The organism is Shewanella sp. LZH-2, assembly GCF_016859145.1.
Classification (GTDB): domain Bacteria; phylum Pseudomonadota; class Gammaproteobacteria; order Enterobacterales; family Shewanellaceae; genus Shewanella; species Shewanella xiamenensis.
Genome location: NZ_CP069350.1, coordinates 2398774 through 2456444 on the forward strand (window position 1 = coordinate 2398774; position 57671 = coordinate 2456444).

Annotated in this window: 50 protein-coding genes and 8 tRNA genes (2 of these 58 only partly in view); 41 read left to right on the forward strand and 17 right to left on the reverse strand. The window is 46.1% G+C overall.

All coding sequences use genetic code 11. The annotated features are described in order from the left end of the window. The 13 genes from umuC to JM642_RS10735 all read left to right on the forward strand — a co-directional run. On the forward strand, positions 1-120 hold the 3' portion of the coding sequence (umuC, locus tag JM642_RS10675) for a translesion error-prone DNA polymerase V subunit UmuC (protein ID WP_203431758.1). It extends 1155 nt beyond the left edge of the window; 120 of the gene's 1275 nt are visible here — the last part of the coding sequence; the start codon falls outside the window, past its left edge; the stop codon is at positions 118-120. Between the two features lie 454 nt (positions 121-574). Continuing rightward, positions 575-3244, forward strand: a complete 2670-nt coding sequence (locus tag JM642_RS10680; protein ID WP_037430297.1) for a TonB-dependent receptor — start codon at positions 575-577, stop codon at positions 3242-3244. A 184-nt stretch (positions 3245-3428) separates the two neighbouring features. Next, the gene (locus tag JM642_RS10685; RefSeq protein ID WP_203431759.1) at positions 3429-3833 is read left to right on the forward strand and encodes an ArsC family reductase; all 405 of its coding nucleotides are present in this window, start codon (positions 3429-3431) and stop codon (positions 3831-3833) included. Further along, the gene (dapE, locus tag JM642_RS10690; protein WP_203431760.1) at positions 3830-4975 is read left to right on the forward strand and encodes a succinyl-diaminopimelate desuccinylase; all 1146 of its coding nucleotides are present in this window, start codon (positions 3830-3832) and stop codon (positions 4973-4975) included. The genes JM642_RS10685 and dapE overlap by 4 nt, the downstream gene beginning before the upstream one ends. Before the next feature lie 92 nt (positions 4976-5067). Beyond that, positions 5068-5733, forward strand: coding sequence for a M15 family metallopeptidase (locus JM642_RS10695; RefSeq protein ID WP_224022160.1), 666 nt, complete (start codon positions 5068-5070; stop codon positions 5731-5733). 67 nt (positions 5734-5800) lie between these two features. Then, positions 5801-6631 (forward strand): alpha/beta hydrolase, encoded by an 831-nt coding sequence (locus JM642_RS10700; protein ID WP_144345004.1) that lies wholly within the window; start codon positions 5801-5803, stop codon positions 6629-6631. A gap of 242 nt (positions 6632-6873) precedes the next feature. Then, a complete protein-coding gene (locus JM642_RS10705) occupies positions 6874-8052 on the forward strand; it encodes a porin (RefSeq protein WP_203431761.1) in 1179 nt (392 codons plus the stop codon). Between the two features lie 10 nt (positions 8053-8062). Continuing rightward, positions 8063-8500: a substrate-binding domain-containing protein gene (locus tag JM642_RS10710; RefSeq protein ID WP_203431762.1), complete on the forward strand. Its 438-nt coding sequence runs from the start codon at positions 8063-8065 to the stop codon at positions 8498-8500. Positions 8501-8918: 418 nt separating this feature from the next. Then, positions 8919-9524, forward strand: a complete 606-nt coding sequence (can, locus tag JM642_RS10715; RefSeq protein ID WP_037418751.1) for a carbonate dehydratase — start codon at positions 8919-8921, stop codon at positions 9522-9524. A gap of 349 nt (positions 9525-9873) precedes the next feature. Then, positions 9874-11061: an 8-amino-3,8-dideoxy-alpha-D-manno-octulosonate transaminase KdnA gene (kdnA, locus tag JM642_RS10720; RefSeq protein WP_037418748.1), complete on the forward strand. Its 1188-nt coding sequence runs from the start codon at positions 9874-9876 to the stop codon at positions 11059-11061. 19 nt (positions 11062-11080) lie between these two features. Continuing rightward, positions 11081-12151: a 3-deoxy-alpha-D-manno-octulosonate 8-oxidase KdnB gene (gene kdnB / locus JM642_RS10725; RefSeq protein ID WP_203431763.1), complete on the forward strand. Its 1071-nt coding sequence runs from the start codon at positions 11081-11083 to the stop codon at positions 12149-12151. Positions 12152-12235: 84 nt separating this feature from the next. Continuing rightward, positions 12236-12973, forward strand: a complete 738-nt coding sequence (gene kdsB, locus JM642_RS10730) for an 8-amino-3,8-dideoxy-manno-octulosonate cytidylyltransferase KdsB (protein WP_011622622.1) — start codon at positions 12236-12238, stop codon at positions 12971-12973. A gap of 28 nt (positions 12974-13001) precedes the next feature. Next, a complete protein-coding gene (locus JM642_RS10735) occupies positions 13002-13217 on the forward strand; it encodes a DUF2897 family protein (protein WP_037418741.1) in 216 nt (71 codons plus the stop codon). Positions 13218-13442: 225 nt separating this feature from the next. Here JM642_RS10735 and JM642_RS10740 read toward each other — a convergent pair whose 3' ends face one another. After that, positions 13443-14825 (reverse strand): Na+/H+ antiporter NhaC family protein, encoded by a 1383-nt coding sequence (locus JM642_RS10740; RefSeq protein WP_037418738.1) that lies wholly within the window; start codon positions 14823-14825, stop codon positions 13443-13445. Positions 14826-15565: 740 nt separating this feature from the next. Here JM642_RS10740 and JM642_RS10745 point away from each other — a divergent pair. The 4 genes from JM642_RS10745 (at position 15566) to JM642_RS10760 (ending at position 20256) form a co-directional block, all read left to right on the forward strand. After that, the gene (locus JM642_RS10745; protein ID WP_037418735.1) at positions 15566-16780 is read left to right on the forward strand and encodes a pyridoxal phosphate-dependent aminotransferase; all 1215 of its coding nucleotides are present in this window, start codon (positions 15566-15568) and stop codon (positions 16778-16780) included. A 117-nt stretch (positions 16781-16897) separates the two neighbouring features. After that, positions 16898-18126 (forward strand): IS3-like element ISShes2 family transposase gene (locus JM642_RS10750; protein ID WP_152978900.1). Its coding sequence is split into 2 segments (ribosomal slippage): positions 16898-17249 and positions 17249-18126, totalling 1230 coding nucleotides; the frame shifts between segments, so codons are not numbered across the junction. 176 nt (positions 18127-18302) lie between these two features. Next, the gene (gene yfbR, locus JM642_RS10755) at positions 18303-18890 is read left to right on the forward strand and encodes a 5'-deoxynucleotidase (RefSeq protein ID WP_037430288.1); all 588 of its coding nucleotides are present in this window, start codon (positions 18303-18305) and stop codon (positions 18888-18890) included. 25 nt (positions 18891-18915) lie between these two features. Further along, positions 18916-20256, forward strand: coding sequence for an anti-phage deoxyguanosine triphosphatase (locus JM642_RS10760; RefSeq protein ID WP_203431764.1), 1341 nt, complete (start codon positions 18916-18918; stop codon positions 20254-20256). Between the two features lie 73 nt (positions 20257-20329). Here the strand turns inward: JM642_RS10760 and JM642_RS10765 are convergent, their stop codons facing one another. The 4 genes from JM642_RS10765 to zwf are packed head-to-tail and all read right to left on the reverse strand — an operon-like array spanning position 20330 to position 25011. After that, on the reverse strand, positions 20330-20971 hold the full coding sequence (locus tag JM642_RS10765) for a bifunctional 4-hydroxy-2-oxoglutarate aldolase/2-dehydro-3-deoxy-phosphogluconate aldolase (protein WP_037418729.1): 642 nt from the start codon (positions 20969-20971) through the stop codon (positions 20330-20332). Positions 20972-20991: 20 nt separating this feature from the next. Further along, on the reverse strand, positions 20992-22818 hold the full coding sequence (edd, locus tag JM642_RS10770; protein WP_203431765.1) for a phosphogluconate dehydratase: 1827 nt from the start codon (positions 22816-22818) through the stop codon (positions 20992-20994). 12 nt (positions 22819-22830) lie between these two features. After that, entirely contained in the window at positions 22831-23529 is a 699-nt protein-coding gene (pgl, locus tag JM642_RS10775; protein WP_203431766.1) for a 6-phosphogluconolactonase, read from the reverse strand. A gap of 9 nt (positions 23530-23538) precedes the next feature. Further along, the gene (gene zwf, locus JM642_RS10780) at positions 23539-25011 is read right to left on the reverse strand and encodes a glucose-6-phosphate dehydrogenase (protein WP_203431767.1); all 1473 of its coding nucleotides are present in this window, start codon (positions 25009-25011) and stop codon (positions 23539-23541) included. A 312-nt stretch (positions 25012-25323) separates the two neighbouring features. Here zwf and JM642_RS10785 point away from each other — a divergent pair, with 312 nt between their 5' ends. Together JM642_RS10785 and pyk are read left to right on the forward strand one after the other, a co-directional pair. Further along, entirely contained in the window at positions 25324-26178 is an 855-nt protein-coding gene (locus JM642_RS10785) for a MurR/RpiR family transcriptional regulator (RefSeq protein WP_011072455.1), read from the forward strand. A 185-nt stretch (positions 26179-26363) separates the two neighbouring features. Beyond that, positions 26364-27803, forward strand: a complete 1440-nt coding sequence (gene pyk / locus JM642_RS10790) for a pyruvate kinase (protein ID WP_037418713.1) — start codon at positions 26364-26366, stop codon at positions 27801-27803. A gap of 140 nt (positions 27804-27943) precedes the next feature. Here the strand turns inward: pyk and JM642_RS10795 are convergent, their stop codons facing one another. After that, positions 27944-30223, reverse strand: a complete 2280-nt coding sequence (locus tag JM642_RS10795) for an acyl-CoA dehydrogenase (protein WP_099458141.1) — start codon at positions 30221-30223, stop codon at positions 27944-27946. 16 nt (positions 30224-30239) lie between these two features. Then, the gene (locus JM642_RS10800) at positions 30240-30878 is read right to left on the reverse strand and encodes a TetR/AcrR family transcriptional regulator (RefSeq protein WP_037429545.1); all 639 of its coding nucleotides are present in this window, start codon (positions 30876-30878) and stop codon (positions 30240-30242) included. A gap of 218 nt (positions 30879-31096) precedes the next feature. Between JM642_RS10800 and JM642_RS10805 the strand changes: the two genes are divergently transcribed. Continuing rightward, complete coding sequence (locus JM642_RS10805) at positions 31097-32947, forward strand: M2 family metallopeptidase (RefSeq protein WP_055648244.1); 1851 nt, start codon at positions 31097-31099, stop codon at positions 32945-32947. 140 nt (positions 32948-33087) lie between these two features. Here the strand turns inward: JM642_RS10805 and smrA are convergent, their stop codons facing one another. Beyond that, entirely contained in the window at positions 33088-33678 is a 591-nt protein-coding gene (gene smrA / locus JM642_RS10810; RefSeq protein WP_088585638.1) for a DNA endonuclease SmrA, read from the reverse strand. 132 nt (positions 33679-33810) lie between these two features. Between smrA and JM642_RS10815 the strand changes: the two genes are divergently transcribed. Then, positions 33811-34386 carry a hypothetical protein gene (locus JM642_RS10815; protein ID WP_037418700.1) on the forward strand — a complete coding sequence of 192 codons (576 nt, stop codon included), beginning with the start codon at positions 33811-33813 and terminating at the stop codon, positions 34384-34386. A 29-nt stretch (positions 34387-34415) separates the two neighbouring features. Beyond that, positions 34416-34910, forward strand: coding sequence for a YchJ family protein (locus tag JM642_RS10820; RefSeq protein WP_203431768.1), 495 nt, complete (start codon positions 34416-34418; stop codon positions 34908-34910). 119 nt (positions 34911-35029) lie between these two features. Here JM642_RS10820 and JM642_RS10825 read toward each other — a convergent pair whose 3' ends face one another. The 3 genes from JM642_RS10825 to JM642_RS10835 all read right to left on the reverse strand — a co-directional run bounded on the left by JM642_RS10825 (position 35030) and on the right by JM642_RS10835 (position 38343). Continuing rightward, positions 35030-37213: an EAL domain-containing protein gene (locus tag JM642_RS10825; protein WP_203431769.1), complete on the reverse strand. Its 2184-nt coding sequence runs from the start codon at positions 37211-37213 to the stop codon at positions 35030-35032. Between the two features lie 189 nt (positions 37214-37402). Continuing rightward, positions 37403-37690: a DUF406 family protein gene (locus JM642_RS10830; protein ID WP_037418691.1), complete on the reverse strand. Its 288-nt coding sequence runs from the start codon at positions 37688-37690 to the stop codon at positions 37403-37405. A gap of 164 nt (positions 37691-37854) precedes the next feature. Continuing rightward, complete coding sequence (locus JM642_RS10835; RefSeq protein WP_047538452.1) at positions 37855-38343, reverse strand: VC2046/SO_2500 family protein; 489 nt, start codon at positions 38341-38343, stop codon at positions 37855-37857. 125 nt (positions 38344-38468) lie between these two features. Between JM642_RS10835 and JM642_RS10840 the strand changes: the two genes are divergently transcribed. From JM642_RS10840 to JM642_RS10850, 3 genes are all read left to right on the forward strand, one after another. After that, positions 38469-38553 (forward strand) — tRNA-Tyr (locus tag JM642_RS10840). Positions 38554-38592: 39 nt separating this feature from the next. Then, a tRNA-Tyr gene (locus JM642_RS10845) sits at positions 38593-38677 on the forward strand. A 129-nt stretch (positions 38678-38806) separates the two neighbouring features. Then, positions 38807-38891, forward strand: a tRNA-Tyr gene (locus tag JM642_RS10850). A 181-nt stretch (positions 38892-39072) separates the two neighbouring features. Here JM642_RS10850 and queE read toward each other — a convergent pair. Then, entirely contained in the window at positions 39073-39741 is a 669-nt protein-coding gene (gene queE, locus JM642_RS10855) for a 7-carboxy-7-deazaguanine synthase QueE (RefSeq protein ID WP_203431770.1), read from the reverse strand. A 188-nt stretch (positions 39742-39929) separates the two neighbouring features. On the opposite strand from queE, the gene queC reads away from it, so the two are divergent. Both queC and rrtA read left to right on the forward strand, forming a co-directional pair. Continuing rightward, positions 39930-40649 carry a 7-cyano-7-deazaguanine synthase QueC gene (gene queC / locus JM642_RS10860; RefSeq protein ID WP_023267229.1) on the forward strand — a complete coding sequence of 240 codons (720 nt, stop codon included), beginning with the start codon at positions 39930-39932 and terminating at the stop codon, positions 40647-40649. Beyond that, on the forward strand, positions 40646-41260 hold the full coding sequence (gene rrtA / locus JM642_RS10865) for a rhombosortase (protein WP_203431771.1): 615 nt from the start codon (positions 40646-40648) through the stop codon (positions 41258-41260). The genes queC and rrtA overlap by 4 nt, the downstream gene beginning before the upstream one ends. Positions 41261-41408: 148 nt before the next feature. Here rrtA and uvrB read toward each other — a convergent pair whose 3' ends face one another. Continuing rightward, entirely contained in the window at positions 41409-43430 is a 2022-nt protein-coding gene (gene uvrB / locus JM642_RS10870) for an excinuclease ABC subunit UvrB (RefSeq protein WP_203431772.1), read from the reverse strand. A gap of 1079 nt (positions 43431-44509) precedes the next feature. On the opposite strand from uvrB, the gene JM642_RS10875 reads away from it, so the two are divergent. The 13 genes from JM642_RS10875 to nth all read left to right on the forward strand — a co-directional run bounded on the left by JM642_RS10875 (position 44510) and on the right by nth (position 54058). Further along, positions 44510-44585: transfer RNA gene (locus tag JM642_RS10875), tRNA-Asn, on the forward strand. Between the two features lie 49 nt (positions 44586-44634). Next, positions 44635-44710 (forward strand) — tRNA-Asn (locus tag JM642_RS10880). 31 nt (positions 44711-44741) lie between these two features. Continuing rightward, positions 44742-44817, forward strand: a tRNA-Asn gene (locus JM642_RS10885). Between the two features lie 45 nt (positions 44818-44862). Next, positions 44863-44938: transfer RNA gene (locus tag JM642_RS10890), tRNA-Asn, on the forward strand. A 45-nt stretch (positions 44939-44983) separates the two neighbouring features. After that, positions 44984-45059, forward strand: a tRNA-Asn gene (locus JM642_RS10895). Between the two features lie 202 nt (positions 45060-45261). Continuing rightward, a complete protein-coding gene (locus JM642_RS10900) occupies positions 45262-47166 on the forward strand; it encodes a GGDEF domain-containing protein (RefSeq protein WP_109277633.1) in 1905 nt (634 codons plus the stop codon). Positions 47167-47291: 125 nt separating this feature from the next. Next, positions 47292-47870 carry an electron transport complex subunit RsxA gene (gene rsxA / locus JM642_RS10905; RefSeq protein WP_023267235.1) on the forward strand — a complete coding sequence of 193 codons (579 nt, stop codon included), beginning with the start codon at positions 47292-47294 and terminating at the stop codon, positions 47868-47870. Next, positions 47871-48452 carry an electron transport complex subunit RsxB gene (gene rsxB / locus JM642_RS10910; RefSeq protein ID WP_011626120.1) on the forward strand — a complete coding sequence of 194 codons (582 nt, stop codon included), beginning with the start codon at positions 47871-47873 and terminating at the stop codon, positions 48450-48452. A gap of 3 nt (positions 48453-48455) precedes the next feature. Then, complete coding sequence (gene rsxC / locus JM642_RS10915; RefSeq protein ID WP_203431773.1) at positions 48456-50837, forward strand: electron transport complex subunit RsxC; 2382 nt, start codon at positions 48456-48458, stop codon at positions 50835-50837. 80 nt (positions 50838-50917) lie between these two features. Continuing rightward, entirely contained in the window at positions 50918-51967 is a 1050-nt protein-coding gene (gene rsxD / locus JM642_RS10920; protein WP_047537539.1) for an electron transport complex subunit RsxD, read from the forward strand. A gap of 54 nt (positions 51968-52021) precedes the next feature. Beyond that, the gene (gene rsxG, locus JM642_RS10925) at positions 52022-52660 is read left to right on the forward strand and encodes an electron transport complex subunit RsxG (protein WP_088585647.1); all 639 of its coding nucleotides are present in this window, start codon (positions 52022-52024) and stop codon (positions 52658-52660) included. Then, positions 52653-53351 (forward strand): electron transport complex subunit E, encoded by a 699-nt coding sequence (locus tag JM642_RS10930; protein WP_203431774.1) that lies wholly within the window; start codon positions 52653-52655, stop codon positions 53349-53351. The genes rsxG and JM642_RS10930 overlap by 8 nt, the downstream gene beginning before the upstream one ends. A gap of 65 nt (positions 53352-53416) precedes the next feature. Next, positions 53417-54058, forward strand: a complete 642-nt coding sequence (gene nth, locus JM642_RS10935) for an endonuclease III (protein WP_144374584.1) — start codon at positions 53417-53419, stop codon at positions 54056-54058. Positions 54059-54221: 163 nt separating this feature from the next. Here nth and JM642_RS10940 read toward each other — a convergent pair whose 3' ends face one another. The 3 genes from JM642_RS10940 to JM642_RS10950 all read right to left on the reverse strand — a co-directional run bounded on the left by JM642_RS10940 (position 54222) and on the right by JM642_RS10950 (position 56216). Next, positions 54222-54485, reverse strand: a complete 264-nt coding sequence (locus tag JM642_RS10940; RefSeq protein ID WP_203431775.1) for a hypothetical protein — start codon at positions 54483-54485, stop codon at positions 54222-54224. A gap of 97 nt (positions 54486-54582) precedes the next feature. Continuing rightward, positions 54583-55047, reverse strand: a complete 465-nt coding sequence (locus JM642_RS10945; RefSeq protein ID WP_203431776.1) for a hypothetical protein — start codon at positions 55045-55047, stop codon at positions 54583-54585. Next, positions 55047-56216, reverse strand: a complete 1170-nt coding sequence (locus JM642_RS10950; RefSeq protein ID WP_203431777.1) for a PepSY-associated TM helix domain-containing protein — start codon at positions 56214-56216, stop codon at positions 55047-55049. The genes JM642_RS10945 and JM642_RS10950 overlap by 1 nt, the downstream gene beginning before the upstream one ends. Before the next feature lie 475 nt (positions 56217-56691). Between JM642_RS10950 and JM642_RS10955 the strand changes: the two genes are divergently transcribed. After that, positions 56692-57618, forward strand: a complete 927-nt coding sequence (locus JM642_RS10955) for a hypothetical protein (protein ID WP_203431778.1) — start codon at positions 56692-56694, stop codon at positions 57616-57618. Between the two features lie 10 nt (positions 57619-57628). On the opposite strand, the gene JM642_RS10960 is transcribed toward JM642_RS10955, so the two are convergent. Next, a protein-coding gene (locus JM642_RS10960; RefSeq protein ID WP_140906681.1) for a CLCA_X family protein crosses the window boundary here: on the reverse strand, positions 57629-57671 show its final stretch. It continues 740 nt past the right edge of the window; 43 of the gene's 783 nt are visible here — the last part of the coding sequence; its start codon lies beyond the right edge, outside the window — the gene reads right to left on this strand; the stop codon is at positions 57629-57631.

The following is a 57671-nucleotide window of genomic DNA, read 5'->3' on the forward strand; positions in this document are numbered from 1 at the left end:
AGTGGTAAAGGAAGTATTCAATTTGCAGGACAAGGACTGAATGCCGATTGGAGAATGAAGCGTGGTCAACTCTCTCCCCGCTACACTACCCAATGGAGACATATTCCGATAATAAAATAAGCCATAAGCATGAACAACGAAATAATATGCTAGAGCTGTTCCATTTGTTAAATCCGCTAAAACACAGTCAATAATGGTCTATATTTCAACATCTAATAAGATTCATGCTATTAACACCTTTAATCTTAAATTGATAGCGATCACATTATTCAAAACTGACCTAAACAAAACATTCAGCCTAAAGATTGACATTGTAAAGATGATGTTACGTTACATTGCGATACAATCTAGCCTTTTTCACATGCAGCACCGCATCTTATTACTTCAAGCCAACCTTAATTAGCTTCTGCAAGTTTACATTAGCAACATACGATTAACATAAAACAAACAATTAAGCTGTTGATATTAAAGTTGTTAATGATAGTTTTCCGACTATGGAGGGCAGTTGCACATAAAATATAAGCCTTGATGAAACCCTTCCTGATCATCACGGCATTGTTAAGGGAATGAAAATATGATTACGCAAACAACCGTTGCACGTGCGGTTCGTTTTAGTTTACTTGCTTTAGTATCAACATCTTTATCACCATTGGTTTTCGCAGCTGATGAAACCGCGGTTGCCGAGGATAAAGTTGAGCGTATCGAAGTAACTGGTTCACGTATTAAGCGTACCGATCTTGAGAATGCTTCACCTGTAGTGGTTGTCAGTGCAGCCGACATTGAAAAAGGCGGGTTTAACTCAGTCCAAGATGTTTTAGGTAACCTATCGCAAAACTCTGGCGGCTCCATGACTCAGCAAGAAGTGCATGGTTTCACCCCAGCTGCATCTGCTGTAAATCTTCGTGGTGTTGGCGCTGGACGCGTTCTCACCCTCATCAATGGTAAACGCGTACCTAAATATCCTTTTGGGGCCGGTGGTACAGATAGTTTTGTCGATACCGCAAACATTCCGTTAGGAGCGATTGAACGCATTGAGATCTTAACCACAGGTGCATCAGCCATTTACGGTTCGGATGCCATGGGCGGCGTTATCAACATTATCTTGAAAAAAGATGTTGAGCAAAGCACCTTGAAATATCGCTTCTCCGATACCGTTGATGGTGGCTTACAAAACAACCAATTCTCCTTTATGACGGGCGTAAGCAGCGATAAAGCGAACCTAACTTTCTTCGCCGAATACGAAGATCGTCAAGCCTTAAAAGGAACAGATCGCCCAGAATGGGGAACAGATATCGTTCCGGGCAACCCTTATGCGGCTTACAGCTCATATGGTGCGAACATTGTCACCAGCGATAATAAACTGTTTAAAACCTTATCTGCTGCAGAATGTGAGGCACGTGGTTATCAAGTGATGTCCAATGGTCGCTGCGGTTTTGATCGCTCGCCACAACGGGATTTCTCTCCAGAACAAAAACGCTATTCAACTATGGTGAACCTCACCAAAGAACTGAATGATGACCATCAGCTCTACTCTCGAATTGACTATACACATGCCTCAACTTTTACCGAAATTGAGTCAGCAACTGTCGGTGATGACTTTAAATATAAAGTAGTTGGCGATGATGTCACTATCTACAACAAGTCAAAAGGCCTCTCACAAACCTTCAAAAAATCATCAGCCTTTGGCGGTGATTTTGCCAGCGCAGCCGACGGAGAATATTTCTACACTCGTCGTATGTCAGAGTTAGGTCCACGTACTTCCGATTTTGAAACCAATAACTTCTCGTTCTTGATCGGTGGTAAAGGTTATCTGACTGAAGGCATCGAATATGACACATCTTGGTCTATTGCCCGCCAAACTGTAGAATCCACCACAACGGGCTCACCAACTTACCAAAGTATGTGGGATTATTTGACCGAAGGAACCAATGGTCATTCTCTATTGGATGTTATTTCCAATGAAGATGCCGCCATGCTGGATTATCAAGGTGGTAAAAAAGGTCAATCAACCCTATCAAGCTTTAACGCCGGTATTAGTGGCGAAGTCTTTGAATTACCAGCAGGCGCCGTAGCTTATGCTGCTGGTATCGAATATGGCAAAGAATGGTTTTATGACAAATCCGATAGCTTTACCACTAACGGCGGTGTCATGGGTAAAGGCGGTAGCAGCGCTCAAGGTGAACGTGAACAATATGCTAGCTACGCTGAAGTGGCTGTTCCTGTGATTGAAAACCTCACAGTGACCTTAGCTGGCCGTTACGACTATTACGATGACGAATCAGATGTGGGTGGTCAATTCAGTCCTCAAGTGGCTGTAGAATACCGTCCTATCGACAGCTTACTGCTACGTGGTCTATATGCAGAGACTTTCCGTGCTCCAGATATGCAGCGTTTATTTGGAGAACCCACGTCAGCCTATAGTACTGTGATTGATACTCCTACTTGTGAAGCCTCTGGCCCTGGTCCTGCTTGCGATAAGATCGAATCCTTGCCAATTACCATTGGTGCTAACCCTGAGTTAGAAGCTGAAACAGGTAAAAACTATAACCTTGGTATGGTATGGGATTACAACGATCTCAATCTGACATTAGATTACTGGATTGTTGAAATCGATAACCTAGTGAATGATCCTAGCGCCCAATATATTCTGGATCATTCAGATGCATTTACAGACAAAATTATACGTGATGCGAATGGCAAGTTAATTCAGGTGAATACCCAAGCGATTAACATGTCATCACAAAAAACCTCTGGTATCGACTTCTCTATCGGTTATCGCTATGAAACTGCCAACTTAGGTGATTTAACCGCCCGCTTAGAAGGCACCTACTTACTGAAATGGGAAGAGCAATTAACCCCAGATTCAGAGGCATTAGATCTTATTGATGGTGAAGGTTCAGCGCCTAAAATCCGCGGTAACTTGAACTTAGGTTGGAGCTATAACGATTTTGCGACTAACTTATTGTTCAAATACACTGACAGCATGAATGGCGATCGCATGGATTACTTCGTCGAAAATGGTCTGGACGCAGATTACAGCGTAACGATAGACAGCCATGTTGAAGTGAACTGGTCAGCAAGTTATCTTGTCAACGATGCACTAAAAATCTCAACCGGCATCAACAACTTGTTTGATGCGGGCCCTGAGATTGATCAAACCCAGTCATCGTGGCCACATTATCCACGTTCTTACTACAACGTAGTAGGCCGTGAGTATTACCTCGCTCTGGAAATGAACTTTTAATTAAAAACATTTCCAAAGACAAAGCCGAGCATATTTGCTCGGCTTTTTATTTGCATACTGATACCCAAATTAACATCAAATATTTCACTTTTACCTACATCGACCACCTATCAAATCTTTGCGGCTATCTTACCTTATTCTCAACATGCCCTAGGCAATATCCCCTTGTAGCATCCAGCGCACAATGCCACAATGCGAGCAAAATCAATGCGTGCCAACGGCGCCCCTCGATAGGAGCATCATCTTGACCCTTTTTGGTATTAAAAATTGCGATACTGTGCGTAAAGCACGTAAATGGATTGAAACCCATCAACTTTCGGTCAACTTCCATGACTTTAGGGAAGATGGATTAGCAGAAAAGGATCTTCAGCATTGGTGTCAAATTGCCGGATGGGAAACCGTCTTTAATAAACGCAGTACCAGTTTTCGCGCCTTGAGTGATGCCGATAAAGCGGATATCGACCAAGCCAAAGCCATTCAACTGATGCTCACTCATCCGACGCTGATCAAGCGCCCTGTGCTCACCGTGGGTGAACAAGTTCTGGTGGGCTTTAACGACACTGAATATAAGAAGGTGTTTTCCCTATGACGCACGCTTCGAAAACTGGGCCGGTTACCGAACTGACTAAAGAGTTAATCGCCCGTCCCTCGGTCACACCGCTGGATGAAGGCTGCCAAACCCTGATGGCCGAACGTCTTGCCGCCATTGGCTTTAATATTGAGCCCATGGTCTTTGAAGACACCACCAATATGTGGGCGCGTCGCGGTAATGCAGGCCCCGTATTTTGTTTTGCCGGCCATACCGATGTAGTGCCCGCGGGCGATTTAAGCCGCTGGCATACCCCGCCTTTTGAGCCAACCATTATCGACGGTTATCTTTATGGTCGCGGCGCCGCCGACATGAAAGGCTCGCTGGCGGCGATGATCGTTGCGACCGAACGTTTTGTGGCTAAGCACCCAAATCATCCCGGCTCGATTGCGTTTTTGATCACCAGCGATGAAGAAGGCCCCTTTATCAATGGCACCACACGGGTTATCGACACCCTAGAAGCCCGTAATGAAAAAATCACTTGGGCATTGGTGGGTGAACCCTCGTCGACCTTAAAACTCGGTGATGTGGTTAAAAATGGCCGCCGTGGTAGTCTCACCGCCAACTTAACCGTTAAAGGTATTCAAGGCCATGTGGCCTATCCGCACCTTGCGGATAACCCTATCCACAAAGCCGCCCCCTTTTTAGCCGAGTTAAGCCAAACCCATTGGGATAATGGCAACGAATTCTTCCCGCCCACCAGCATGCAAATCGCCAACATTAACGGCGGTACGGGCGCATCGAACGTGATCCCAGGCGCCTTGGAGGTGATGTTTAACTTCCGCTATTCCACCGAAGTGACCGCCGAGATACTCATCGAGCGTGTGGAAGCCTTATTAACCGCCCACGAACTGGATTATGACATTAGTTGGACTTTCAATGGCTTACCCTTTTTAACCGGCGAAGGCCCACTATTAGACGCGACCCGCCATGCTATTCGTCAAGTCACGGGCTATGATACCGATCCACAAACCACCGGCGGCACCTCCGATGGGCGCTTTATTGCGCCAACGGGCGCCAAAGTGTTGGAACTAGGTCCTGTGAACGCCACCATCCATAAAGTGAACGAGTGCGTGAAGGTAGACGATCTAGAGCAATTAGCGCTGTGTTACGAAGTGATTTTGGAACAATTACTGTGTTAAACACCATGGCAATCACGGCAAAAAAAGCCCTGCTCTATGGTCTAGAGCCAAGGGGAGAGACAGGTTTAACAGCGGATGTAGACTCTGACTCAATGAGCGACTTAGTGTTCGTTGAGTTACTCAGCCCCTATCATCAGCGAGAAACGCGGTTTAAGTTGGAATCACAAACCGCCCTTGCCTTTCAGGCAATGGCCGACAGTGCCGCCAAAGACGGTATTAAGCTGGCGATTTGCTCTGCCTATCGCCCCTTCGATCGGCAACTCGCCATTTGGAATGCCAAGGCCAGCGGTAAACGAGTGGTCCTGGATATCAATGAGCAGCCCGCGGATATCGCGCCGCTCAGCAATGATGAGTTAGTCGATTTGATCTTACTCTGGTCGGCACTGCCTGGTGCTTCGCGTCACCATTGGGGAACGGATATCGATGTATTTGATGCCGAGCAAATTGAGGTCAAATCCCTGCGTCTGGTGGACGCCGAATACCGTGACGGCGGCCCCTGCGCCCACTTGCACCAGTGGCTAGTGGCTAATGCCAAGGATTTTGGGTTTTATTTTCCGTTCCAGAAAGGCCAAAGCGCGGTAAGTGCAGAGCCTTGGCATATTAGCTATTTCCCCGTGTCTCAAACCCTGTTACCCCAATTTGAGGTTCAGGCCTTAGCGCAGGTTATCCAGCAGAGCGATATGTTGCTAAAAGACGCCGTGATCCGGCGTTTACCCGAGTTAGTAGCGGAATATGTACATCGGATTGCGCAGCCTTAATAGCTTTTTCTGCACGTTTTAGCCGACGTCCCTTCCCGTTTTTGGTTTTATAGATTAAGTAGGTTTTATGGATTTATCATCATACAGACAACAAATTAGCATCGCGGGTAGCCAACTTAGTTACCTTGATATCGGCACAGGCCCTGCCCTGTTATTTGGCCACAGCTACCTGTGGGACAGCGCCATGTGGGCGCCACAAATTGCGCTCTTAAGCAAAAGCTACCGCTGTATCGTCCCCGATCTCTGGGGACACGGCCAATCTGGCACCGTACCGGAAAACTGCCATAGTCTGTTAGACATTAGTGAGCATATGTTAGCCCTGATGGACGCCCTCGAACTTGAGACATTTTCCCTCATCGGTTTGTCCGTTGGCGCCATGTGGGGCGCCGAGCTCGTGCTTAAAGCCCCCGCGCGCGTCAATGCACTGGTGATGCTCGACAGTTTTATTGGTTTTGAGCCAGAAATCACCCGTGCCAAATATTTTGGGATGTTAGACATGATCCAAACCGCTGGCAGTATTCCGCCAGCACTTATCAATGCAATTTCACCGCTGTTTTTTGCAGATAATGCCAAAACGAATAATCCCGAATTAGTGCAACGTTTTGAAAGCGACTTAGCTGCGCTAACGCCAGAACGCATTCCCGACATAGTAAAACTTGGACGGATTATTTTTGGTCGGCGCGATACCCTAGAATTTGCCGAACAATTTACCTTACCTTGCTTAATCATGGTGGGTGTAGAAGACAAGGCGCGCAGTGTTTTAGAAAGTTATTTGATGAGTGATGCCATCAATGGCAGCCAATTAGTGCATATTCCAAATGCTGGCCATATTTCAAGTCTAGAACAAGCCGAATTTGTTAATCAGCAATTATTAGCATTTCTCAGCCAATACGCTTAATACGCACCATGATGGTTAGAGCATGTCACCCATGCTCTAACAGATTCATATTCTAGAACCCTCAATAAGAATGAGTCTTTTGCCTATTACTCGAAACCTTTTCCAATAATCTTGGAGTGCTATCCCACTTGAGGCTTAACAAACATCGATTTGTTAACTGCCCTTAAAAATGTTGCAAAATCGTGAAAACACCAAAAATTCAACTACCTTTAAACTGTATTCCCTCAAAAAGGTTTCCTAACATGAGAAAAAGTACAGTTGCATTAGGTGTGTTGACCGCACTCTATATTCCATCCCTTTACGCGAATGTTGAAATAAACGGCTTTGCCTCCATTGTTGCTGGCTCAAGTTTATCCGATGATAAAAGTTACTACGGTTATGATAAAGAAATCGACTTTAATAATGACTCCAAAGTCGCATTACAATTTTCCGCAGATTTAGGGAGCGGCTTACGAGCAACCGCACAAGTCCTCTCCCGTGGCAGTGACGATTATAGTGCAGAGTTTGAATGGGCTTATATTTCCTATGACATTAGCGATAAGTTGATGCTAATGGCTGGAAGACAACGATTTAATCTTTACAAATATTCCGATTATATCGATGTTGGCTATGCCTACCATTGGATAACGCCACCAAGGGGAGTCTATTCGCTCCCCTTTAATTCTGGCGAAGGCGTTGGTTTAGTTTATTCAGATTTATGGGGCAATACTGAAGTTGGCTTAACCTATAAATATATTACGACATCGGTGTCTGACTATGCGCCTGTCGGTTCATCAACGCCCCCAGCGCCCTTTTCCGCCAAGGGCCATATTATGAACTTCAATTTTAGCACCGCTGGATTTGAGTACGGTTTAAATGTAGGGATAGTCACGGATTTCTCATATGAACTGCCAGCACTACTTGGTTTGGGTGAAGCCATTTCCCAAACAGGTTTATTCGATGATCAAGTTGTAAATGACTTATTAGCGATAGAGGATAGTGCCTTACTTATTGGCGCTAACGTCAAATATGACGCAGGAAAGTGGTTTATATTAGCGGAATACACCCGAATAGACGTCGACCCTAGCAGTTTTAATATTCAAGATTCTGCCTTTGTTTCAGCGGGTGTTCGTTACCATGATTTTACCTTCCATTTAACCTATGGCATTGATAAAGGTGACCCACAATATAATGCCTATGATGCAATGTTGCCTGTCTACAACGCCCTACCACCGGCCAATCAAGCAGCTCTCGCGCCATTAGTGATGGGAACGAAAGCCGCATTAGAAGCACAACAAGAGGATAGTTCCTATTACATCATCGGAACCCGCTGGGATTTTCATCCCTCTGCGGCGCTAAAACTGGAATACACCAATTACAGTAATGATAAGCCGACCTCCGACGAACAACTCTTAAGCATGGCTGTTGATCTTGTTTTCTAAGGAGTCATTTATGAATTTACCTCACATTGCTAAATACATCGTCAAGCCAATCAGCTTGTGTGCACTCCTATTGCTCAGTCAATGGGCTCAAGCGGAAATCGCCGTAATCGTTCACCCTTCGAACAGTGCAGAGATATCAGCTGCCGATATTTCAAGAATTTATTCGGGAAAGCTTAAAACCTTTTCGACAGGAGGCACGATTGTCGCACTCGATCAAGCGGAAGGCTCACCTGTCAGGGAAGCCTTTGTAAAACAAATCCTCAATAAAACAGAAAGTCAGTTAAAAGCCTATTGGTCAAAACTCGTATTTTCTGGACAAGGACAACCGCCTAAAGTAGTCGAATCCAGTGCTGAGATTCTTACTCTCGTCGCCGCCAATCCAAATATGATCGGCTTTGTGGATGCAGCAGAAGTGACGCCCAATGTCAAAGTTGTAGGTAAGTTTTAGGGATTAACCTGATTGTACCTATTGATGCCTTCTTTCAATAAGAAGGCATCGAATTTTTACATTAAACATTTAAATCATATAGATATACAACCCCGGCCTAAGTTAAACGAAAAGTTCTGCGTGATTGCACCATGCGCAATAACAGATTTCCCCATTCATTCCCGCGTTACCTCATTTGCCAACAGTAACATTGAGCTCTTAGACGCAGGCTAAATAAATTTTATCCCTAAAGATTCAAAGCATTAGACCAAATTATTTAACTGTTGATGGAATTAAGTCACGTTCAAACCTGAGTTTAAACTTAATTGGATAGACCAGAGGCCACGATTTTGCTGGTATACTCAATCGCAAAAAAGATGCGGCTTGCATCATTTAGGGCAAAAGACATTTTAATATGTCTATAAAACAATAGGTTAAAATGAAACTACTCAAACCCTTATTCGATAATAACCGCCGTTGGGCCGGACGCATCAGTCAAGAACACCCTGATTTTTTTGAACAACTGGCAAAACAGCAAAACCCTGAATATCTCTGGATTGGTTGTTCCGACAGCCGAGTTCCTTCTAACCAAATCATCGATTTAATGCCTGGCGAAGTCTTTGTTCACCGCAATATAGCCAATATGGTGATCCATACCGATCTTAACTGCCTGTCAGTACTGCAATACGCCATCGATGTGCTTAAAGTGAAACATATTATGGTCGTCGGTCACTACGGCTGCGGTGGTGTACGTGCCGCAATGGGTAATCAGCGATTGGGTTTGATTGATAACTGGCTCGGCCATTTGCGCGATGTCTATCGCCTACATCATGATGAATTAATGCAAATGGATGAAGCCAAACGTTTTGATCGCCTGTGTGAGCTCAATGTGATTGAACAGGTTTCCAATGTCACCAGTAGTACTATCGTGCAAGAAGCCTGGTCTCGCGGCCAAGAACTGGCTGTCCATGGGTGGATTTACGGTATCGATAATGGTCTATTAACGGATCTTGATGTTACGGTAGACCGTGCACAAGTCGTGTAAATGCTCATACTGCGATTGAGATTAACACCGAGATTGCATGACAAGGTTACACCACAAAAACCTGCCACTGTGCAGGTTTTTGGTTTTACGCCCTAAAGGCAAATACTCACTATTCATTTACGAGAAATAACCAAAATCTATCTCAAGGAGACCATTTCACTTCATCGCGTTAGACAACATTTATCATTTCATTCATCAAGTATTGCTAAGTGAGCAAAAACTAAGCGCGAAATCTCAACATGACCTTATTTTCATCAAGAAAACATCGCAAGGGATCTTTAGCCCAGTTATAATCCGCCAGTTAATTGCAGCGCGACCATGCGCCACAAATTCTAAGGAGATACCTTCCATGCCCGGTTTTGAATTATTTGGTCCAGAAGAAAAACAAGAAGTTGCCGATGTGATGGAGCACGGCTTTACCTTCCGTTATAACTTCGACCATATGCGTAATGATCGCTGGAAGACTCGCGATATGGAGCAACTGCTCTGCGAGAAAATGAATGTTAAGCATGCTCATCTGTTATCAAGCGGTACCGCCGCGCTGCAAACGGCGATGATGGCCGCGGGCATTGGCGCTGGCGATGAGGTTATCGTGCCACCTTTTACCTTCGTAGCGTCTGTAGAAGCGATTTTCATGGCCGGTGCAGTACCGATTTTTGCCGAAATCGACGAAACCCTGTGTTTATCACCAGAAGGCATTGAAGCGGCAATTACTCCACGTACTAAAGCGGTAAACTTAGTACACATGTGTGGCTCTATGGCCAAGATGGACGAAATCAAAGCCATTTGTAAAAAGCACAACTTAGTATTGTTAGAAGATGCTTGCCAAGCCATTGGCGGCAGCTACAAGGGCCAAGCCCTCGGTACTATCGGTGATGTAGGTTGTTACTCTTTCGATTCTGTTAAAACCATCACCTGTGGTGAAGGCGGCGCGGTGATCACCAATAACACTGAAATCTACGATAACGCGCACCAGTTCTCCGATCACGGCCATGACCATATTGGTAAAGACCGTGGCGCCGAGTCACACCCGATTATGGGTCTGAATTTCCGTATCTCTGAAATGAATGCGGCCTTAGGGTTAGCCCAGTTACGTAAACTCGATACCATTATCGACATTCAACGTAAAAACAAAAAAGCCATTAAAGAAGCTATGGCGAGCATTCCTGAAGTCAGCTTCCGCGAAATCCCCGATCCAGAGGGTGATTCAGCTGGCTTCTTAAGCTTTATGTTACCAACAGAAGCCCGTACCCAAGAGATCAGCAAGAAATTAGCTGCAAATGGTGTAGATGGCTGCTTCTACTGGTACGTGAACAACTGGCATTATCTGAAAAACTGGAAACACATTCAGGAGCTTAAGGCCCCTGCTGCGTTACCAATCACATTAATCGCCGACCGACCTGACTATACTCAAATTTCTGTGCCGAAATCTGATGCCATTATGAGCCGCACTATTTCTATGCTCATTAAATTGTCTTGGACCGATGCTCAGATTGCCGAGCGTATTGAAAACATTAAGAAAGCATTTGCCCAATAATTAAACGGGAGTTTTTGCAATGAGTTTTAAAAATTTTAAAGTAGTTGAAAAGATGATCTTCGGTCGTGGCTCTTTCGCTCAGTTAGACGACGTCTTAGCTGCACAGCGTAAAACCGACGATGACTTCGTGGTATTTTTAGTCGATGACGTTCACCAAGGCAAACCACTCGAAGCACGCATCCCAGTCAAAGGCCAAGACTTACTGATTTGGGTTAACGTTGATGAAGAGCCAAGCACGATTCAAATCGATGCCCTGACCGAACAAGTGCAAGCTTTCAATAGCAAACTGCCAGTGAGCGTCGTTGGTTTAGGTGGCGGTTCAACCATGGACGTGGCAAAAGCGGTATCGCTAATGCTGACCAACCCAGGCGGCTCAGCCATATACCAAGGTTGGGATTTAATCAAAAACCCAGCAGTACACCACATTGGTATTCCAACAATTTCTGGTACCGGTGCTGAAGCGTCACGCACCGCAGTATTGTGTGGTCCAGTGCGTAAACTGGGTCTGAACTCAGATTATACAGTGTTCGACCAAATCATCATGGACTCAGAGTTAATCGATGGCGTTGAAACTGACCAGTGGTTCTACACCGGTATGGATTGCTATATCCACTGTGTGGAATCCTTAGAAGGTACCTTCTTAAACGAATTCTCTAAAGCCTATGCCGAAAAAGCCATGGAGCTTTGCCGCCAAGTATACTTAGAAGATCACCCAGAAAAAGACGACAAGCTGATGATGGCGTCATTTATGGGCGGTATGAGTATCGCTTACAGCCAAGTAGGTGCATGCCACGCGGTATCCTATGGTCTGTCTTACATCCTCGGCTACCATCATGGTATCGGTAACTGTATCGCCTTTGACGTGTTAGAAGAATTCTACCCAGAAGGCGTGGCAGAGTTCCGTCAGATGATGAAGAAACACAACATCACTCTGCCGAAGAACATCTGTAAAGATCTACCAGATGAAACCATCGCGAAAATGGTTGCCGTGACTAAGAGCATGGGTCCATTATGGGCAAACGTGTACGGCCCAACATGGGAAGAGAAAGTCACTGACGAAATGTTGACTGCCCTGTTCCGTCGCATTTAAGCTCTCAAGCAGATGACAAGGGCTCATTGTGAGCCCTTTTGTCTATCTACACTGCATATCTCTGATAAAGTAGGATAAAATTTAATGAATGTGACTCTGTTAATCCCGGCGCGTTATGGTTCAAGCCGCTTCCCGGGCAAGCCCTTAGCCCCGATTAACGGCAAGCCGATGATCCAACACGTGTATGAACGCGCGTCGTTAGCCAAAGGCCTCACCAATATTTACGTTGCAACCGATGATGAGCGTATTAAAAGCGCCGTAGAAGGTTTTGGCGGCAAAGTGGTCATGACCAGCCCTGATGCGGCATCGGGCACAGACCGTATCAATGATGCGATTAACCAATTAGGTTTAAAGGATGACGATCTGGTCATCAACCTTCAGGGCGACCAACCCCTAATCGACCCGACTTCCATCGAGCAAGTGATCAGCCTCTTCGAACGTCATCCAGGCGAGTTTGAAATGGCGACCCTCGGCTATGAAATTGTCAACAAGGCCGAGCTCGACGATCCTATGCATGTGAAGATGGTGTTCGATAACGACTACTACGCGCTGTATTTCTCCCGCGCGCGTATTCCCTTCGGTCGCGATACCAAAGATTATCCAGTTTACAAGCACTTAGGTGTGTATGCTTACACCCGTAGATTCGTGCAAGCCTTCGCCGCCCTGCCATTAGGCCGCCTTGAAGATCTTGAAAAGTTAGAGCAGCTACGCGCCCTAGAACATGGCCATAAGATCAAAGTCGCCATCAGCGCCTTTGACTCAATCGAAGTTGACACGCCAGAAGATATTCGTAAGTGTGAGCAACGCTTAGCCGTTGATTAATCAGGGCGTTGCTCAATAAGGAGTTGTTATGTCGAGCTTAGAAGTGTGGATCATTATAATTTTGGTGGTAGGTGTGATTGCCAGTAATCTTGCAGCACTGAAATACAGTGCAAAATTCAAACTGCCACAGTTTGGTCAGCACGATAAAGAGAAACAACTAAAATCCGACATGACTCAGCCTCCACACGAAGCCGATGGTAACGAAACGCAAAATCCAGATAAGTCTTCGAATCAGTCCAAATAGACTAAGATTAACATTCATCTTGATCTCCCCTCACAAAAAGGCGCATCGGCGCCTTTTTGCATTTCTTACCATCCCTTTAAATCCTACTTCAGATTTTGTAACAAACGAACTCAAGTGATTCATCCATAAACTAGCGGTTAGCACAAAGCTACAATTAACATTCGTGCATAAAAAAACCAGCCGAAGCTGGTTTTTTATGTATTAAGTCATGTATTAAGTCACGTATTAAGCAATCAGGATAAAGCCAAAGAATGCAATAACCGCGGCAATTAACGCATAAGGTAGCTGAGTCACCGCATGGCTTACTAAGTTACAACCCGAGCCTTGGGCAGCTAAAACGGTTGAATCAGAGTAGAAACACGCTTGGCTACCAAAAGAAGAAGCCGACAACAGCGCACCAATCACTAATGGAATATCCGCACCCACCGATTGCGCCAGTGGCATCACAATTGGGATGGTTACTGCAAAAATTCCCCAACTAGAACCCGTCGCAAAGGCCAAAATCGCCATTGATAGGAATACCACGGCAGGTAACAGCTTAGGCGTCATAAATGGGCTTAAAGATTCAATCACGTACTGTGGCAGTAATAGCGCATCACACACATCTTTAAACACAAATGCCGCAATGACAGTACCAATAGCTGGCAACATGCTCTTAAAACCATCAATCATCTGATCCATCATTTCTGACAGTGGCATCAAACGCTGAACTGCATAGTAAGGGAGCGTGATAACCAGCGTCGCTAATAACCCTTTCCACACGTCGATATCAAAATAAACGGTAAAAGCAACCAGTAATAAAATTGGCACTAAAAAGTTATGCAATTTGCCTTGATTGTCAGCATGCTTAAACTCTTCTTCAATTGCCGCGATGGCATATTCATCAGAGGTTTGCACTTGGTCTAAATCGACTTGCGCTTCAGCGGGCTCGCCTTTTGCTGCGCGCAGCTCAGCTTTTTTCATCGGGCCAATAGCAGGAACCACGCCCAATGCAACCAGTAATACCATCGCGACGGCTAACCAAGCATAAAGCATATAGGGTATAGCTTGCATGTAGACGCTAATACCCTGACCTTCAGCGGCCACCCCGTTATCGACCAGTAAGCCACCAAAAAACACCGCCCACGTGGAGAGCGGAACTAATACACACACAGGAGCCGCTGTGGAATCCACCACATAAGCCAGCATTTCGCGGGAGACTTTAAACTTATCCGTTACACGCTTCATGGTTTCACCCACAGTTAGCGCATTCAGATAGTCATCAATAAAAATCACAATCCCCAGAATAAAGGTCATAAACAGGGAAGATCTTGGCCCTTTTGCAAATTTCAATGCATTTCGACCAAATGCCAAAGCACCGCCAGTACGTACTAACAGTGCAATCAAGGCACCAAAACAGCCACACACCAAAATCAACCAACCGATAGTTTCATCGGCCATGACTTTTAATGAAGTACTTGCAAAATTATTTAAAACTTGCGTTGGATCAAGTAACAAAAAACCCGTTACCGCACCAATGATCAAAGATAAAATGGGGCGGCGTAACCAAACGGCCAACACCAATACCACCAAAGGTGGAATAAGACTTAACGCTGTCGGTTCAGACATGCACTTAGGTCCTCTAAATAAGTCGCCTAAAAGGCAAAAGTTTTTAGAACAGCGCCTGAAATCACCTCGATAACGGACGCCAATATTGCTGCTTCATGATGACTAACTCCGCTGATAAAACCTGCTAAAAGCTTGTTATCTTAGGTGCCCTGCCGAAAACATCGCGCAGAAAATAAAGCGCATCGAATATCGAGTCAACTATAAATTTATGCTAGCGCTAAATAATTTTTCATCTTGAATTAAAAAACGATTTATCAACTTGATTTTAAACAAAATAACTAGAGTGTGATGAATTTTTTATTTCAACCTAAATGCTTAATAAGCATTCAGTTAATCTGCCTAAATATCGAAAAATTACCGAATGCAGGATAATGCGACATTAACTTAAATCAACTGTGATAAATCAGCAGTTAAGCAAACACTGATTAACATTTTTACTAACATCTTGCCCCTAGGGTAATACGGTTGTAGTAAAACAGAGTGCATGAGCCAATGCAGCCTAATTGATAGGTACAAAGGCTAACCCCATAACAAGATGCAGTATAAAAAATCAAAATTAGACACAATAACGACATATATAACTTGTATAAATTTATTTAATGCCAGGTTAAAGCATATTTAACTAGTACGTTTAATAAAAAAAACATGATATTTGTGCTCAATGCCCCTTCCTTAAACCAGATAATTTCGTTATGGTGCACAAACTTAAGCCAAAATTAACTGCATGTTTCGAGGTGTAAATGCGCCCTATCATCAAATCCAATAAGCTGGATACTGTTTGCTACGACATCCGCGGCCCAGTGCACAAGGAAGCCAGACGTTTAGAAGACGAAGGCCACAGGATCCTCAAACTCAATATTGGTAACCCTGCTCCCTTCGGTTTTGAAGCACCAGAAGAAATTGTGCGCGATGTGATCCTTAATCTCCCGAGTGCCCAGGGCTACTGTGAATCAAAAGGATTATTCTCAGCCCGCAAGGCGATCGTGCAGCATTATCAAGCGCAGGGTATCTATGGCGTTGATATCGAAGATGTCTATATTGGTAACGGCGTGTCAGAACTGATCATGATGGCCATGCAGGGCTTATTGAACACCGCTGATGAAGTACTGATCCCTTCACCCGATTACCCACTGTGGACCGCCGCAGCTAACTTAGCCGGCGGTAAAGCCGTACATTATCGCTGTGATGAAGAAGCGGATTGGTTTCCCGATCTTGATGATATTAAGAGCAAAATATCTTCTCGCACCCGTGGTATTGTACTAATCAACCCGAATAATCCTACGGGTGCGGTTTACAGCAAAGAATTACTGCTGCAAGTTATCGAGCTTTGCCGTGAACACAACCTGATTTTATTTGCTGATGAAATTTACGACAAAATTTTATACGACGAAGCCAAGCATATTCCTGCGGCTAGTCTGTCGGACGATATTTTAACGGTTACCTTCAATGGGCTATCTAAGGCTTATCGCGCTGCTGGCTTTCGTGTTGGTTGGATGATGTTGTCTGGCAATCTTAAGGCTGCAAAGAGTTATATCGAAGGGTTAGAGATGCTCTCCTCGATGCGCCTGTGTGCCAACGTGCCCAATCAACATGCGATTCAAACCGCACTCGGTGGCTATCAAAGTATTAACGAGCTGATACTGCCTAATGGCCGCCTCACAGTCCAAAGGGATGCCTGTTACGAGCTGTTGAATCAAATCCCAGGCGTGAGCGTGAAAAAGCCTAAGGGCGCACTCTATGCTTTCCCCAAATTGGATATGAAAAAGTTCAATCTCAGGGATGATGAACGCCTAGTACTCGATTTATTAAGGGATAAAAAAATCCTATTAGTGCACGGCACGGCCTTTAATTGGCCGGAACCTGATCATCTCCGTGTGGTGTTTTTACCCTATAAAGAAGATCTAACGAAGGCATTAACTGAATTTGGTAACTTCTTAGAAGCCTATAAACAATAAATGGGTTTAAGCATCACGGTTACTTAGCAAACCTAGGCAATAAAGCGGTCAACAAGATCGCTTTATTTTTGTATTTTGTCCCGTCCTGAAATACGTTGACATAAAGAGGACTTCTTTATGACAACATCAATTAACTCAAGCCGTAAGCGCACACAACGAGATTACACCTTAGCCTTTAAATTAGGCGTTGTAGAGCGTGTTGAAAAAGGCGAAATGACGTACAAACAAGCCCAAGCCCGTTTTGGTATTCAAGGCCGTTCAACGGTACTCGTTTGGCTTAGAAAACATGGTAGACTCGATTGGTCGAAACCTTTTCAGCATCCCCTTATGCCTAAGTCAAAAGAAACCCCTGCCGAAACTATTAAGCGCCTTGAACGTGAGTTAGCAGAAGAGAAACTGCGTAACAAAATCCTCAATGGTATGGTTGATATCATGGACAATGAATATGGAGCAGGCCTCAGAAAAAAGTACTTATCCGGTACGTCTGGCAAGCAAAAGGCAACGGAGAAATAAACCTCGCAGCCGCATGTCGTGCTGCGGGTATGTCGAGGCAAGGTATTTATCAGGCAGTTGCTCGAATGGAAAGTCGTAGAGCTGAGCTATCGGTCATCAAAGACTGGGTTCAGTACTGGCGTAAATATATGCCAAGGTTAGGGGCCCGTAAGCTCTACACGTTGATAAAATCCAGGCTGGTTGAGCACGATATTAAACTTGGGCGAGATGGGTTCTTTACCTATTTGAGAAGTGAAGGTTTGCTAGTTAAACCGAAGAAAAGCTACACAAAAACCACGTTCAGCAAACACTGGATGAAGAAGCATCCTAATTTGCTGAAAGAGAAAGGACTGCATGATGCAGAGCATGTACTGGTCAGCGATATCACCTATCTTGAGTCAGACCAAGGTGTGCACTACCTGTCATTGGTCACCGATGCCAGTTCGCGTAAGATAGTCGGTCATCACGTGAGTAAAGACATGAAAGCCGAGAGTGTGGTGAAAGCGTTAAAAATGGCCATAAAAGATAAGCGCTATATCGGCAATGCAGTGCATCACTCAGACAGAGGCTTACAATACTGCTCAGCCGTTTATCAGAATGCGCTTCAGGCGAGCCAAATCCAGCCGTCAATGACGGATGGTTATGATTGCTACCAAAATGCATTAGCAGAAAGAGTGAATGGCATACTGAAGCAGGAGTTTTTACTGCACCGATGTAGGACATTTGCGGAACTGAAGATACTTGTTAGAGAATCGATAGCAATATACAACGATATGAGACCGCATCTGAGTTTGAATATGGCAACCCCTAATCAGGTGCACAATAGAAAAGGCCAGCTACGGGAGCTGGCCTAAAAACTGTCAACCTATCTTAGGACGGGACATTTGTTCTGTAAATCCTGCCATTATTTCACTCACTTATCCTTGCGATAAGTGTTAGGCTTACGCTCAATAGCCGTACTTGCACTTTGCTTTTCACTTATCTTCAGAGTCGAGTGACGCGCCTTTTAGCCTTCATTTAAAGGAGCCTTATGAGTCATTTATTTGCCCACCTTGCCAGAATGAAACTTATCCAGCGCTGGCCTTTAATGTACAACGTGCGCACCGAAAACGTTCAGGAACACTCTCTGCAAGTCGCCATGGTGGCACACGCCTTAGTCATCATCAGTAATAAGAAATTTGGCACGACTCTCGATGCCCATCAAGCAACCAGTTTGGCTATATTCCATGATGCCAGTGAGATCTTAACTGGCGATCTACCCACTCCGGTGAAGTATTTCAATAAAGAAATTGAAGCTGAGTATAAAAAAATTGAAGCCATTGCCGAGCAGCGCATGCTCGATATGGTACCTGATGAATTTAAAGAGGATTATCGCAGCCTGTTTATCAGCGATAACGCCGATCCAATCTACAAAGCCATAGTTAAATCAGCCGATACCCTGTGTGCTTACCTGAAGTGTTTAGAGGAAAATCGCGCTGGCAACACTGAATTTAACACCGCTCGTAAACGCCTTGAAGCCATGCTCGAGTCCAACCCTAACCCTGCGGTGAAATATTTTATGGATTGCTTTGTGCCGAGTTTTACCTTGAATTTAGACGAAATAAACAAGATGCTCTGATGTTCCACTCCCGCTAGGAATGCATATGACCGCAAGTGTTTGGCAAGAACGCCGCCATGGTGAAGATAAACAAAGACGTAATGATCATCGTAGCCCATACCAAAGGGACAGAGCGCGGATCCTCCACTCTGCTGCATTTCGCCGTCTGCAAGCAAAAACCCAAGTGCTTGGCGTAGGCATGAATGACTTCTATCGCACACGCTTAACCCACTCATTGGAAGTCTCACAAATCGGCACGGGGATCGCCGCTCAGCTTAGTCGTAAATATCCCGAGCATAAGCCCTTATTAGACTCAATGAGTTTACTTGAGTCATTATGCCTTGCCCATGATATTGGCCATCCGCCCTTTGGTCATGGTGGTGAAGTTGCCCTCAACTATATGATGCGCCACCACGGAGGCTTTGAAGGCAATGGCCAGACATTTCGTATTCTCTCTAAACTCGAGCCCTACACCTTAGATTTTGGGATGAATCTGTGCCGCAGAACCATGTTAGGAATTTTAAAATATCCCGCACCACAATCGCGCCTGTTTGTCGCAGGCAATCATCCCGAAATCACCAATCACAGGCAACTTAAGCCGTCACAATGGCCGCCAGTTAAAGGCATATTCGACGATGATAACGACATCTTCGATTGGGTGCTTGAGCCATTATCTGCGGCAGATAGAACTCGCTTTACCTCTGTACAGCCAAGTATTCAGCCCACCTATCCACACCTGCGTACCCAATATAAATCCTTCGATTGTTCCATCATGGAACTTGCGGACGATATCGCCTACGCAGTACACGATCTCGAAGATGCCATCGTCATGGGGATAGTAACGGCATCACAATGGCAGCAAGATGTGGCACCAACATTTGAGCACAGTAATGATCCTTGGATCCGCCAAGAGTTGGCCGATATCGGCAATAAACTGTTCTCCCATGAGCATCATCTGCGTAAAGACGCCATAGGCACCTTAGTGAATGGCTTTGTCACAGCCATCATCATCAGCGATGATCCGGCTTTTGAAGAGCCCCTGCTGCGGTTTAATGCCAGCCTTGAAGTTGAGTTTGCCCATGCGCTCAATGTGTTAAAACAGCTAGTGTATAAATATGTTATCCGTAAACCCGAGATCCAAATGCTTGAATACAAAGGCCAACAAATTGTGATGGGATTATTTGAGGCATTTGCCTCCGATCCCGAGCGCCTGTTACCGCTTAACACTCAAGAGCGCTGGCGCGCAAGCGAACAACAGGGTCTAAACAGTCACAGAGTCTTAGCCGATTATATTTCAGGGATGACGGACGAGTTTGCCGGACGGCTCTATCAACAACTCTTTAGTCCTAAGGCTGTCTCAAACGTGGAGTTGAGTAAAGAAATGTAACCTTTAACTTAGCGATAAAAAAACCACCGCGAAGGTGGTTTTTTATTCACAATTTAATCAGTGCAATAACGGATTAAAGTCCGCCAATCGCCTCTTTACAGAGCTGAGTGATACGAGCCCAATCACCCTGCTCCATCGCATCAGTAGGCGCAATCCAACTGCCACCAATACAATCCACATTTTTAAGCGCTAGGTAATCTTTATAGCTGCTCGGGGTAATACCACCTGTTGGACAGAAGCGGATATCGGCTAATGGGCCAGAGAAAGCCTTGAGTGCATCCACCCCACCAGACGCTTCAGCAGGAAAGAATTTAAAGTGGGTGTAGCCAAGCGCCATCCCGGTCATTACTTCGGAAATACTGGCAACGCCTGGAATTAACGGCACAGGTCCTTGCATACCCGCTTTGAGCAGTTCAACTGTTGCACCAGGGGTGATAATAAATTGCGCGCCAGCGGCAATCGCTTGCTCAAGCTGGGCTTCATTTAAAATAGTCCCAGCGCCGACTAGCGCCTCTGGTACTTCCTTAGCGATTTTGGTGATCGCTTCAAGAGCACACGGCGTGCGTAATGTCACTTCTAACACGCTAATCCCACCGGCGACCAGTGCTTTGGCTAACGGCACCGCATGTTCAATCTTGTTAATCACCATAACAGGAACAATAGGGCTGCGTTTAAAAATATCTTGTGGTTGTAATGACCAGTTATTCTCAAGCATTGCGTTATTCTTCCTTTGTATTAGTAAAGTTCATCGATGGCGCTAGTACTACGCGCACCGGTTTCTGGACTGCTTAAGTTTGAACGCAGTGCCCCAAATAACTCACGACCCATGCCATAACGAGAATGGCGTAAATCAATTTCAGCGGCAGTTCTGGCTGCAAGCACGGTGTCTGAGACTAATAAACTCAGCTCGCCAGTCAGCGCATCAACACGAATTAAATCGCCATCTTGTACCTTGGCAATTAACCCACCATCAATCGCTTCTGGGGTTAAATGAATTGCCGCCGGTACTTTGCCCGATGCGCCCGACATACGACCGTCGGTCATCAGCGCCACTTTAAAGCCTTTATCCTGTAGTGAACCTAGCAGCGGCGTTAGTTTATGCAGCTCTGGCATACCGTTGGCTTTCGGCCCTTGGCCTTTCACCACCACCACACAATCTCGGTCTAATGCGCCGGATTTAAATAACGCATCGAGCTTGTTTTGATCGTCAATCACCACAGCGGGCGCTTCCACCACACGGTGCTGCGGTTGAACGGCAGACACTTTAATCACTGCACGGCCTAAGTTACCCTTGAGCAGCTTTAAACCACCGTTGTTTTGGAAAGGGGTAGCGACAGAGGTTAATACTTCGGTATCTAAGCTGACGGTTGGACCATCGACCCAGCGCAGCTCGCCATCGAGTAATTTGGGCTCTTGGGTGTAACGACGTAGACCAAAACCTGCAACTGTGTTGACATCCTCGTGCAGTAAGCCCGCATCGAGTAATTCCTTGATAAGGAAAGCCATCCCGCCCGCGGCGTGGAAATGGTTAATGTCCGCGTGACCGTTTGGATAAACACGGGCCAGCAATGGCACCGCATCGGATAATTCAGAAAAGTCATCCCAGTTGACGATAATGCCCGCTGCACGCGCCGCCGCCACGATATGCATGGTTAAGTTTGTTGAACCACCGGTCGCCAGCAATGCAACAATGCCGTTCACTATCGATTTTTCGTTAACGACTTCACCAATAGGCGTGTACTGAGTGCCCAGTTCGGTTAAGCGACAAACTTGCTTAGCCGCCATTTTGTTTAAGGCTTCACGCAGCGGATCGTCAGGATTCACAAAAGATGAACCAGGCAATTGTAGGCCCATGACTTCAAGCATCAGTTGGTTCGAGTTAGCCGTACCATAAAAGGTACAAGTACCCGCACTGTGGTAAGACTGGGCTTCCGCTTCGAGTAGCTGTGCTCTATCGACCTTACCTTGGGCAAATTGCTGACGAATACGGGCTTTTTCCTTGTTAGGAATACCCGATTTCATCGGGCCTGCTGGCACAAACAGCATAGGTAAATGGCCAAAACTTAACGCACCAATCAATAAGCCGGGCACGATTTTGTCGCAAATACCAAGGAGTAAGGCGCCATCGAACATATTGTGGGATAAGCCAACCGCGGTTGCCATGGCAATCACTTCACGACTCAGTAAGCTCAGCTCCATCCCAGGTTGACCTTGAGTCACGCCGTCACACATGGCGGGAACACCACCGGCCACCTGCGCAACACTACCCACTTCCTGACAGGCCTTTTTCAATAAATCAGGATACGTTTCATAGGGTTGATGTGCTGACAACATATCGTTGAATGCGGTGACAATCCCAATATTGGCTTTCGTCAATTGACGTAATGCGTTTTTATCATCGGGATTACAAGCCGCAAAACCGTGGGCTAAGTTACCGCAGCTTAACGAGCTACGGTGAACGCCATGGTTGCGGGCATCCTTTAACGCAGCAAGGTATGCTTCACGAGATGCTTTGCTACGGGCAATAATTCTGTCGGTAACAGATTGAACGACTGAGTGCATGAGAGTGACTCCTTAAGCGCTCCAGAACACATCAACGGGCGTTTTACGCTGCGCTAATACGGCTCTGATAGGCATAGCATTAACATCGTCATTTTCTAAGGCTTGACGATATACGGATAATTTCTGTTCCCCGACCAAATGCAAATAAATCTGCCGGCTATTGAGGATCGCACTCTTAGATAATGTGATCCGGCCATGGGGCGCCGTAGTTGGGTTGGTTGCCACGCACAAAGCTTGAGTGGTCAACGCCTCGTTTAACTCAGCACTGCATGGGAACCATGAACATGTGTGACCATCGTTCCCCATCCCGAGCACGACCACATCGAATGGACGCGGAAAGTTAGACAGTGATTCAGAGGTCATATCTGCGCCCGCTTCAGCGCTTGAGAACATATTCTTCAAGCCGCGGAATTTGGCATTGGCGGCACGATGTTGCAATAAATGCTCGCGCACTAACCGTTCGTTAGAAGCACTATCTTCCACATCGACCCAACGCTCATCGGCAAGCGTAATGTAAACATCACTCCAGTCGATGGATTTCATGCTAAGTAGCTCAAACAGCTTCAGCGGCGTTGAACCACCAGAGACCACTAAACTGGCCTTGCCACGGGCATCTACCGCTTCTTGCAACTGGCTAGCGATTTTATTGGCTAACTGTTGCTCGAGTGCAGCAGGTGTATCAAAGGATTTAAATACGGTTTCTTTAATCATCAAAGCCCCCTATTCATCCCACGAACGACCGTCTTTGGTGATCAGCGCGACGGAAGCCACGGGTCCCCAAGTGCCAGCAGGATAAGGTTTTGGTTTTTCATTGCTCTGTTCCCATGCTTGGATGATGCCATCCACCCATGTCCACGCCTGTTCAACTTCATCTCGGCGAACGAACAAGGCTTGATTACCGAGCATGGCTTCAAGCAATAAACGCTCGTAGGCATCGGCAATGCGCTCATTTTTAAAGGTATCCGAGAAACTCAAGTCGAGCTTAGTAGTTTGCAAACGTTGTTTTTGCTCTAATCCTGGCACCTTGTTCATCATCTGGATCTCAACCCCTTCGTGTGGTTGCAGACGGATGGTTAACTTGTTAGGTGGCAAGTTACGGTAGCTAGAGCGGTAAAGGTTGTGCGGAGGATTTTTAAAATACACCACAATTTCAGAACTCTTAAACGGCATGCGCTTACCGCTGCGCAGGTAAAATGGCACACCTGCCCAACGCCAGTTATCGATATCGACCCGCAGCGCCACAAAGGTTTCGGTGTTCGAATGTACGTTCGCGCCCTCTTCCTCTAAATACCCTGGGACTGGGCTGCCTTTAAGGAAACCCGCGCTGTACTGACCACGGACGGTGTTTTCATACACATTATCAGCATTAATTGGCCGCAGCGACTTTAGTACTTTTACCTTTTCATCGCGAATACTGTCAGCATCTAAGTTAACAGGGGGATCCATCGCAACCAGCGTCAACACTTGCAGTAAGTGATTTTGGATCATATCGCGCATTTGACCCGCTTTATCAAAGTAACCCCAACGGCCTTCAATACCGACTTCTTCCGCAACCGTGATCTGGACATGATCAATAGTCCGGTTATCCCATTTAGAGGCGAATAAGGAGTTAGCAAAACGCAGCGCAATCAAGTTTTGAACGGTCTCTTTACCAAGATAATGGTCGATACGATAGACTTGGCTTTCTTTAAAGTAGGCAGAAACTTGATCGTTAATCACATGGGAAGATGCGAGATCAGAACCAATGGGTTTTTCGAGAACGACGCGAGAATCACTGTGGATCAAATTTTGTTCATGTAAACAGCGGCAGATATCACCAAAAATCGACGGGGGGGTAGCAAAATAACTGACCATGACGCGCTCTTCAGGTTTGAGCAATTCATGGAAGGCACTGTAGCCAGCTGATTCAGTAAAATTAGTGCCGACATAATGACAGCGGGACACAAAACGATTGAGGGTTTCTTCGCAGAGAGGTTCTTTGACGAAGGTGTTTAACGCAAGGATGACTAGCTCTCGAAATTCATCCTGACTGAATTCATCTTTTGCGACGCCGATAACCTTAGTATTTTTGTCGAGAAGTTCAGCCTTATCTAACTGGTATAAAGAAGGTAACAACTTGCGTCTTGCCAAGTCGCCTTTAGTACCAAAGAGTACGAAGTCACAAGCTTTGGCGCCTGATGATGTTTTGCCCATTGCGTTACGCTCTCCTTTGTATGTCGTGTCACTTCATGTCAATGAAGAAATCCACACTTTTGTTGTAATATAACAACAGAATTTGTTAAATGCATCTCTTTTTATCAATATTAACATTCTAGCTAACTAGGCACCTAAGGCATAAATCTGATATGATTTTTGTGCTTAAATTACTGATGATAGTAAATTCTTATTTCAAAAACCGACGTAAAACTTACTTAAGCAATCTTGATTAGTGGGATCGTCAAGCTGATCTGTGGCACTAAACAAAAAAAAATAAAATTACATACTCAATTTAGCGGACATACGCGTATGAATACCCTAGAAAAGGTTCAAAAAAGCCTCACCCATTTTAGTAAGTCAGAACGCAAGGTTGCAGAGGTCATCTTAGCCTCTCCGCAAACAGCTATTCACTCCAGTATCGCCACACTCGCTAAGATGGCAGATGTCAGTGAACCTACTGTGAACCGTTTCTGTCGCCGCTTAGATACTAAAGGCTTTCCTGATTTTAAGTTACATCTGGCACAAAGTCTCGCAAACGGCACGCCTTATGTGAGTCGCCATGTGGAAGAAGATGATTCTCCCGAGTCATACACAACAAAAATATTCGAATCTTCAATGGCTTCTTTAGATACTGCCCGTCAAAGTTTAGACGTAGCGGCCATCAATAAAGCCGTTGATATTCTGACTCAGGCCAAGACAATTTCATTCTTTGGCTTAGGGGCATCAGCCTCAGTCGCCCATGACGCACAAAATAAATTTTTCCGTTTTAATGTGCCTGTCATCTGTTTTGACGATGTTCTGATGCAACGCATGAGCTGTATCAACAGCAATGAAGGCGATGTTGTGGTTTTAATTTCCCACACAGGCCGCACTAAGTCATTGATCGAAATAGCACGTTTAGCAAGAGAAAACGGCGCTGCCGTTATTGGTATTACGGCTCGTAACTCGCCGTTATCAATGGAATGTACACTGCCTGTGACGATGGAGGTGCCAGAGGATACAGATATGTATTTACCTATGGCCTCGCGTTTAGCGCAATTGGTGACTATAGATGTATTGGCGACGGGTTTTACCCTACGCCGCGGCCCTCGTTTCCGTGATAATTTAAAACGGGTAAAAGAAGTGTTGAAAGAGTCTCGTATCAATAAAGATCCGATACTGTAATTCACTTCCTATCTTTAAAAAGGCTAGCGCAAACCCTACGTCTAGCCTTTTTTAAAGCAAATTTCAGCGATACCTCACAATTTTAAAACATAACTTCAGATCAATTTGATTGTAACTTTACTACATAATTTGGAATTGCATGCTAATATAGTCACAAGATTTTTTTAACTTTAACGGAGTATCTTATGTTCCGCAGAACCAAAATCGTCACCACCCTGGGCCCCGCCACTGACCGTGACGATAACTTACGCCGCATTATCGCGGCAGGTGCAAACGTTGTTCGTCTTAACTTCTCCCATGGCTCCCCCGAAGATCATCTCAAACGCGCGACTCAAGCTCGCGAAATTGCAAAAGAATTAGGTGTACATGTAGCGATTTTAGGTGACCTACAAGGTCCTAAAATCCGTGTTTCTACCTTTAAAGACAACAAGAAAGTCCAACTGAAATTAGGCCAAGCTTATATTCTTGATGCTGAACTCCCCAAAGGTGAAGGCGATGAGAATCAAGTCGGTATCGACTATAAGCAATTACCTGATGATGTGAATGTTGGCGACATCCTGATGCTCGATGACGGCCGTGTCCAACTACGTGTTGAGCGCGTCGAAGGTCGTAAAGTCCATACGACGGTAACGGTTGCGGGTCCTTTATCAAACAATAAAGGGATCAACAAGCAAGGTGGTGGTTTGTCCGCTGCGGCACTGACCGAAAAAGACAAGGCTGACATTCTCACCGCAGCGATGATCCAAGTGGATTATCTAGCCGTTTCCTTCCCACGTAGCGGTGCCGATTTAGAATACGCACGTTCTTTAGCACAGCAGGCTGGTAGCAATGCACTGATCGTCGCGAAAGTTGAACGTGCAGAAGCGGTTGCTAGCGATGAAGCAATGGATGATGTAATTTTAGCCTCTGACGTTGTCATGGTTGCCCGTGGAGATTTAGGGGTTGAGATTGGTGATGCTGCACTAGTGGCAGTACAAAAGAAACTCATCGCCCGTTCACGTCAGCTCAATAAAATTGTCATCACTGCGACTCAAATGATGGAGTCAATGATCTCAAGCCCAATGCCAACCCGTGCAGAAGTGATGGACGTGGCAAACGCTGTGCTTGATGGTACAGACGCCGTGATGTTATCAGCCGAAACCGCTGCCGGTGACTTCCCTGAAGAAACGGTTAAAGCAATGGCGAATGTGTGTGTTGGTGCAGAATCTCACCCAAGTGTGAAAGTCTCTAAACACAGATTGGATGCACGTTTCACCTCAGTTGAAGAAACCATCGCCCTATCGACTATGTATGCGGCAAACCACCTAGAAGGTGTTAAAGCGATTATTGCTTTAACAGAATCAGGTGCAACACCTAAACTGATGTCGCGTATCAGTTCATCTTTACCAATCCTTGGCCTATCTCGCCATGACACAACACTGGCGAAGATGGCTCTGTACCGTGGTGTATTACCGATTTACTTCGACTCAACGATCTATCCAGCCGATGAGCTCGCGCAAAAAGCATTGGAATCATTAACCAAAGCGGGTTACTTACACAGCGGTGACTTAGTGTTAATGACCAAAGGTGATGCGATGGAAACCATCGGTGGCACTAACACTTGTAAAGTGCTAATCGTCGCTTAATCTTTGCTGATTGGCTTTCGTTAGACGAAAAAGTTAGGCTAAAAGTCATTAAACTTAAAAACAAAAACCACCTCAGTTGAGGTGGTTTTTTTATCTTTTGTAACAGCGACAAACTATTGTAGTCGTGCTAACAAATCAGATTATAAGGCTTCAAAATCATTCACATTGATGGCGGCTAAACGTAACTTATCCGCATGCAATAGTGTTTGATGTTCTTCGCTATTAATCGTGCCCTGCTCTAGCGCTTTAGCAAATAGAACCAAGTTTGGTACTTTTGCGGGTAACTCACCGCTGCGCTGTGCTTTTTTCAGCTTTTTGTAAATCTCTTTACATGCATACTGTGCTACAAACGCTTGTTCTACTTCAGCAATACCACCCACATCGCCTTCAAACTCAGGACAAAGGAAGGTAATGCGCTCGCGGGCAGGACTTGGTTTTAACATGCCAGAGACAAGCTCAGTCGCCATTTTATCGCTCGGCGCATTAAAATGATTGCCGATCGGGAAAATGAGTGCTCGCAATAACCAAGCAACTGGGCGGTTTGGGAAGTTGCGGATCACGTCCTCTAGTGCTTTCGCCGCTAAGTGTAGACGATTAGCCATTACATAACGTACCGCAGGTAAATCATCCTGTTGGCGACCATTGTCTTCAAATAGTTTTAGCGTTGCAGAGCCTAAGTACAACTGACTCAATACATCGCCCATCCGTGCAGACAACATTTCCTTGCGTTTTAAATCGCCGCCCATAATCAACATTGAAATGTCCGTCATAAAGGCCAGCGCCGAAGATAAACGGGACATATCTTTGTAGTACTGTTTGGTTTCGCCACTTACTGGGGCGCTACCAAAACGACTCGCAGTTAAGGCACTAAATAATGCACTGAACGCGTTACGCGTCGCATACCCCATATGGCCCATTAGCAACGAGTCAAAACGCGCAAGCGCCTCGTGCTGATTTTCCATAGCTGCCGCTTCCATTTCGGCCAGAACGTAAGGATGACAACGGGTTGCGCCTTGACCAAAGATCATTAACGAGCGGGTAAGAATATTCGCGCCTTCTACGGTGATCGAAATTGGATTCGACATATAAGGATGGCCGAGGTAGTTTTTAGGTCCTAATTGGATCCCCTTACCCGACTGAATATCCATCGCATCGTTCATAACAGCTCGGCCAAGTTCAGTCATGTGGAACTTCGCAATAGCCGTCACCACTGAGGGTTTGACTTTAAGGTCAATGCCTGTGGTGGTTAAACGACGTGCAGCTTCTAACTGGTAGGTATTGGCAATAATGCGAGCAAGGGCTTCTTGCACCCCTTCAAACTGACCAATCGCCATGCCAAATTGGTGGCGCACATAACTGTACGCTGTGGTGGTTTTGGTTGCCATATGGCCTGAAGCAGTTGCCAGCGCTGGCAGAGAAATACCGCGACCCGCTGATAAACATTCAACCAGCATGCGCCAGCCTCTGCCCGCAAATTCTGGACCACCAATGATCCAATCGAGCGGAATAAACACTTCATCGCCTTGGGTTGTACCATTCATAAACGCCATATTAAGTGGATTATGACGACGACCAATCACCACGCCAGGATGATCGGTTGGGATCAACGCGCAGGTAATACCAAGATTCTTTTTATCACCTAATAGACCGTCAGGATCGCGCATCTGGAAGGCTAAACCCAATACCGTTGCAACAGGTGCTAAGGTGATATAACGCTTATTCCAGGTTAATTTAAGGCCTAATACCTCTTCGCCGTTAAACTCACCACGGCACACAATGCCCACATCTGGGATTGCGCCCGCGTCACTGCCTGCTTCTGGGCCTGTTAACGCAAAGCAAGGTATTTCATCGCCTTTCGCTAATGCAGGTAACCAACGTTCCTTTTGCTCTTCAGTGCCATAGTGAGTTAATAATTCACCAGGGCCTAATGAGTTAGGTACCATCACAGTTACCGCAGCACTCACGCTACGACTAGCTAACTTGCTCACAATCGTCGAATTGGCATAAGCCGAAAACGCTTTACCACCAAATTTTTTCGGAATGATCAGCGCAAAGAAGCCTTCTTTTTTGAAATAATCCCACAGCTCTGGCGGCAAATCTTTTCGATTATGGACAATGTCAAAATCATCGATCATTGTCAGGGCCGTCATGACCTGATTATCAATAAAGTCCTTCTCTTCTGCCGTCAGCGTTGGCTTGCCGTAGCTGTGCAGTGTGTTCCAGTTCGGATTACCGCGGAATAATTCCCCTTCCCACCATACATCACCCGCTTCCATCGCTTCGCGCTCAGTATCGGATAATGGTGGCAACACTTTTTTGAAAAAATGGAAAACTGGCTGGGTAATAAATTGCATTCTGAGGCTTTTTACTGCAAACAGCGCAATAACAGCTATCAGGGCAATAATTATAATCGTCAACATAATCAAGACCTTTTTATTAAGAAGCTACGGGAACTGATACGCCCGCGGCCATGTAGGGGATCACTTTACGGATCACGGCTTCAATATCGTTGTGCTCGCCAAATTCGGCCGCAGCAATATCGTTTAAGGCGTCAGCTGAAGCCATAGTGAAAACGATTGTGCCGAGGGTAAAGTGTAAGCGCCAAAACATTTCTGCCTGAGGAATATGGGGAGCACTAGCCGATACCGCCTTCACAAAGGTATCTAGATGTTGTCCATAGTGGGTGGTGATAAACCAGCGCAGATGCCCTTGGCTTTCGATATAACCTCGTCCAAGTAGCTGTAGGAAAATTGTGGTACCTTCCGTGCGCAAGTCATTTAAATCCAATAACGGATCGACTAACGCCGATAAAATATCCTCTAGCGAAGCCTGAGAGGATGCAGTATGTAAACGTTTTATAGCCGTCGATGCTGCGGGCATAAAAACGTCTAAATAGCGGGCTAACACTGCACGGATTAACTCTTTTTTAGAGCCAAAGTGATAATTCACCGACGCTAAATTGACCTCTGCCTTGCTAGTGATAAGTCGTAATGACGTCTCAGAAAAACCTCTTTCGGCAAAGAGTTTCTCTGCAGCATCAAGTATTCTTGTTTTTGTATCAGATCGACTTGCCATTCCGTGACCTTGAATTAATTTAAAACACTCGTTTAAATTAAACATTGGTATGGTCATTGTCAAACGAAAAATGACCAAATAAGCTGCGTCACAACAACGAGGCTTAACAAGCCAATCACAGTGATTGCAAAAAAGAGCCAAAAGCCATCAAGTTTTATTCAAAATACAATCCACTTAGGTAGAATGTGCAACACAAAAACAACAGCGGATTGCAATACATGACTATTCGATTAAATCATCCCACGACACTCGCGCTCACCATTGCGCTAACCTTAGGCTTAAGCGCCTGTAATGATGCACAAAGCAAGGCCGATGCTACTACAGCTAACAAAAATGCGCCCGATAAAGCCCAGGCCATTGCCTTTATACAAGATGCGGAAGCGCAAATGGCGCAGTTATCCATCGAAGCGAATCGTGCCGAATGGATTTACAGCAACTTTATTACCGAAGATACCGCAGCATTATCGGCCGCCGTGGGTGAAAAAGTCAGCGCCGCTTCCGTTAAGTTTGCCACTGAAGCCGCAAAGTATGCCAATGTGGAACTCGATCCCGCCAATGCGCGCAAACTGAATATTCTGCGCAGTGCACTTGTGTTACCGGCGCCGCTGGATCCCGCCAAAAATGCTGAGCTAGCGCAAATTAGCTCCGAACTCAATGGGCTCTACGGTAAAGGCAAATATTGCTTCGCCGATGGCAAATGTATGACGCAACCTGAACTGTCTACCCTGATGGCAGAATCGCGGGATCCAGCTAAATTACTTGAAGCGTGGAAAGGCTGGCGTGAAATTGCAAAACCAATGCGTCCGCTATTTCAACGTGAAGTTGAACTCGCTAACGAAGGCGCAAAAGACTTAGGCTACGCGAATCTGTCCGAGTTGTGGCGCAGCCAATACGATATGAAACCCGATGAATTTTCACAGGAATTAGACCGTTTATGGGGACAAGTTAAACCCCTCTACGAATCCCTGCATTGTTATGTTCGCGGCGAGCTGAATAACGAATACGGTGATGCCATTGCGCCGAAAACAGGCCCGATTCCGGCACATTTGCTAGGGAATATGTGGGCGCAGCAATGGGGGAATGTGTACGATCTCGTCGCCCCGAATGATGCCGATCCAGGCTATGATGTGACCGAGCTACTTGAGCAGAAAGGCTACGATGAGCAGAAAATGGTGAAACAAGCCGAAAGCTTTTTCACCTCTTTGGGCTTTGCGCCGCTGCCAGAAAGTTTTTGGAGCCGCTCTTTATTCTTACAACCCAAAGATCGCGACGTAGTGTGTCACGCTTCCGCGTGGGATCTGGATAACCTCGATGATATCCGCATCAAGATGTGTATCCAGAAAACCGCTGAAGACTTCACCGTCATTCACCACGAACTTGGACACAACTTCTATCAACGTGCCTATAAACAGCAGCCTTTCCTGTTTAAAAACAGTGCCAATGATGGTTTCCATGAGGCCATTGGTGACACGATTGCACTATCTATCACCCCGAGCTATCTAAAACAGATTGGCTTGCTCGAAGACGTGCCCGATGCTTCGAAGGATATTGGCTTACTGCTTAAACAAGCTCTGGATAAAATCGCCTTTCTCCCCTTTGGTTTGATGATCGACCAATGGCGTTGGAAGGTATTTAGTGGCGAAATTACCCCTGCCCAATATAACCAAGCCTGGTGGGAATTAAGAGAGAAATACCAAGGCGTTAAGGCCCCGACTGATCGCAGCGAAGCCGATTTTGACCCAGGTGCAAAATACCATGTGCCCGGTAATGTGCCTTATACTCGCTATTTCCTCGCGCATATTCTGCAATTCCAGTTCCACAAGGCGCTGTGTGAAACGGCTGGAGACAAGGGCCCTGTGCATCGATGCAGTATTTACGGCAATCAAGCGGCAGGAGAAAAACTCAATAAAATGTTAGCGCTTGGTGCAAGCCAACCTTGGCCCGTTGCCTTAAAAGAAGTCACAGGAACGGAAATGATGGATGCGAGCGCCGTACTCGATTATTTTGCGCCGCTTAAAATCTGGCTTGATGAGCAGAACAAAGCTGCGAATCGTCAATGTGGCTGGTAATTAAGCCTCAGGTGCGAGTCATATCCACGCCTTAAACTAAACCGATAAAAATGCCCAACGATGTTGGGCATTTTTTTAAGCTCCAGTATTAACGTCTAACGCTCGCGACAATCAGAGAAATCAATGCGTTCGCAAATCCATTAACGCCATCCCATTCCCTTACGATTTGCTTCTTTATTCTCAATCTTAAGCTGCTCGGATTTAGTCAACATCACATATAAGGCGCCCGTGCCGCCCTGCTCGGTTTTCGCAGAATGGTAGGCAAGTACCATATCAAGCTGAGATAACCAGTGACATACCGCTGATTTAAGCAATCCAGCCACGGGTTTACTGTTATGGCCTTTACCATGGATAAGCATCACACAACGTTCCCCATGGGCCTGCGCCGCTAACAAATAATTGAGTAACGCATCTCTGGCCTGACTTAAACGGTAGGCATGCACATCTAACTCCATTTTAATACTGTACTGCCCCAGCCTTAAGCGCTTAAAAACAGCCCCCTGAACCCCTTCACGCTTAAAACTGGCTATATCATCGGATGCCATAATCGGGATCAAGCTTAAATCCAGCGGCATACAAGCCAAATAAGCCTCACGTTGCAGCGCATCACGGCGCTGAATTTGCTCATCCGTTAATGCCTTAGGTTGTAAATTCACCACCTTGACATCACCTTTAAGTGGCACAACTCCCGCCATTTCTTCAAAAAATAGTGCCGATTCATTATCCAGCATGGCAAGCTCCTCCACTCTTCACTCTCAGTGTGCACTTTTACAACAGAAACACACTTTGTAAACATTCACCCCTTTAGTTCAGCGGGCACCTCCATTATAGTGGCGCCATGAATGCTTGATTAGAATAATGTAATGAGATTTTTGCTGCTAGCCCTGATATGCCTATTGTCGCTGCCGAGTTTTGCGACCCCCTCAAAAGCCAAGACCAGCATGACAACAGATCAATTGATAAATGCGAATTATCCTTTGTTTACTCAAGCATTTAATGAACTTAATCACGACGTCACTGCCGAGATTTATGCGAAAGACGCAAGTTATCTGTCAGAAAGTCAAAGTAAAGAAATTTATTACGGCCGTGATAATATTGTCGCCATTTATCAACGCTTTTTTGATAAAATCCGAACCAAAAAGGCCCGTATCGATATCGACTTTCGGGTGCTAAACCGCAAATTATCAGGCAACAGCGCGTTCGACACTGGCTATTATTTAGTGCGTTTTTATCCCGCCGAAGAGACTGGCGAACCCGTGAGTGAATTTGCAGGCAAGTTCGTCATTGGCACACAAAAAGACACCCAGCACCGCTGGAATGTCACCCTTGATATGAACAATCGAGCCGAGCCTAGTTTTTATTTGAATGCGAAGCCTGTGCCAAATCTTTACTATGGCCGTCAGTTTCCGCCGTTACCTGACAGTAAAAAACCAAAGTAATAATCTTTATTATTTAGCAAGTTACACTCATGACACCAGAAGCCTATTGTCCCTGTGGCAGCCAAAAACCTTATCAGCACTGTTGTGAAACGTTGCACCTTAATGTTGATTCAGGGACTCAAGTGGCCACCACTCCCGAACAACTAATGCGTTCACGCTACTGCGCATTTGTGTTGAAAAATTTTGATTACATTATTAAAACTCACCATGTAAACTTTCTCGATGGCTTAACCTTCGAACAACTACAGCAAGGCCCACATCCACATTGGTTAGGGCTTGAGGTCTTAGCTGCGAATGAAGAAATCTATCCCGATGGTACTCAACGCGGCAATGTGACCTTCAAAGCTTGGTATAAACTCACGGGTGAGATTGATGCAATCTATGAACGATCTGAGTTTATATTTGAACAGGGCCGTTGGTATTATACCCAAGGACAACAAATGCAGGCCAAACGCCCTGGGCGCAACGATCCCTGTGTTTGCCAGAGTGGTAAGAAATTTAAACAGTGCTGCTTAACACGATAGTTTTTTTGATGACAGTATCGACTCATAAAACAATCGATTCATAAAACAATCGACTCATAAAATAAAGGCAATCAATTGATTACCTTTATTTTTTTATCACATCAATACGAACATCTGGTTTAGTGGGCGATAAAACTCGATTGTTTCGCGGCCAGCAAAAACTGCGCAAACTCGGGTTCTCGCAGGGCTGGACTGTATAAATATCCCTGTGCCTGATGACACAAACTCTTGGCTAAAAACGCCTCCTGCTCAACGGTTTCTACCCCTTCTGCGGTCAAGGAAATATTGAGCGCACTCGCCATCGCAATAATGGCCGAGACGATTTCTTGGCTTTCGCGGCTAATCGTCAAATCTGAAATAAACGAGCGATCGATTTTTAACTTACTGATAGGAAACTGTTTAAGGTAGCGCATCGAGCTGTAACCCGTCCCAAAATCATCGATAGCCAAGCCTACCCCCAGTTCAGCCAACTCCTGACACAATAAGGTCGCATGGCGAATATCGCCCATGAGTTCCGTCTCTGTAATTTCTAAAATTAAGGTTTTGGGCTTTAAACGATAACGGGTCAAGAGTTGCCATACTTGTTCATACAAATTACCACTAAAAAACTGCCGCGCAGACACGTTAACATGCATGCTAAGATCGGCATTGTGATGCTGCCAAATATTCAATTGCCGACAGGCCGCCTCTAATACCCAACTGCCTATCGCATTAATCATCCCCGATTGCTCGGCAATATCAATAAACGCGCCGGGATATAGCACGCCTCTTTTGGGATGATGCCAACGAATAAGCGCTTCGGCACCGATATAAGTTTGCTGTTCGAGATCCCTTAAGGGCTGGTAATAAAGCTCAAATTGTCGACCGCGAATAGCACTATGCAAATCGCGTTCAATTTGCGCATCTTCCTTAAACGCACTCAGCAATGTACTGTTAAAGACTTGAATTGCTGTGCCCTTTTTCTTCTTCGCATATTGCACTGCAATATCGGCGCAGGTCAGTGGTGCAAATAAATTTGCCACCGAGGCAATATCAACCACGGCCAGTGCGGGTTTAGGTTCCACTTGTTCACGGCCAATTAATATCGGCATGGCTAAATGCTGGTATAAGCGGGTGCTGATATAACCCAAATCATAAACTGCGTTATCGTCGGTCAGTAATACCGCAAACTCATCACTACCGACACGAGCGATTTCAGTCGCTTTGTTGATGTCTGAAAAATGCTTTAAGCGCCGGCCAATCTCAATCAACAGGCTGTCGCCATTTTCATGACCATAAGTATCGTTAAAACGCTTAAAGGCGACTAAATCGACTAGCAACAGTAGCCCATGTGTTGTTCGCTCGAGCACTCGATTAAAGTGACTGCGATTGTTAAGTCCAGTCAAGCTACAACGCCACGCCAGACGTTCCAACTCCGCTTTGTAGTTATGCTCATCCGTACTTTCTTCACCCGACACTAAAGCGTAATGATTGCCTCTATCGGTGATAAATTGGCTCACAACATATTTCAGCCAATAACGACTACCATCAGCACGATTAAATTGCACTTCACCTTTTGCCAGTTCACCTCTGAAAATTTTTGCTAAGGTCTGCTCAGCTAACGCATTGTGCTGTTTGAAAAAAGTTAAATCACGTAAATTAGTGCCAACGCTCCTGCTGCGCGAAATACCACTAATATCCTGATGGGCTTGGTTAACGTACTCCACTTTTTCAGTGTGCAAGTTAATCAACATAGTCATTTGACGAGATTGTTCTATGGCGCAGCGAAAAAGGCTGAGACGTTCTTCTTTATCGTAAGCATGTTTGGTAGCAAGAGTGAGGGCTAATTGATCGGCCATTTGGCAAGCCAGATGAATTTCACTATCGTGCCAATGGTGTGTGAGCTGCGCACGCTCAATGCAGAGCACGCCCTCAAGATGGCCATTGATACGGATGCCAACTTCGAGACTAGATAAAATTTGGCGTGGAATAAAATAACTATCGACTAATTCTGTCAACCGCGGGTCAATAAGCGTATTACCAGCATCTATATGTCTGTGATTTTTTAGTTCATTTAAATAACGCGGCACCGTTTGCAGCAGTTTAGGACGGTAGATGTCCTGCAGCGCCATCGCCCCAAACTGGGCGACGAGAGATTGGGTGTTTTGCTCGGCAGAAAAAATCCACACCGACACCAAGGAGACCGCTAAATTCTGACACAGTAGCTCTGTCGCTAACTCTGCCGTCTTAGTGAAATCACCCTGCTGCTTTGCCGTAGAATGGACTAAAGACTCTAATAAGTGTTGATGCTGACGTCGCTTCACTCTGATCCCTACAAAACTTCGTGTTGGGTAAAACGATACTGCTGCGACTAACACACTAAAGATAGGAGTGTTAATGGAGCCGATTTATCATTGTTTTTGTTGACGCAGATTACACTATCTACATTTAAAACAGCAACATCGGCCACACTTTATTACAAATTAACCTCGACTTGTATCACAGGGGTTGCGCTATAGACCATTCTCTAACTGGAAAATCATTTTTTCGACACTGACATCAAATACCAGTTTGAGCGTCACCCCCGTTTCACCTCGAGTAACGCTCGCTTGCGTGTGTCGAAAACGTGTCTGAGCACGCTCAACCATCTTTGCCGCCTCATTTTCCGCCTCGCCACCCGTAAACTGCAACTCAAGCACAGTATCTTGTTCATCAATCACAGCACCGATGTCGACAAAGCTGCCGCAATCGGTACATGTGTCGTTTACTGTGGGGGTTTGTCCTGCAATGATACCTTTCATAGGGTTATCCTCTCTAATGGTCTCATGTTAAAAACTCAACATAAGCGATTCAACATTAATATCACTAACGACTAATTATAGGGAATGATGATGAGAGAGACTCTGGTATTGCTCACGCTTATTACCCGAAATAATACCTTTGATAATAAATAGCCTCAGTAGCATTAAGCACTGGTTAAGCGTGGGATCAAATTACGTTGGATCGCCAGTTGATCGGCAAAGTGCATGATTTCAACTTGAGGAGATGGCAATTGTCCCCGCTGACGCAAGCGAGTTGTAAACTCACAGTTACTTAAGGCTTCGGCGATGGCGATGGGTTCACCACCTCGGATCACTAATGCTTCCGGTCGCAAGGCCTGTTGCAATTGAAATGCTCTTGCCCCTTGCTGCATAAACACGGCGCTATTGTCGATAATATGATTGTCTGAGGATAAATCCGCCACTAACGTTTGTTTTGGTGGTAATTCAAACTGACGTTGTAGTTTTTCGGCAGTATCGAGTTCTTTTTGCCATTGAAACTGCGCCATGTCCCTCGCGTCAGCAGACAATAGCGACAGCAACAGGGCAAACTCACCTCGCCTGTTGTGTTCGATTGCCGCATTTAAGCGGGAGCCAATTTGGGCTTCATTGATTAAAGGAACATCGATTTGCATAAAAAAACATCGCTAAAACAACTCGTTGTCAGTTAATCGACCAGTTGAACAAGAACTTTAGGAAAATTTTCATATTTAGACTTTACATGCCTAAGGTTTCTGACTACTATGGCGGCCGCAATTGAGGAGGGGTTCCCGAGTGGCCAAAGGGATCAGACTGTAAATCTGACGGCTCCGCCTTCGAAGGTTCGAATCCTTCTCCCTCCACCATTTGCACTAACAATTAGCGATGCTATAAAAGATACTCGTGGAGGGGTTCCCGAGTGGCCAAAGGGATCAGACTGTAAATCTGACGGCTCCGCCTTCGAAGGTTCGAATCCTTCTCCCTCCACCACTTTTATCTTCTGTTGTTCGTCAATCGTTAGTCTGCTGTAAACTTGCTTTACCCTTAAATCTGGCCAAGATTTAAGATAACTTTAAAATCAGACTCGATGAGTAAGACTAAAAGTTGAAGAAAATATGTGGAGGGGTTCCCGAGTGGCCAAAGGGATCAGACTGTAAATCTGACGGCTCCGCCTTCGAAGGTTCGAATCCTTCTCCCTCCACCACTCTTTCTCATATCACGCTATATACCGCTTTATTCCCCAAGTTTTCTTTCTAGCATTCCACCTTATCCAAAGTTATTTTTTATCGCTTACTTAAGACTATTGTCTTTAATTCATAGATTTTGCTGATAAAAAAACGCCCCATTCGGAGCGTTAAAGAAAAGTGCACAGCGCTAAGTAGCGATTAATCGATATTCAAGTACTTATGGGTCTGAATCGATAAACGCCAGTTGCGGGCAATACACACCTTCATCGCTAATTCCGTTGCCCTTGGTTTTTGGCTGATGGGTTGCAGACAGATGGTTTTCGACGACACATCAATCCCTTTGAGCAACTCATCGAGTTCGTCGATATGATTTTCGGTTGCTATCGGGTGCTTTATCTCGTTGGCGCGGCTCAAGGCCTGCGCTAACACCTTATAACCACCTTTCATATTGATCTTTGGCGAGACAGTCACCCAGGTATCAGCATCGCACTTCACTTCAAAGGTACCACTGGTCTCGATTTGAGTGGCAAAGCCAGCAGCATGGAGCGTGTGGGTTAATTCATTCAGATCGTACATGCAAGGCTCGCCACCGGTGATCACCACATGGCGCGCCGTATATCCCTTAGCGTTGAACGCCTCGATAAGACTCTGCGCCGTATGATTAGCCCAGCGCCCCACGGAACCATCGACGGTGATCACTTGTTCGGGTGACACCTTGTTTTCCTCAAGCAGATCCCAAGTCTGTTTGGTATCACACCAAGCACATCCCACAGGGCAACCCTGTAAACGTACAAAAATGGCGGGCACTCCGGTAAAGACACCTTCACCTTGAATGGTTTCAAAGACTTCGTTGACTGGGTAATTCATGCTTGCGTTCCGTTTTTCTGGGGCGGCATTTATAGAGGATTTTAGCTGCAGCTGCAAGTTTTTACCGCCTCACGCATAGTGTTCCCAAAAGCGATATACCCGTCGCCACGCGCCAGCAAAGAGTTTGCAAGCCCTAGCGCCTGAGTTACACTTACGCCCTATTTTATGTGTCAATTTAAGTGGATCCTATGTCAGCAGCGTCAGTTTCAAAGGTGGTAGTGGTTTTCAGTGGCGGACAAGACTCAACGACTTGTCTTATTCAAGCCTTAACTCAGTTTGATGAAGTCCACGGGATCACCTTCGATTATGGTCAACGTCACCGTGAAGAAATTGAAGTTGCTAAATCCCTCGCCAAGCGCTTAAAGATCACTAGCCATAAAGTGATGGATGTGAGCTTACTCAATGAGTTAGCCATTTCAGCCCTCACCCGCGATGCGATCCCCGTGTCCCACGAATTAATGGAAAATGGCTTACCCAATACCTTTGTGCCGGGCCGCAATATCCTGTTTTTGACTTTGGCGGGGATCTACGCCTATCAATTAGGGGCCGAGGCGATAATTACCGGCGTGTGTGAAACCGATTTTTCGGGTTATCCCGATTGTCGCCACGACTTTGTCCGCGCGATGGAATCGGCACTGGTGCAAGGCATGGACAAAAAGCTTGAGATCATCACGCCATTAATGTGGCTTAATAAGGCCCAAACTTGGGCGCTGGCCGATAAATACCAGCAACTCGATTTAGTTCGCCACCATACACTGACCTGTTATAACGGCATTGTCGGTGATGGTTGCGGTGACTGCCCAGCCTGCCATCTTCGCAAACGGGGCTTAGAGGATTACCTGCAAAATAAAGCAGAGGTGATGGCCTCGCTCGACAAGGCAACTGAAACGGGTAAACCGCAGGCGTGAGACTGTTGACGTTAAAAAAACTCAGCCCCTATTGGCTGGCGCTTATCGTCAGTCTGCTCTGCGCGCTCTTATATATTGCGGGAATTTTTACCCCGAGCATAGATAACCTGCTGGCCTATCGCCGTAGCGCCATCAGTGACGGTCAGTGGTGGCGCCTGATCACAGGCAATCTGCTGCATACCAATCATTGGCACCTGCTGATGAACCTCGCAGGATTATGGGTAGTATTGTTTTTGCACCACTTTCATTACCGACTTAAAGGATTAACCGCGCTGTTTGTCCTGCTTTGTCTGTTTGAAGGCATTGGCCTGTATCTGGGTTATCCGCAACTCTTAGGCTATGTCGGGCTGAGCGGCATGTTACACGGCCTTTTTACCTTTGGTGCTGTGCAGGATATACGCCGCAAAATGCGCTCGGGTTATTTGTTGCTTATCGGGGTGATAGTTAAAGTCGGCCATGAACAATTTTATGGTGCCAGTGATGATGTGACCGCAATGATTGGTGCACGCGTGGCCACTGAGGCGCATTTAGTTGGTTTGATCTGTGGCTTAGTCTGCGCGCTCTTATTCTTTATGCTCCCACGCACGATGCTAACCAAAGAAAAAGCATAAAGTCTCGATTCTTCTTTGATGATCTAATCCAATAAAAAGCCGCTAACACAATGTGTTTAGCGGCTTTTTATTCAGTAAAACACCTTAGTGGCAGAACGTTAGCATCACAGCGTCGAGTCTCAACGCCTTGCTTAGGCGAGAAACTCATTTATGCGCTGATCAGTAATTCCCTTAAGCGTTTCACCTCATCACGCAAGGCCGCCGCCTGTTCAAACTCCAAGTTACGCGCATGTTCATGCATTTGCTTCTCGAGCTTGTCGATATCATGGCTTAACTGCGCCGCATCGGCTTGATAACGTTTCGCTTTAGGCTCAGCCACTTTCCCCAGTGACGATTGGCTATAACCCTTTTCAGTGTCTCTACCATCGTCCACATCCATCACATCGGTAATGCGCTTGACCACGCCCTTTGGCACTATGCCATGCTCAAGGTTGTAGGCGTGTTGTTTCTCGCGACGACGCTCGGTTTCACCCATCGCCTTGGCCATCGACTGGGTGATCCTATCCGCATAGAGGATAACCTTGCCATTGACGTTACGCGCGGCGCGGCCAATGGTCTGAATAAGCGAACGCTCCGAACGTAAAAAGCCTTCCTTATCCGCATCGAGAATACAGACCAAGGAAACCTCGGGCATATCTAAACCTTCACGCAACAAGTTGATGCCGACCAGCACATCAAACTTACCGAGGCGCAGATCGCGGATGATCTCCACCCGCTCTACGGTATCGATGTCCGAGTGCAAATAACGCACTTTTACGCCGTGTTCGTCGAGGTATTCGGTCAAATCCTCCGACATGCGTTTGGTTAAGGTGGTGACAAGCACCCGCTCGTTGACGGCAACGCGCTTGGCCACCTCGGAGAGTAAATCGTCCACTTGAATGCTGACCGGACGCACTTCCAACTCGGGATCGAGCAAGCCAGTTGGCCGCACCACTTGCTCAACAATCTCGCCGCCACTCTTATCCAGCTCATAAGGGTTTGGTGTTGCCGACACATAAATGGTCTGCGGCATCAATTGCTCAAACTCTTCAAACTTCAGCGGCCGGTTATCCAGCGCCGAGGGTAAACGGAAGCCATATTCCACAAGCGTGGTTTTACGGGAGCGGTCACCCTTATACATGGCGCCAATTTGCGGCACAGTGACGTGGGACTCGTCGATAATCAACAAACCATCGGCGGGTAAATAATCGAGCAAAGTTGGCGGACCTTCACCCGGTGCACGACCCGACAGATAGCGGGAGTAGTTTTCAATTCCGGAGCAATAGCCCAGTTCGACCATCATCTCAATATCGTATTGCACCCGCTCATGGATCCGCTGCGCTTCAATCAACTTATTGTTGTCGAGCAAATATTGCTTACGCTCGCGCAGCTCTTCCTTAATTAATTCGGTCGCTTCGAGGATTTTTTCCCGCGGCGTCACATAGTGGGTTTTCGGATATACAGTAGTGCGCGCAATGCGTTTAACAATTTGCCCCGTTAACGGGTCAAACTCGCTTAAGCGTTCAATTTCATCGTCAAATAGCTCTACCCGAATACCGTAGCGATCCGAGTCAGCAGGAAAAATATCAATGACTTCACCACGAACCCGGAAGGTACCACGCTGCAACTCAAGATCGTTGCGGGTATATTGCAGCTCACTCAAGCGCTTAAGAATGTCCCGCTGTCCCATGGTATCGCCTTGGCGCAGGTGCAATAGCATCTTTAGGTAAGAGTCAGGATCGCCAAGACCATAAATCGCCGATACCGAGGCAATCAGCACCACATCCTTGCGTTCCAGCAGGGCTTTAGTGGCCGAGAGCCGCATTTGTTCAATATGGGCGTTTACCGAGGCATCTTTTTCTATAAAGGTATTGGATGCGGGGACATACGCCTCGGGCTGATAGTAATCGTAATAGGAGACAAAATATTCCACCGCATTATTGGGGAAAAACTCTTTCATCTCACCATATAACTGTGCGGCGAGAGTCTTATTTGGCGCCATAATAATGGTCGGTCGCCCAAGCTTGGCAATCACATTGGCGATGGTGAACGTCTTACCAGAGCCCGTCACCCCTAATAGGGTTTGGCAAGCAAGGCCTGATTCGAGGCCATCAACCAATTTAGCAATGGCTGTTGGCTGGTCACCTGCGGGGGCAAATTGGGATTCAAGCTGAAAAACAGATTCTGACACGCGCTACATATCCTTGTGGTTAGTCGAACCATTCTAATCAAGAGACAGATTAAGCTCCAGCAGTTATCTTATAATCAACCTACACTGAACATAAACGCCAATGTAACAAGTAGTAACTTTTATCAAATGTAATTAAATTACAAACCATTTATCTCCAATGTTGGGGATGAAAAATACTCCGCAATCCCGCATGGTTTCTCGCTTATTTCGACTTATCAACAAATTCTGTGGATAACCCTGTGAGTTGCGACTTAAAACAAGCGACAAACCCTTGGTGCGCGGGCGATGGACTTAAATTGCACTATTTTGGCGATAAAAATATTAATCCTTAAATTTCATATAGTTGACAATTGCAAGCCTTATATTTTTTAGCATAAATTTAAGTTGCAATTTTGTAAGCAGATGAAAGTCCTTCCTTGTGTATTAATTTGGCATTAATCCTGAATTTCAGTGCGTTTTATCGTCAGTTTGAGCACTAAAACGCCGTAGTCAAAAAGTTTCACTTTGCTGCAATCAAATGGTCATCTTGATGTTTAACGGCGCTCATCTAGTGACTAGAAAGAGGATAATGCCCGAGTTGTGGCTCTATTTGCCTAAACGTCAGTGCTCACTACTCACGCAATAGACTCAGCCCAAATAGCATCATTAACATTATAACGAGGTAAGCGATTATCTATGCGGGCAAAATCTTTTCTGAGTAAGGGTTCGCATCTGCCGGAATCCGCATAGACTTTGTTTGCTATTAGTTCCTGTAAACATTCAGCCAATTTTGCACTTTCGTGTATTTATTCAATGCCGTAGTGATTTTGATGCTCAAGCGACGGATCTTTAAGCAATTGAAGATATGAGCCAGCCTTTAAGCACTTTTCATTGACAAATTTTATGGTACCGAACAGCGCTATCTTGCGAAAAGTTAAGTTATTTCTTCATCAAAATGCTGATTTCTACACCATGATGCACATTAGATGAGCACTTAACAGCATAATTACACTTTTTTTAGTAACTCGAGTTGACTCCTCCAACAGAGCGTTTTACTATGCGCTCCGTTCTCAACGAGTCATCGAGACGATTAAAGCGATTCCCCTGTAGTTCAGTCGGTAGAACGGCGGACTGTTAATCCGTATGTCACTGGTTCAAGTCCAGTCAGGGGAGCCACTCTTTAATCATTGATAATCAATGAGAATACAGTTAGATAACTAACGATTCCCCTGTAGTTCAGTCGGTAGAACGGCGGACTGTTAATCCGTATGTCACTGGTTCAAGTCCAGTCAGGGGAGCCACTTAGTTAGCAAGCTGATACGTTAAAACGATTCCCCTGTAGTTCAGTCGGTAGAACGGCGGACTGTTAATCCGTATGTCACTGGTTCAAGTCCAGTCAGGGGAGCCATTTTAAAGTAATATCTAAAGTCGATAGTCATATCGCACCCTCTACTCCCCTGTAGTTCAGTCGGTAGAACGGCGGACTGTTAATCCGTATGTCACTGGTTCAAGTCCAGTCAGGGGAGCCATTTTAAAGTAATATCTAAAGTCGATAGTCATATCGCACCCTCTACTCCCCTGTAGTTCAGTCGGTAGAACGGCGGACTGTTAATCCGTATGTCACTGGTTCAAGTCCAGTCAGGGGAGCCATTTTATTTCACTTCATCTGTTTTTTATCCTACATCTAACGCTTATAGATCACGCTTTTCATTTCTGTTTTGCCTTAAATACGGTTACACTGTGAGCAGTTTGTTAACCAAAATACCGTGTATCATCACGCAGATAACGGTGTTATTTCAAATCTCATGCAATATCTTATTGCACATACTTTGACATATTGAGAGCGAATTTTATGGCGATGTCTAAATCGTATCCCATTTTTTTGTTGCTGATCTTTTTAGGCCTTTTTGGTTGGATTTATCAAAGCGAAAATCACCAGTTACAGGCAGAACAACAGCAGGAACTCAATAATTTCAAACAATACATGGCCAACTTTGACCAGTGGCAAGGTAATGGTAGCGAACTTTACCAACGCCTCTCCGAACATTACCCTCTGCAATTTTTTCAATATATTGATGATACTGATGGGCAACTTAATTACACTCAAGGTGAACTCAACGCCCAAATGGCTCACCCACTTGCTGGGTTATTTTCCTTAGATTTGTCACATACACAAAAGCTGCCTGCGGGTCGGTTACAAGTTAAGTTGAGTGTTAACCAAGCCATCGAAAACGCCATTGCCAATACCCAGCAGCTAGGATTCTCATTGCTGCTAGCTTACATTGTATTAGTTGTTGTTTTTTTATTACTTATCAATAAATTAAAATCTTCTATCCGTTATGCTGCCGATTATATTATGCATGTTCCGGAGTTGAGTTTTTCAGCCATAGAGTCTTCTAGACTGAATGGCGAAATGACCCCCGTCAGATTAGCGCTTGAGGAATGCCGAACAACGTTAAAATCACGAGTCGATAGCCTCACACAGGAAAACCAGAAACTGCATAAAGTGGCTTATCAAGATCCCATTACAGGGTTTGGCAGTCGTCCTCGTTTTACCTCCAAGTTAGAAAGTATTAACAATCGTGCGATTCCTCAACTCGGATTAATGGCCATGGTTAAGGCGACTGAGCTGGCTCATATCAACCAACTTCAAGGGCGCTCAGCGGGTGACGATTATTTATCGAATGTGGCTAATTGCATACGTAAAGCCAGTTCAAAATATCCCGATGCAGAGTGCTACCGCGTTTCCAGTGCCGATTTTGCGATTTTTTTGCCCGATTTAGTGTTAAAGGATGGACCTAAGTTTTTAGATCAACTGAAAATTTTCCTTGATGAATATCAACAGATGATCAAAGCAGAATCCGCGGCACATATCGGGCTTGTCCCATACCAACAAGGGACAGATCCCGTCAATTTGCTATCCCTTGCAGATACGGCTGTCAGCATAGCGCAAACCCTTGGTCCTAATAGTTATCATATTCAAGAGAAACTCAATGCGGATCAGCAATTTGGTGACGACCGTTGGAAACTGGCAATCAATGACCTAATCACCCGCCAAGCGCTTAAATTTTTCCAACAACCGATTCAACCTTGCCGTAACGATGTAGAGGTATATCGCGAGTTGCTGGCACGCTTCTACAATAGTGAAGGGAAGTTTTTACCGACCACCACAGTCATTGCCATGGCGGAGCGCCATGGAATGAGCACAGAATTAGATAAACTCGTGGTGATCACTACATTAAAAATGCTTAAAGAAAATCCCACCATTAGCGGCAATTTTGGCATCAACATCAGTGCTTTTTCAGCGCATCAAGAACTGTTTGTAGGCTGGTTAAAGGATATTCTTGGCAAGCATAAATATATCGCTTCACGCTTAGTATTTGAGATTAACGAATCCGGTATGCAAGCCAATTTAGGGGCGAGTTATAAGTTTGTACGTGAAGTGCATAGCGTAGGTTCGAGGGTATCAATTGAGCGTTTTGGCATGAGCTTTACCTCGTTCAAATTCTTCAGCGAAGTGCGCCCAGACTACATTAAGCTTGATGGTAGCTACACCTCGGCGATCGATGAAGACAGCAATAACAAATTCTTTGTGCGTATGATGGTAGACGTTGCCAGACGTATTGGTATCCGCGTAATTGCGACCAGTGTTGAGCGCCAAGAAGAAAAATTAACCCTCGAAAAACTTCTCGTTGATGGTCTCCAAGGCTATTACATTGCCCAGCCACAGGCCATTACCCTAACTGATCAAATTTAAACCAATGCAGGGTTAATCAAGCATGCATATTTACAGTAAAGATAGTTAACCCTGCATTCTATATGTTGTTTATGCAAACGGAAAAGTCGATAATACGGCCAAGATCCGTTTAGACAAGTATTGAGATGAGTGAATATCTCCTGTTGTTGATCAGCACTGTACTGGTCAACAATTTCGTATTAGTGAAATTCTTAGGCTTATGTCCATTTATGGGGGTCTCCAGCAAACTGGAGTCCGCTATCGGTATGTCTATGGCGACCACTTTCGTGTTGACCTTGGCATCCATTCTCAGTTACCTAGTGAATCAATACCTATTATTGCCTTTTGATCTCAGTTATCTGCGTACCATGAGCTTTATTCTGGTGATTGCGGTGGTAGTGCAATTTACCGAGATGGTAGTGCAGAAAACCAGTGCAGCCCTACATCGCGCACTGGGAATTTATCTGCCGCTGATCACCACTAACTGTGCAGTATTAGGGGTAGCCCTATTAAACGTGAACGAAAAACACGATTTTATTCAATCTGCTATCTATGGTTTTGGTGCTGCGGTGGGTTTTTCCTTAGTGTTAATTCTGTTTTCCGCGATGCGTGAACGTTTAGCGGCGGCCGATGTGCCCATGCCGTTTAAAGGCGGTGCTATCGCCATGATCACCGCAGGCCTGATGTCATTGGCCTTTATGGGATTTACAGGATTGGTTAAATAGATGTCCACCATGTTAATTGCCGTTATCTTATTGACCCTATTGGCATTGTTCTTTGGGGTATTACTCGGATTTGCCGCCTTAAAATTTAAGGTTGAAGGTAATCCTATCGTCGATGAACTCGAAGCGATTCTGCCACAAACTCAATGCGGTCAATGTGGTTATCCCGGTTGTCGTCCTTACGCCGAAGCCATTGCCAATGGCGATAAAGTCAACAAGTGCCCGCCCGGCGGCACTGCGACCATGGAAAAACTCGCCAGCTTAATGGGGGTCGAGCCAGAGCCGCTCAACGCCGAGGCTCAGTCCCAAGTCAAAAAAGTCGCCTATATTCGCGAAGATGAATGTATTGGCTGCACTAAATGTATTCAGGCCTGTCCTGTCGACGCCATTATTGGCGCGGGCAAACTCATGCATACCGTGCTCACCGCTGACTGCACAGGTTGCGATCTCTGTGTCGAGCCCTGCCCCGTTGACTGTATCGATATGATCCCTGTGGGCCAAAATCTGAAAAACTGGAACTGGCGCTTAAATGCCATTCCCGTGACTCTTATCCAAGAGACCCCGCACGAAGAAAAGAGAGGATAAGCGGTGCAGACTTTATTAGATCAATTAGATAAAGGAACCCTTTGGCGCTCACCTGGTGGCATTCATCCACCTGAAGTCAAATTCCTCTCAAACACCACACCAATTAGCCAACTACCATTAGCGCAGGAATACATTGTACCTGTGCCACAGGTGGGCGAAAACTGCACTCTTGCGGTCAAAGTGGGTGACAAAGTTTTAAAAGGTGAACCATTAACTCAAGGCACCTCAATTTGGCATTTGCCCGTGCACGCGCCAACCTCTGGTACTGTGGTCGCCATTGAGCCAAGAGCCAGTAACCACGCCTCAGCCTTGCCGGTCAATACCTGCGTGATTGCCGCCGATGGTGAAGACCGCTGGTGCGAGTTAACGCCAGGCTCAATTGAGCTCAGCAATCAGGAGATGATTGCCAAAATCCATGGTGCAGGGATAGCCGGCATGGGTGGCGCCGCCTTCCCAAGCCACATTAAGCTCAATCCCGTCAGTGAAATTGAATTAGTGATAATCAACGGCGTGGAATGCGAGCCTTATATCAGCGCCGACGATCGCTTAATGCGCGAATACAGCCAAGACATTCTGGCGGGGATTGCGATTATCCATCGCCTTTTGTCACCAAAACGCATTGTGATTGCTATCGAAGACAACAAACCTGAAGCCATAAAGGCGATGCAACAGGCGGTCAGTCAATCCACGCTCCCTGCGGGCAGCACTCGGGTAACGGTGATCCCAACCAAGTATCCCTCTGGCGGTGAAAAACAGCTGATCCAAATCATCACCGGTCGTGAAGTGCCCTCGGGCGCCATTCCCGCTAAGCTTGGGATTGTGGTGCATAACGTCGGAACCGCCTTTGCGATTCATCAAGCCGTGACCCAAGGAAAACCGCTGATTGAGCGAGTAGTTACCGTTACTGGGCAAAATGTCGGTAAACCTGGCAACTATTGGTTACCCATAGGCACGCCCGTTGAGCATGTGCTCAAGCAAACTGAATTTAATGCCGAAGCCGAGCAAAAAGTGATTATTGGCGGGCCAATGATGGGCCACGCATTGCCGACCATCCAAGTACCGATTTTAAAGGGCACAAACTGTATTTTGGTCCCGAGTAGTCAAGAGATTGGGATAACTCCAGAAGAAAAGGCCTGTATCCGCTGCGGCGAATGTGCCAATGCCTGCCCTGCACTCTTGCTACCACAACAACTGTTTTGGCATGCAAAAGCCGAAGAATATGACAAGGCGGCCAGCTACAACCTAAAAGACTGTATCGAATGCGGTTGCTGTAGTTATGTGTGCCCGAGTGATATTCCACTGGTGGAATACTACCGCATCGCTAAATCGGCACTAAAACAAGCCGCCGATGAGAAGCATCAAGCCGAGCGCGCCAAACTGCGCTTCGAGGCGCGTATTCAACGCCTCGAAGAAGAAAAACTCGCCCGCGAAGCCAAGGCTAAAGAAGCCGCTGCGCGTCGCCAAGCGACCATGACCTCAACGGATAAGAATGCTGTAGCTGAAGCCATGGCGCGGATTGCGGCCAAAAAGGCAGCAGCGGCAGAAGCCACAACCGATAACGCGACGGTCGAGGTCGTTGTTGCTGATACGAGCAACACAGAAGCGCCTAAGGGTAAAGCGGCTGTTGCCGCCGCAATTGCTCGCGCTAAAGCCAAGAAGGCGGCTCAAGGGGCGGATAATGCAGAATCGTCAAAGCAAGCAGTCTCTTCTGACTCAAGCGAGCCAACGGTTCAAGCCGAGTCTTTATCACAAAAAGATAAAGTCGCCGCCGCCATCGCTCGTGCCAAAGCGAAAAAAACGGCATTGAAGGCCGACTCGGATGCCAATGGCGATACTGAAGCGACTGTCAATGCGAATCAGCCAGTAGCAGAAACGGCTACGAGCACAGAGGCGGATGACAAAAAAGCTAAAGTCGCTGCTGCCGTCGCCCGCGCAAAAGCCAAAAAGGCAGCCGCACAGCAGGCAGAGTCGACTGATGTTGTCGAGATTGAGCCCAAGCTAGCAGCAGACGCTAAGCCCGAGTCAGGCTCTGACGTTGAATCACGCAATGAATTAGGCTCAGCCGCTGAACGAAGCGCGCCGCTTAGCCCTGAAGATGAGAAAAAGGCCAAGGTCGCTGCTGCGGTTGCTCGCGCGAAAGCCAAAAAAGCCGCCGCTCAGCAGGCTGAATCGAGTGATATGGCCGAAGTTCAGCCCGAGTTAGTCGCAGACGCTAAGCAAAAGTCAGGCTCTGACGTTGAATCACGCAATGAATTAGGCTCAGCCCGAAGCGCGCCGCTTAGCCCTGAAGATGAGAAAAAGGCCAAGGTCGCGGCCGCAGTTGCCCGCGCGAAAGCCAAAAAAGCAGCCAGAGAAGCGGATGCGCTCAGTGACTCAAATGAATAGCACTGCGGATTTTAACCTCAGTGCTTTAAAAATGATTAGCTTAAAAATCAGTGACTCAAGATTAGATAAAAGGGATCACAATGGCGTTTAAAATAGCCTCATCACCCCATGTTACCCGTAACTTGCATACATCAACGGTTATGCAAAGGGTTATTTTATGCTTGTTACCCGGCCTTGTGGTGCAATGCGCCTTTTTCGGCTGGGGCACACTTATTCAAGTGTTACTGGCGATTATCGTGGCCCTAAGCTGTGAGGCTGCGGTGATGAAACTGCGTAACCGCAGCATCAAAGCGAGCTTAAGCGATAACAGCGCCATGCTCACGGCGATCTTAATCGGGGTTGCGATCCCGCCGCTAGCACCTTGGTGGATGATCGTGATGGGCACCGCCTTTGCGATTGTTATTGTTAAGCACCTCTATGGCGGCTTAGGCCATAACCTGTTTAACCCTGCCATGGCTGCCTATGTGTTGCTACTGGTGTCGTTTCCACTACAGATGACCAGCTGGATTGCGCCAAGTACCGTTGCACTCAATACCCCAAGTGTTATCGATAGCTTGCAACTTATCTTCAATCTCGGTGCCCATGGTGGGATGGATCAATTCCGTTTAGGAATTGATGGTATCAGTATGGCAACGCCGCTCGATACCCTCAAAACCGATTTGTCACTAGGGCTCACCACCACTGAAAGTATGACCAAAAGCATATTCGATGGCGGCACTGGCGTAGGTTGGTTTTGGGTCAATTTGGCGTATCTCGCTGGCGGGTTAGTGCTGCTTAAATTAAAAGCCATTCGTTGGCACATCAGTACTGGTGTCTTGGCGGGATTATTTGTGGCATCGAGCATCGGCTTTTTACTGTCACCCGATATGCAGGCAAGTCCGCTGTTCCATTTATTTTCGGGTGCCACCATGCTCGCCGCCTTCTTTATTGCGACCGATCCTGTCACCGCCGCCACCAGCCCACGCGGCCGTTTGATTTTCGGTGCTTTAATCGGTGTCTTGGTATATATCATCCGTACCCAAGGCGGTTATCCCGACGCATTTGCTTTTGCTGTATTGCTCGCCAACCTGTGCGCGCCATTTATTGACTATTATGTGCGTCCGCGTGCCTATGGCCACTCAGCGGGCTAGACCTGTGAAATAGAGAATCAAGCGAGCTTGAACAAAGACTCTTGAGGAAAAAAATTGAATAACCCAATGATTAAAAATGGTCTGCTACTTGCCCTATTTGCCCTGCTCTGCACCGGCTTAGTGGCTGTGGTTAATCAACAGACCTTTGATGAAATAAAGCTGCAACAGCAGAAAGAACTGATGGGCATCTTACATCAACTGATCCCAGATGAACTCCATGACAATGAGCTGACCGCACAGTGCACGTTACTGCAAAATAAAGAGGCGCTCGGCACTGAAGATGCCTTGCCTGCGTATATTGCCACCGCAGCGGGTAAACCCGTTGCTATCGCCTTAGAAGCCATCGCTCCCGATGGTTACAACGGTAATATTAAGCTGATTGTTGGTATCAACACCCAAGGTGAAGTATTAGGCGTTCGTACGCTTTCTCACCAAGAAACGCCTGGGCTTGGGGATAAAATCGAGTTACGTAAATCCGATTGGGTCACCAAATTTGTGGGTAAAGTGCTTACATCTGAAGATGATAAGCAGTGGCAGGTACAAAAAGACGGCGGCGATTTCGACCAATTCACTGGCGCGACAATTACGCCACGCGCCTATGTGAAAGCCGTTAAACGCGCCGTGTGGTACTTTACTCAGCATCAAACAGAAATTTTCAGCCAACCACTGAATTGTGAGGCCAAGCATGACTAATTATCGTGAAATTGCGTGGCAAGGACTGTGGAAAAATAACCCAGGGTTAGTGCAACTGCTGGGGCTTTGCCCACTGCTGGCCGTAACCGCAACCCTCACCAACGCCCTTGGCCTAGGTATCGCAACAATGCTGGTGCTGATTGGCTCAAACGTTTTAGTCTCCTTAGTGCGCGACTATGTGCCGAAGGAAATCCGAATCCCCGTGTTTGTGATGATCATTGCGGCGCTGGTGACAGCGGTGCAACTGTTAGTCAATGCCTACGCCTATGGGTTGTATATGTCGTTAGGGATCTTCTTACCGCTGATTGTGACCAACTGCATTATCATTGGCCGCGCCGAAGCGTTTGCCTCCCGTAATAATGCCTTTAGCTCGGCCTTCGATGGCTTGATGATGGGACTAGGCTTTACCTTGGTATTAGCAGTCCTTGGCGCTACGCGGGAAATTATTGGCCAAGGCACGCTATTTGATGGCGCCGACCAGCTGCTCGGCCCATGGGCAAAGGCTTTAACCATTCAAGTATGGCAAGTCGATACCCCTTTCTTGCTCGCTATGTTGCCGCCTGGTGCCTTTATCGTAATGGGCCTACTTATCGCCCTGAAAAATATTGTCGATAAAAAGCTTAAAGAGCGCCAACCACAAGCAGCAGCGCAGCCGAGTGTGACACGGGCGCGGATTACCAAAGTGAGTTAAGCCTCATTGAGATAACAGCTTAAGTAGTGGGTTTAACGTTCAACCCACTACTGACAAGGATCACTATGAATCAACAAAAACGCATCCAAATCCTCACCCGCCTACGTGAAAACAATCCCAAACCCGAAACTGAGCTGAATTTCTCCAGTCCCTTTGAATTACTGGTGGCGGTGACCTTGTCGGCACAAGCAACTGATGTGAGCGTGAATAAGGCGACCGATAAACTGTTTCCGGTGGCCAATACCGCCCACAGCATTTATGCCTTAGGCGTGGAAGGATTAAAGGAATATATCAAGACGATTGGCCTGTATAACAACAAGGCTATCAATGTGATTAAAACCTGTGAGATCTTGATTGAAAAATACAATGGCGAAGTCCCAGAGGACAGAGAGGCGCTAGAGTCGCTTCCTGGTGTCGGCCGTAAAACCGCCAATGTGGTGTTAAACACCGCCTTTGGCTGGCCAACCATCGCCGTCGACACCCATATCTTTCGCCTCGCAAACCGCACTAAATTCGCCCCAGGTAAAAACGTGGTCGAAGTCGAGGAGCGTATGTTAAAGGTTGTTCCCGCTGAATTTAAGGTCGATGTGCACCACTGGTTTATTCTGCATGGTCGCTATACCTGTCTGGCTCGCAAACCGCGCTGTGGCAGCTGTATAATTGAGGATCTTTGCGAGTTTAAAGAAAAGGCCTACCCCGAAGAATAAGGGCGCCATATGGCTGTCGTTAAGCGCTTTAACTAACGGAATGAACAAGTAACAAGGGCTTTTAGGCTAGAGAATACTTTCAGGTTCGAGAATATTTTGCTGAAAGCCCTTTTGTTATTAGCGCTGTTGTTAGCACCGTTCTTAGCACTTTGATGCAGATTAATCATTTTGCTTGAGCGGCTTTTTGCTGCAATAGGGCTAGCAATTCTTCATATTTTGGCCCTTGGCCAAACTGAGGTAGCGCGACCGCAAAGACCACCAGCGCAAAGGCAATATAAATCGCGTACGGGTGACTCCAAAATCCTGCCAGCAACGTGAACGTACCTAAGATAAGCAAAATAATCACACCCATCCGCACCCGCTGCGCCATTTGCACTTTTTGTGTTGCGGCCGCGATTAACGCGAGTTCTGCTTCAGTAAATTCCATATCACATCCTATGCAGTAAAACCTACCCGATAAAAATAACCCTCAGGCACAGTTTGCACCTGAGGGCGGTTTTACTGCAAACAATTTTATAGCGTTATTACTGAACTAACACCGCCTCGGGCACGGGCCATTGGCTAACCAACCATTCGCCCTGCCAATTTTGAATCGACACCCACAAGCTGTCCGTTGCCGCTAACTTAGCGCCCGTAATCGCATGCACATGCTGGCCATGTTTGCTGCCATGTAACACCCCATTTTCACCTTTTTGTAGGGCTTCTAATGGCAGTGCCACTGGGCCGATATTGGCATAAGCTTGACGAATATGGGCCACATCTCCCTGTTCAAAGATCAACATAAAATCTTTAACGTAATCATCGTGGTGTTTATAGGGCGACTTTAAATCTAACGGCATAGGCGCAATCTTAAACTCCCCCAGTTGCTTACTCGGCCAAGCTGGTGGAAAACTCGGGCTAAGCGACTGATAGAGGAACACTAAGGGTAAGATTAAAATCAAGCCACTGAGCTTGTATTTATGCTTTAACCAAAATACTGATTTTGCCATTAGCGAGCCTCCCCAATCATATCTGCAGCCAAATCTGTGGTTTCGGCCTGTTTAAAGGCGCGAACATGGCGCAATCCCCACATCATAAAACCAGTGATTGACATTCCAGAAAGCACCAGACCAAAAAAGAACCAAATAAACTTAGTCCAAATCCCTCCCAAGGTGCCGTAATGCAGCGGATCGGCAATATGCATTAAGGTTTGCATACCTGTCATGGTTTCTGGCGAGCTGACACTGGCAATTTCGCCGGTCCATGGATTAATGCTGAGATTATAGGAATATTGATCATAAAAAATATGATCGCCGCTGCCGCTTAAATGATACATATCCCGTTGATGCTCAGGCAGCATCACATAACTTGGTTGAAAATCGGGGAAACGCTGTTTGGCTAAACTTAAAGCCTCGGTAAAAGAGACATTGGCGCTTGGCACTTTTAAATCGCCAGCCTGTACTAGCGGCACTTGCTCGGCAGCAATCAATGGTGCATGGGGCTCGATATCAATATCCGCATGCCAGAAGATAGCTTGGACTAAATACCAAAGCCCAGTGAGGCTCATAATCGCGATAAACCAAATCGACCAAACACCCGATAACTTATGCAGATCCGACAACAAGGTCTTCTTTCCTTGCGTTAGACGTAATTTAGGCGCAAAAAAGCTGCGCCAAAAGCGTTTGTACACAATGAGCCCTGTCACTAATGAGGCAAGCATCAAAAGCGCCATAGAGCACACTAGGTAATACCCCAAGCTATAACCGCCCTGCCACGGAAACAACAGCCAACCATGTAATGAACGCATAAAGCCGATAAAAGTGATGCCTTCGTTGATCTGCTGGATCTCACCCGTATATTGATTCACATAGGCGATAGCATAAGGCTTATCGGCATCGGTAAAAGTAATGGCATTGACTATATAAGGCTCAAAGGTCATCGCTCCCATGACTTGCGCATTTGGATAGGCCTTTTCCACCACCAGCATTAATTCATCAACGGGTTTCGCGGGTAGCTCATTCGGATTGGTCGCACGGGCTGCGGGGTTAGTCAGCCAAGTCAGTTCATGACTAAGTACTGCAACCGTGCCCGTTAAGCAGATGAAACTGAATAAAATCCAGATGGGCAATGATACCCAGCCGTGTAACATAAACCAGAAGCGATTACTTATTTTCGCCATGGGGAGTTGTTCCTACCTCTTTTAAAATCCTGTTAGTGTAAAGTTAATACGAATTATTATCAATACGGTATATGGGTAATCTACTATATTTACAAGATGAGTCACACATTTTGGGACAGCCAGCCTCTGGATATTCAACTCAAGCAGCGCTCAGGATGGATGAAGCGAGATAGGTTTAAATGAAAATGTTTATAGCATGCTGCTGATTACCACCGATTCAAATCGACATATATCCCTAGCCTGTCGAAGGCGCGTCTAGATGAAACACTGGATCAATTGGTATAGGTTTCTTGCTGAGATACCTGTATTTATGATGATTAGTGAATAAGTAATACTGATAAACAAAACAGTGTAACGTACTGTTATTATAAAATTTTATTAATTATTTTACCGATAGCTTGTCGGCAATAATTCTTTAGTCAGCACAGAAGATCCAGTACACTAGCCCTCTTTGCTTTAGAGAGTCCTTGCGAGTATGCCCTATTCACACCCCTTAGCCGATGCGCCTCAGCCACATACGCATATGCACCGTCAATTGGCTAAGCCGCAACCTAGGATTTCCCTCAAAGCACTTGCCGAGCAACTCAAACTTGAGCAAGTCACCATCATTGGCAATGCGTCAGGGGAATGGCAACCTGCCGCTAAAGGTCTCACCTTTATTTTTAATGGTACGCAATGTCCGCAGCATTTCACGCCCCATGGTCATGTGGTTACGATTGCCAATGGCGGTTTTGCCGAATCGCAATATGCTTTTGAAGTTCAAGGTCATCCCCAAGGTTTGCAACTGGCCAAGGCATTGACCCAAGTCGCCACCGATCTCACTGCAACTCTCGGTTGCTGGCCATCATCGGGCTTAACAGCGATCGTACTTATGATGACCTTGGCACAACAACTACAAGTTCAGCGCATGTCGCTACTGCCCAGCTTACGGCGCAGTGTTGAACTGCCCGAGACAGTCCATCTCCCCTGCATGGTTCATAACTGGTTAGGGGAAAGAAGAATCGCTAAAGCCCTACTCTGTGAGCGCTTAGACTGGGCTGAATTTACGCTGAAACCTTGGGAGCAAACAACGGAGGCAACACACCAAGTAAACTTTATCTGTGAAAGTGAAGATCCCTTTCTCAAACTGGATTTATTGAGACAATATCTTCTCATTGAGTGTGTAAATGAGGATACCAAGCAAGGAGTTCGGCAGCATTTAGCCGAGTTAGCACATACGCCAAGCGCTATTTGGTTGCAGTGTGCGGATAAAGCTAAACTCATCGCATGTGAGTCGCTGTTTTTTAATCATCAGCCCGAAACACAGCTCAGCCCTTGGTATTTAATGGATTACCACGCCTCACAATGGCTCGATGCCATTCGCCACCAACTTGCCTACTGCCAGCAGCAACTCGCCGATTAACACTGATCGCTTATCCTACTTTCCCTAACGCTATGCCTAATGGCTCAAAGTAG

Coding starts and splice junctions, on each gene's coding strand:
- JM642_RS10735 (WP_037418741.1), top strand. CDS start 13,002: ATGTCGAGCTTAGAAGTGTGGATCATTATAATTTTGGTGGTAGGTGTG.
- smrA (WP_088585638.1), bottom strand. CDS start 33,678: ATGCTGGATAATGAATCGGCACTATTTTTTGAAGAAATGGCGGGAGTT.
- can (WP_037418751.1), top strand. CDS start 8,919: ATGAAACTACTCAAACCCTTATTCGATAATAACCGCCGTTGGGCCGGA.
- JM642_RS10955 (WP_203431778.1), top strand. CDS start 56,692: ATGCCCTATTCACACCCCTTAGCCGATGCGCCTCAGCCACATACGCAT.
- JM642_RS10710 (WP_203431762.1), top strand. CDS start 8,063: ATGAATTTACCTCACATTGCTAAATACATCGTCAAGCCAATCAGCTTG.
- JM642_RS10745 (WP_037418735.1), top strand. CDS start 15,566: ATGCGCCCTATCATCAAATCCAATAAGCTGGATACTGTTTGCTACGAC.
- rsxD (WP_047537539.1), top strand. CDS start 50,918: ATGGCGTTTAAAATAGCCTCATCACCCCATGTTACCCGTAACTTGCAT.
- JM642_RS10700 (WP_144345004.1), top strand. CDS start 5,801: ATGGATTTATCATCATACAGACAACAAATTAGCATCGCGGGTAGCCAA.
- kdsB (WP_011622622.1), top strand. CDS start 12,236: ATGAATGTGACTCTGTTAATCCCGGCGCGTTATGGTTCAAGCCGCTTC.
- dapE (WP_203431760.1), top strand. CDS start 3,830: ATGACGCACGCTTCGAAAACTGGGCCGGTTACCGAACTGACTAAAGAG.
- JM642_RS10940 (WP_203431775.1), bottom strand. CDS start 54,485: ATGGAATTTACTGAAGCAGAACTCGCGTTAATCGCGGCCGCAACACAA.
- JM642_RS10805 (WP_055648244.1), top strand. CDS start 31,097: ATGACTATTCGATTAAATCATCCCACGACACTCGCGCTCACCATTGCG.
- edd (WP_203431765.1), bottom strand. CDS start 22,818: ATGCACTCAGTCGTTCAATCTGTTACCGACAGAATTATTGCCCGTAGC.
- queE (WP_203431770.1), bottom strand. CDS start 39,741: ATGAATTACCCAGTCAACGAAGTCTTTGAAACCATTCAAGGTGAAGGT.
- JM642_RS10695 (WP_224022160.1), top strand. CDS start 5,068: ATGAGCGACTTAGTGTTCGTTGAGTTACTCAGCCCCTATCATCAGCGA.
- JM642_RS10685 (WP_203431759.1), top strand. CDS start 3,429: ATGCCACAATGCGAGCAAAATCAATGCGTGCCAACGGCGCCCCTCGAT.
- JM642_RS10740 (WP_037418738.1), bottom strand. CDS start 14,825: ATGTCTGAACCGACAGCGTTAAGTCTTATTCCACCTTTGGTGGTATTG.
- JM642_RS10900 (WP_109277633.1), top strand. CDS start 45,262: ATGGCGATGTCTAAATCGTATCCCATTTTTTTGTTGCTGATCTTTTTA.
- kdnA (WP_037418748.1), top strand. CDS start 9,874: ATGCCCGGTTTTGAATTATTTGGTCCAGAAGAAAAACAAGAAGTTGCC.
- rsxA (WP_023267235.1), top strand. CDS start 47,292: ATGAGTGAATATCTCCTGTTGTTGATCAGCACTGTACTGGTCAACAAT.
- queC (WP_023267229.1), top strand. CDS start 39,930: ATGTCAGCAGCGTCAGTTTCAAAGGTGGTAGTGGTTTTCAGTGGCGGA.
- JM642_RS10930 (WP_203431774.1), top strand. CDS start 52,653: ATGACTAATTATCGTGAAATTGCGTGGCAAGGACTGTGGAAAAATAAC.
- JM642_RS10680 (WP_037430297.1), top strand. CDS start 575: ATGATTACGCAAACAACCGTTGCACGTGCGGTTCGTTTTAGTTTACTT.
- yfbR (WP_037430288.1), top strand. CDS start 18,303: ATGAGTCATTTATTTGCCCACCTTGCCAGAATGAAACTTATCCAGCGC.
- JM642_RS10800 (WP_037429545.1), bottom strand. CDS start 30,878: ATGGCAAGTCGATCTGATACAAAAACAAGAATACTTGATGCTGCAGAG.
- kdnB (WP_203431763.1), top strand. CDS start 11,081: ATGAGTTTTAAAAATTTTAAAGTAGTTGAAAAGATGATCTTCGGTCGT.
- JM642_RS10795 (WP_099458141.1), bottom strand. CDS start 30,223: ATGTTGACGATTATAATTATTGCCCTGATAGCTGTTATTGCGCTGTTT.
- JM642_RS10820 (WP_203431768.1), top strand. CDS start 34,416: ATGACACCAGAAGCCTATTGTCCCTGTGGCAGCCAAAAACCTTATCAG.
- pgl (WP_203431766.1), bottom strand. CDS start 23,529: ATGATTAAAGAAACCGTATTTAAATCCTTTGATACACCTGCTGCACTC.
- JM642_RS10835 (WP_047538452.1), bottom strand. CDS start 38,343: ATGCAAATCGATGTTCCTTTAATCAATGAAGCCCAAATTGGCTCCCGC.
- zwf (WP_203431767.1), bottom strand. CDS start 25,011: ATGGGCAAAACATCATCAGGCGCCAAAGCTTGTGACTTCGTACTCTTT.
- JM642_RS10705 (WP_203431761.1), top strand. CDS start 6,874: ATGAGAAAAAGTACAGTTGCATTAGGTGTGTTGACCGCACTCTATATT.
- JM642_RS10785 (WP_011072455.1), top strand. CDS start 25,324: ATGAATACCCTAGAAAAGGTTCAAAAAAGCCTCACCCATTTTAGTAAG.
- JM642_RS10830 (WP_037418691.1), bottom strand. CDS start 37,690: ATGAAAGGTATCATTGCAGGACAAACCCCCACAGTAAACGACACATGT.
- JM642_RS10760 (WP_203431764.1), top strand. CDS start 18,916: ATGACCGCAAGTGTTTGGCAAGAACGCCGCCATGGTGAAGATAAACAA.
- pyk (WP_037418713.1), top strand. CDS start 26,364: ATGTTCCGCAGAACCAAAATCGTCACCACCCTGGGCCCCGCCACTGAC.
- JM642_RS10765 (WP_037418729.1), bottom strand. CDS start 20,971: ATGCTTGAGAATAACTGGTCATTACAACCACAAGATATTTTTAAACGC.
- JM642_RS10950 (WP_203431777.1), bottom strand. CDS start 56,216: ATGGCGAAAATAAGTAATCGCTTCTGGTTTATGTTACACGGCTGGGTA.
- JM642_RS10945 (WP_203431776.1), bottom strand. CDS start 55,047: ATGGCAAAATCAGTATTTTGGTTAAAGCATAAATACAAGCTCAGTGGC.
- JM642_RS10815 (WP_037418700.1), top strand. CDS start 33,811: ATGAGATTTTTGCTGCTAGCCCTGATATGCCTATTGTCGCTGCCGAGT.
- nth (WP_144374584.1), top strand. CDS start 53,417: ATGAATCAACAAAAACGCATCCAAATCCTCACCCGCCTACGTGAAAAC.
- rsxB (WP_011626120.1), top strand. CDS start 47,871: ATGTCCACCATGTTAATTGCCGTTATCTTATTGACCCTATTGGCATTG.